This is a genomic window from Nostoc sp. EspVER01 (genome assembly GCF_034530635.1).
Lineage (GTDB): Bacteria > Cyanobacteriota > Cyanobacteriia > Cyanobacteriales > Nostocaceae > Nostoc.
The window spans coordinates 230,686-285,422 of sequence record NZ_JAVRCS010000003.1; the positions used below are offsets into that span (position 1 = coordinate 230,686).

Sequence of the window (54,737 nt, forward strand, 5' to 3'; positions counted from 1 at the left end):
TTGAAAGCATCTCGGTATTGCTGACAACCCGAACGCAGGGTTTCTTCATCTAAAATATATAAAGGTGAACCAAACTGCTCAACTAGGGTTGTGACATCACACCCACCAATTTCCAGGGAGTCATGATTATGGACTCTGGCAGTTAAGGGTAAAAGTTCCTGATTAGGCGATGGATTTGCCTTGGTGTCGTGCCTTTGAGGTAAATATTGACTTCCAGAATGTTGAACCCCAGTGGGGTGAGTCGATACCATAACTATAAAAATTTTCCTTGTTCAAATTACGGGCTTTGAGTTTGTCTCCCGATTCCCAGTTTACAAAGGGTTTGTAATCTTATTCAACAAATGTGATCTCATTAGACTTAGAAATTAAATTACTGACATTAGAAAATCTCAGTGCTATTCTGGAACTCGATCAAGCTTGTTTTGGTGGACTTTGGACTCCAGACGGCTACAAACGAGAATTGGATAGTCCCAACAGCGATTTACTCGGTTTATTTTCCCCCTCCTCCAGCACAAGTTTGCTAGGAATGGGTTGCTTTTGGTCAATTTTAGATGAAGCTCACATTACAATTTTGGCGGTTCATCCTCAATATCACCGCCAAGGAATGGGTGCGGCTTTACTATATTCACTCATTAAGACAGCTTGCGATCGCAAAATGGAACGAGCTACCCTCGAAGTCCGAGCTTCCAACTTGGCGGCAATATCTTTATATCAAAAATTTGGCTTCAAAACAGCAGGGCGGCGGCGGCGTTACTACCAAGATAACGATGAGGATGCTTTAATCCTTTGGCTTCCAGATTTACAACACCGCAAATTTAAAGCAACTTTAGACCAATGGTATTCTATTGTCAGCGATCGCTTGGACAAATCCTCTTGGCATTTGCTTTTTAAGTAGTTGGGCATTATTAATTTTGATCTATTGGGGCTTGCGATCGGCTTCAGCAAAAAAATGCAACTTTGCCGCACTATTATTTATTTAAATATTTTATCTAAAAAAATATTTAAATAAATAAAACATATATAAACTATTTTTGCTTGATATTAATAAAAATATATGTTAAGTATAAGTGTTTGGGATTGAGTCAAGAAACCCTAATTTAAACAGTCAAGTATTTATAATAAATCCCAAAAAAGCTGGTGAACTAAAGCTCCTCAGTACACTAGCAAGATAAAAGTAGTCAATAGTTAACAATTAGCCCATCAACTCAAGTCATAGGTTCAGGATGTCTATAATCTGTTATACAGGCATCCAAAAGCTTTGCCTGTGCTAAAATCAGCATACCGGCACGACCGCAGATGATGGGATAAAGCCATGTTTGAGCGCTTCACAGAAAAAGCCATTAAGGTAATCATGCTGGCCCAAGAAGAGGCCCGCCGTTTAGGTCACAACTTTGTCGGAACCGAGCAGATCCTCCTGGGTCTGATTGGCGAAGGCACTGGAGTGGCTGCTAAGGTGCTGAAATCAATGGGCGTCAATCTCAAAGATGCCCGAATTGAAGTTGAAAAAATTATAGGACGGGGATCGGGCTTTGTTGCCGTGGAAATTCCGTTTACGCCACGGGCGAAGCGAGTTTTAGAACTTTCCTTGGAAGAAGCACGCCAACTGGGGCATAACTACATTGGCACCGAGCATCTGCTGTTGGGCCTAATCCGCGAAGGGGAAGGCGTCGCAGCCAGGGTGCTAGAAAACCTCGGTGTGGATCTATCTAAGGTAAGAACCCAAGTCATTCGGATGTTGGGAGAAACTGCCGAAGTTTCACCAGGCGGTTCATCTGGGCGCACAAAAACCCCGACTCTGGATGAATTTGGTTCAAACCTGACCCAGATGGCGATTGACAATAAGCTCGATCCAGTGGTGGGACGCGCCAAGGAAATTGAGCGAGTGATTCAGATATTGGGTCGCCGAACCAAAAATAACCCAGTGCTGATTGGGGAACCAGGGGTTGGTAAAACTGCGATCGCTGAAGGTTTAGCTTCACGCATTGCCACCAAAGATGTCCCTGACATCCTCGAAGATAAACGCGTCGTCACTTTAGATATTGGTTTGCTCGTAGCAGGAACCAAGTACCGGGGTGAATTTGAAGAACGCTTGAAAAAAATCATGGATGAAATCCGCTCGGCGGGTAATGTCATTCTCGTGATTGATGAGGTACACACCTTAATTGGTGCAGGTGCAGCCGAAGGTGCTATTGACGCAGCGAATATCCTCAAGCCAGCTTTGGCCAGAGGTGAGTTGCAGTGCATCGGTGCTACAACCCTAGATGAATACCGGAAGCACATCGAGCGAGATGCAGCGCTAGAGCGACGTTTCCAGCCAGTAATGGTTGGTGAACCTACAGTTGATGAAACAATTGAAATTTTATATGGTTTGCGCGAACGCTACGAGCAACACCACAAACTGAAAATCTCCGACGAAGCATTGGTAGCGGCGGCGAAATTGTCAGATCGTTACATTAGCGATCGCTTCCTCCCAGATAAAGCCATCGACTTAGTTGATGAAGCTGGTTCTAGAGTGCGCTTGATTAATTCCCAGCTGCCACCCGCAGCCAAAGAGTTAGATAAAGAACTGCGTCAGATATTAAAAGAAAAAGATGACGCGGTGCGCTCTCAAGACTTTGACAAAGCTGGAGAATTGCGCGATCGCGAAATGGAAATCAAAGCCGAAATCCGAGCGATCGCTCAAAGCAAGACCAATGCAACTGGCACAGAAGGTGAAGAACCTGTAGTTACAGAAGAAGACATTGCTCACATTGTCGCTTCCTGGACTGGAGTACCGGTGAACAAACTCACCGAATCTGAATCTGAAAAGCTGCTGCACATGGAAGACACCTTGCATCAGCGTTTAATTGGTCAAGATGAAGCTGTGAAAGCAGTTTCACGAGCAATTCGTCGCGCTCGTGTTGGTTTGAAAAATCCCAACCGACCCATAGCTAGCTTTGTCTTCTCTGGGCCTACTGGTGTAGGTAAAACCGAGTTGGCGAAATCCTTAGCTGCTTACTTCTTCGGTTCCGAAGAAGCGATGATCCGCTTAGATATGTCCGAATACATGGAGCGTCACACCGTCAGCAAGCTGATTGGTTCCCCTCCAGGTTATGTTGGCTATAACGAAGGTGGTCAGCTAACCGAAGCCGTGCGGCGGCGTCCTTACACCGTGGTGTTATTCGACGAAATCGAAAAAGCCCACCCCGATGTCTTCAACATGCTGCTGCAAATTTTGGAAGACGGTCGGTTAACTGATGCCAAAGGTCGCACGGTAGACTTCAAAAACACCTTGCTGATTTTAACTTCCAATATTGGTTCTAAGGTAATTGAAAAAGGCGGTAGCGGTATCGGCTTTGAATTCTCCGAAGATGCCAGCGAGTCAACTTACAACCGGATTCGCTCTTTGGTCAACGAAGAACTCAAACAGTACTTCCGTCCAGAGTTCCTCAACCGACTCGATGAAATTATCGTCTTCCGTCAGTTGAACAAGCCGGAAGTGACCCAAATCGCCGAAATTATGCTCAAGGAAGTATTTGGTCGTCTGACGGAAAAGGGTATCACCTTAGAAGTCACAGACCGCTTCAAGGATCGTTTGATCCAAGAAGGTTACAGTCCCAGCTACGGCGCAAGGCCATTACGTCGGGCAATTATGCGCCTGTTAGAAGATAGCCTAGCAGAAGAAATTCTGTCTGGTCGTATCAAAGATGGCGATACAGCCCTTGTTGATGTGGATGAAAATGGCGTTGTGCAAGTTAGTTCTCAACAGCGTCGGGAATTGTTACCCCAAGGTGTTGAGTAAGATTTAGGGTTTGAGATTTAAATCTCAAATAGAAAATTAGAAAACGGTAGAGTATTAATTGCTCTACCGTTTTTTTCGGTCTGCGTTAGTATATCGTTCACTAAACGTTCAAGGCAATACTTAGCCGTTCAAATTGGGCTTCAATGGCTGCCAAAAGTTGGTGTTGCTGCCAATCTTGGCTAAGATGGGCGGCTATGCAAGCGGCTCCAGCACCCATACCTTCTTTGACAAAGCCCTGCTCATAAGCTCTCAGTTGAGGATGACGAGAATCAGCAAAGCTCAGATGAGTTGCTAATAGAGAAGGGGTTCTTCCACTCTGAGTTAAGCTGCTTTTTCCTAAGTTGAGGACTAAATCAACTGTAGCGCCAGTAGGATCTTCAGCCACCCAGCGGGTTGTGCCTACAACGACTGCTTCTGGTTGCCATGATAAGGCGTAAGCTTGAGCGATCGCACTCATCAACGCATAAACCGCCAGCATTTGCGTCCCTCCAGCCAGCATTACGCCACAACTCCGGCTAGCAGCGATCGCCATTCCAGCTACCACCACTTGCATCGGATCGCCCACGGCGGCGACGAGTTGTAAGGGATCTACAGAATTTTGGATTTTAGATACTTCTCTACGAGAGGCTGCGCCAACGACTTCGCTCAGTGCAAGTTTTGGATTTTGGATTTGAGATTGGAAGTTTATCTCCCCCTGCCTCCCCTGCACCCTGCTCTCCCTCATCTTCTCCAGTCCAGCTTGCACTAGTGCCCACTTTTGCGCGTGGTTACAAACAGGGTGGCTACTGTTAACTTTTCCGGCAGCATCTATACCTAAACCTGTTAAGATTGCCAGGGCAGTTGTAGTACCTCCGACGACGCACTCACCGAGAATCAAATACCCCTGTTGAATATTTGCGGCTAGGCGTTCTCCCCAAAGTAGCCCTTGTTCAAACAAGTGGTGTACTGTTGTAATTTCCATAGCAGACCCTTGACTTAAACACTTAGCAGGAGCGCCACCCAAATCAATTACTGGCACAGCAGGAGCTTGAGGTAAACCAGCATTAAATAAATGAATTGGTATCTTTAGTGACTCAAATACAGCGCGAGAAATCAGCACAGGTGAAGCCCCAGCGGTCAATGGTGGTAGGGGATATTGGGCTTTATGTTCTGGGCCGTAATACAAAAACTCGGCATCGGCACAAGCTGTATATTTCCGATCCTCTGGAGTGCGACCAGCTGCTGAAATACCTGGAATTAAAGCAGTTTCAGTAAATCCTAAAACACAAGCAAATACTGGTAAACAACCACGATACCTTTGCAGCCATTGTTCACCTAGTTCTTTTTGAGTATAAATACTAATTTGGGAATTGGGCATGGAACATTGGTTATTAGTTAGGACTCATCATTTAACTAATGACAAATGACAAATACTTCGACTTCGCTCAGTACAAGTGACAAATGACTATCCTTCATAATCCATGAGGACTTGTACCCAGTGTGGTGGGCGGGGGATCGGGTTGCCCAGACGGTCAAAAAGCAACCATGCTGCCAGGTGCACCACAAAAAGGTAGATAAAGTTGTTGAGTAGAATTAAAGCGATCGCTCCCACTTGAATCAAAAATACACTGGGACTCGCCAACAAACTCAAGTTAAAAAATACCCACTCAATGAACTCAGTCACCTGGGTTATCACATAAATCCATAAGTCTTCACCCGACAAAACAGACAACAACCACAGCCGAAAAAAAACTCCCAAAGTACCCAACAGCGTACCCAGAGTGATAGAAACAATCCAGGGAAGACGACGACACCACGTAGCGCCCAAAAGAACGCCCATGAACCCGTAGGGCATGACAAACAGCAAACTGCGGGCTGGCCCCATCAATACCGTCAGCAGTAACCCAGAGGTGAGTGCTGCCATCCATGCCGCACGTTTACCCCAACGCAGATAGACTAGAGCGATCGGCACTGGAAAAAATATCCGCAACACTGGGCCCAAAGGAAAGTAAAAATTAATAAACCAAATTAAGCTAGCGGCACTGGCTAAAAATGCCGTTTCCACCATCCTCAAGGGCGCATCTGCCTTGATTTGAGGAGGCATTAACTGCTGTTCTTTATCTAGCCAATGGTTCTGAGGAGTTGGAGATTCAGGGGATGGATCTTCTTCCGGTTCATCTGGGAGAGAATCTAAAATACTCATATCTGACAAGTTTTTAAACGATCATTCTTTCTAAGGCTGACAAATCGGGAATACAAATAGTGTCTTGATCCCGTTTAATCAAGCCTTTTTTTTCTAGCCTTGTCAATACTCGTGTCACCGTTTCCCGCGCCAGTCCGCTCAAGCTACTCAATTCCCGATGAGGTAAATTGGGGATTTCGGTTCCGGTTTGTCCTTTTTTTCCCTGTCCTTCTGCCAAAAATAACAACGTATCTGCTACCCTTGACTGGCTATCAGATTCCCGCAACCGCAATCGGCGATTTACTTGCCGCAAACGTCGTGCCATGAGTTGCGCCAATCGAACTCCCGCCAAGGGTTCTATCTGAAGTAACTTGACAAAATCCTGAGCAGGCATACTACCAATTACCGTTGGGGCCAAGGTAATCACATCGGTGGATCGAGGTGCTTCATCTAGCGCCGCCATTTCACCAAACAATTCACCTTTGCCAATAATATTCAGCGTTACCTCTTTTCCTTCCAGATTGTAGGTGCGAATTTTTACCCATCCGTCCATAATAAAATACACAGAACCACCCCAGTCATTTTCCAGTAAAATCACCTGATTGGCTGGGTGAGTGCGGGTAACAAGATGGGTGAGGGCTGTTTCCACAGCAGTTTCTGGCAACCCTTGAAAAAAGGGAGCGGAGGCGATCATCCAGGAATTAGCCTGTGCTTGCAAGCTATATCGATCTTCCATTACGACATCTTTAATTCAAGCTGCTATGTACACATAAAAAACAGGAGCGCCATTTGTAGCCTAAGCTATCATTGCACAGCTCCCTTTCAAAGAAAAAACTAAACTATGCTACACAAGAAAGCGACAAGAAGTTTTTCTAAATAATCTTTACCTATAAGTTTAAACGGGGTAAAAGTTTTGCAAAAAGTAGTTTATAGCCTGCGGTTGTATTGCTTAGGGGCTAGCTGTACTGCAAACTTGATTAGTTATGAATATAGGCAAACAACATTAATGATACTAAAGGGAGTAAATTATTGCTCAGGTATTTTAGCGATTTTAAAAAATAGGCGACCAATGACCTGCAAAATTAAGCTTTTCGAGCAAAGGCTGTCTGAAGAGGACAAGGAGAGGGGGAGACAAGGGGATGGGGGAGGCAAAGAGAAACTTTTTTCCTTGTTTTCTTCGATGATTGAAGATTGCCACGACTCCCAGTAATCCATAACATAATGACAGTCACAAGTCCAAGCAGCGGCTCTTGCCACTCAAAACTTCTTCTATGGTGACACTACACGTACCAAAATCCCCATAGGGTTACGGTGATTGTAAAGTAATTGTTCACATGAGTTTACATAGATTTATATATAAGGTAGAAAAGTGACTTTTAGTACAGATGAAATTCAAAAGCTGATCGCAGACATTGACAACTTACTTGCCAGCGGTGGCAAGCGCCTGTCTAGATTTCTGTCTGGTCAGGCGCAAGAGCCTAAAGAAGTTTTAGAGCGAATTCGCGACTTCTTGGTGAGGTTACAAGAAAAAGAAGCATTAGAGAGCAGCATCCCAAATCAGTCTTCTGAAGATCCGCGATCGCCTTTGTTAACAAAATTTATTGATCGTAGTAACAACCAGTATCCACTACCGCAGCCCGAACTCAGTCAGGAAGCGAGTACTGTTGGCGCAGGACAATTAAATAATGAATTTTCGAGATTGATTCAGCCGTTGCGATCGGAATTAGAATTGCTTTTGCAAGAACGAGCCAGTCTCATACAAGAAATTCGGCAACTAGAACAAAAGCGATTGCAAAACTACTCCTTAGCGCAGCAGTTGACAAACCAGGAACAAATGATTACCGAGTTTTTACAGGTACTCATGAGTCGCCTTGTGCCGACTTTAACACCACTGATTGGACAGACCAGAGAAAATTCCGCCAGTTCTTCAGGAGGAACTAATTACGCAACCTCTGCTAATCAATCTTTATTAGAATCCTCTGACGATGTGGAGCGCTTAACCCAGCTAGCTAGGGAGTTGGATCAACGCCTATTATCACTAGATGGGACGGTGAATGTAGTCTTTGAAGCACTACAGCGTAACATTAATACTTATTACGAATCTCTGTCCCAAGCACTGGCAAGAATGCATAGCAAGGGAATGCAGGGCGAACAGCTGATGGTCAGCTTTGTCAACAATTTAACCCAGCATTTGCAACAAGAATCACCTAGTTCGCAGTCATCTTTCCTGGGAGGGGAATCTGAGACACTACCATCATTGACTGAACCAGCCGAGATTGCTGCTAGAGTTGCACCCCAATCCTTGGAGCTTATCCAGCCAGAAACTTTATCTCCACTCACAATTGAGCAACAGGAAACTAACCTCACGGAGGATCTAGATGCAGTGCTGTTGCAGCTTTGTGTAGACTCATCTGAATATTCTCAAACCCCGACCGAATTACCGGAAGATATTTCTGCGGCAATTGGTGATGAAGTAGACCAACTTTACGCCAGTTTGTTTGATGCTGGTGATGTTAATAATCCCAGCCTCGATGTTCCCACAAATGAATTATCTGCTTCCACAGCCTCTCCATCTCCGTTGAATATCGCCCAGACCCCGCCTGTCTCTCCAACCGTGGATTCTGCGATTTTGACAACGGATACGGGTCTTTCAGCCCAAGAGACTTTAGGCGAAACCAAAGATTCATCAGAGCCACAGGAAGAACTATTTTTTGAAGAAGATAATGACCTAAATTCACCTCTTAGCTTCTCTACTCCACAAATAGACAGTTTGCCACAAATCGGCACTCAACCAGATAGCGTTGATACAATTAATACCCTAACTGACTTATTGCCTGATGCCGATAGTGAACTGCAATTGCTGGAAGTCTCATCTTCTGTAGATAATGCCATAACTACAGCAAATGACCTATTGCCTGATACCGATAGTGAACTGCAACTGTTGGAAGTGTCATCTTTTGTGGATGATGCCATAACCACAGCACCAGTGACTCCAGAAGTAGCAGATATTGCGTTGGCAGAGCCTAGCGAAGATATCGCCACATCGGAAGTATTAATTAACAGCGATCGCTCCGAACTGTCTTCAGATAACTACATTGCTGCTTCACCCCAAGAAAACTTACTTTCTATTGAGTTAAACCAGTCTCCAACCGTACCAGATATTTCTTTAGATGAAGAACAGTTGCAGCAATTAGATCGGGATTTGGCTAATTTCGATCGGCAGCTAAATTCTGAGTCGCAGCCAGATCGCAACTTGGATGTTTTCTCGGAACTACTTGATAGCATTCAAGACACAATCCCCACAACTCCCCTTGAAAATCCCCAAATAGCAGAGAATACATCAGCTGCTTTCTCCAGTTTGGCAGTTCCCCAGGTAGAAACTGAAAAAAAAAAGGAAGTCACAACTCCTATTCCAGAAAGTTCTCTACCTCCAATTGCCAACTCCATAAATAATCCAGAAGTTTCGCCCAATATTCTAGAATCAGTCTGGTATTTAGGAATTGATTTAGGTACAACAGGAATTTCCGCCGCATTATTAAATCGCTCGACTTTTGTTGTACATCCTATCTACTGGTCAGCAGAAAATCCGCCGGGAACAAGTTCCTTTCAGCAATCGTTTCGTTTACCAACAGAGGTTTATCTGCCTACAGCTTCTGTACCTCACGGTGAAAACGAAACTATCGAAGCACATGAGCAGACAGCACCTGCGGCTGTTGCCCAAGATAAAGCACCCGATCGCTCGGCTACCACTTCTACAACACCAAAATCGACAGCAGATCCGACGAAAAATAATCTCTACTCGGCGCAGTTGAAGCCTTACTTACAAGTAGCCATTCCCTACAAGAGCGAACGACAGAAATGGGAACCTGTTTTGCAATTAAACGAATTTTCGGCAGGGCCTTTGATTTGGGTTGTGCGATCGCTCTCTAAATTACTATTGACCCTCAAATCCGAAAAAACAAGTACCACCCCTAGTTTAATGGCTGCCGCTGTTGGGATTGGCGAACAAGATTTTCCGCAGATTATCAATAATATTGCTGGTGTAATTTGTACCTGTCCATCTAGCGGGTCGGAACAATACCGCTTTAACGTGCGGGAAGCTTTACTCACTAGCAAACTTATTCAACATCCGCAGCAAGTCTTTTTTGTCGAAGAAGCGATCGCTAGTCTACTCCCAGAACTCGATGCTGTTAATGGTGAGCAAGTAAAACTAAGCGATGCTCAAGGTTCTCATCCAGCAAAAACTAGCGAACATCCCATTGTTGGCAACACCCTTGTGATTAACATTGGGACAACTGCCACAGAAATGTTGCTGGTAAATCTACCAGAAACCTTGCAGCAATTGACATACAATGATTTCATGCTCCACAGTTTTGCTTATGCTGGCAAAGGAATTGAACAAGATATAATTTGCCAGCTGCTATTGCCACCGAAATCTCGGCAATCACGCAGAGAAACACCAAGCGATAGCAAAACTTCCACGAGTAATCCTTGGCAATGGCAACCGTCAATTCCCGGTTTAGACCAAATGCGTTGGCAGACTTTAGGGTTGGAAGAATTAGAACTACCTAGAGTTGGAGAACCAGATATCACCGCTCGCATTCGCCTCCAACAGCGTCTAGAAAGTTCTCTGCTAGGACAGGCGGTATTAGATGCGGCGTTAGCCCTAAAGCTGATTTTGCAACACCAAGACTCTTTTACCCTAGAATTAGCCGATCAGCGGTGGGTTTTGCAGCGACGAGACTTAGAAAGCCAGGTATTTATCCCCTTTGTGCGCCGCCTGAACCGAGAACTCAACAAGTTATTGGTAGCTCGTGGCATCCCTACAGAAGCCATTAATCAAGCTATACTGACTGGCGGAGTGGCTTGTGTTGGGACAGTGAACCGCTGGTTACGGCAAAAACTTCCCAGCACTAAGATTATTCAAGATTTATATCTCGGCGAAAACGGCGCTCCCAATTGCAGTCGGGTTGCTTATGGTTTGGCGATGCTGCCTCTGCATCCCAAGATTTTAGATATACCCAGGCAACAATACACTGATTATTTCTTGTTTACAGAATTGTTGCGACTGCTACCAGAGCGTCCCTTATCTTTCGGTGAAGTTATCCAGTTATTTGAGGGTCGTGGGATCAATACTCGCATTTGTCAGCAAAGGCTGCTGGCTTTTTTGGAAGGTGAACTGCCTTCTGGTTTGATACCTTCAGTCACAGAATCAACCTGGCTTACCCAGAGTTCGCAAGAAAATCCTGACTATCAGGCGATCGCCACAGCACCACTTTTTGAAAAACAAGGGAGTCTCACTTATCGTCCCAATTCTCAACAATTGTTATCTTTGCTTCGTTATCTAGATGCAATTAAGGCTAGTAATCAGCAATCACTAGAGGAACCATATACGGTGAATTTTGCCTTAGAGGTCGATCGTTGAGACTAGTACCGCAAGGCGGAATTAAAAATTAAAAATTAAAAATTAAAAATGAATCCAGCATAAGGGTTTTGTTGATTTAGAATGATTGGTTTATTTCCGCCGTGTTGTACTAGTAGATTGCGCTAGAAATAAGAATACTACTCAAAATTCCAAATGCTCATGATCATAAGCATTTGGAATTTTGCGAATTACTACTAGTACTTCAGCACAGTAATTTTTGGGATATGTACGATAGTAGTATCTTTTTATTAGTTTTTATTAAGTGGATAAAATACCGTAAATTTACAATCTATCACTTGAATTGAAAGATTCTGTAAATTTTTGGTTTTTGGTTTTTACATCGGCTAAAATTTGTGTATATTAACACTCGGTAGTAACGACAACAGTAGTAAAAATCGCCCAACAATCATGTCTACACTACTAATGTAAAAATTCCTGTTATAAAACTAAGTTAGCCCTTGTGAATAATCTTTATCTTTATTCAGTTAATTGTTTGCAACAGCCTTCACACCCGTCAACTTTAAGCGTGAGAAAACGATTAATTGACATTGTTGGAGCAATTGTGGGGCTGATTGTTACATTTATGATAGCAATTCCCGTAGCAATTGCTACTTTTATTCATGAACCAAGTCCAATATTTTATTCCCAAATTCGCTGTGGTTTAAACGGAAAAACTTTCCGCATCTGGAAATTCCGCTCCATGATAGTCGATGCTGATAAACTCAAGCATTTGGTTGAGAACCAAGCCAAAGGTCACATTTTTAAATCTGTTGACGATCCTCGCATTACTCCTGTTGGTAAATTTTTGCGGCGTACTAGCTTGGATGAATTCCCTCAATTTTGGAATGTTTTATTAGGGGACATGAGTTTAGTTGGTACTCGTCCACCTACTCCTGATGAAGTCAGTAATTACGATCCACACCACTGGGATAGATTGCGAGTCAAACCAGGCATTACCGGAGAATGGCAAGCTAATGGGCGTTCCAGTATTACAGACTTTGAAACCATTGTGAAAATGGATATGGATTATCAACGTAAGTGGTCTATAACTTATGACCTGAGTCTGATTATTAAAACTATCTGGGTGGTATTTAAAAAGACTGGTGCTTATTAGACCTCTTGCACAAATGCAAAACTAGCCCTCATCCCCCAACCCCTTCTCCCAATTTTGTGAGAAGGGGAGACAATTTCAAAATCCCTCTCCCAAGCTTGGGAGAGGGATTTTGGGTGAAAGCTCATTGATTCATGCAAGAAGTCTATTGAATTGGGCCTTAACCCTTGACGCCGCTACCTGTTTCTGTAGGTACAATGTAACGTTGTAAAAATAAAAATAGTACTAATACTGGAGCGATCGCAATTACTGAGCCAGCAGCTACCAAGCGCCAGTCAAGGGAAAATGTACCTGCTAGCTTGGCGACTCCCAAAGGAAGAGTGTATAAATTTTCGTCTTGGATGACAATTAAAGGCCACAAAAAGTCACTCCAAGCACCAATGAATACGAAAATAGCTAAAGTTACCAGTGCTGGGCGAACTGCCGGTAACATAATATGCCACCATAATCCTAACTCTGAGCTGCCATCCATCCGGGCGGCTTCTTCTATTTCTTTGGGGACACTCATGAAAGCTTGGCGCAACAAAAAAATCCCAAAGGCAGAAGCTAAACTCGGAAAAATCATCCCTAAATAAGTATTTCTCAAACCCATCTGGACTGTCAGAATATAAAGGGGAATCATCACGATTTGGAAGGGAATCATAATCGTAGAGACGATCGCTATAAAAATCCAGTCTCGCCCCACAAACGACAATCTTGCCAACGGATAGGCCGCTAAAGCGCAAAACAGCAGATTTAAGCCTACAGTCAGTATTGATACCAAGGTACTGTTATACAGGTATTGTCCAAAAGGTAGGGAGTTCCACACACTAGAGAAGTTATTTAGTGTCGGTTGACTAGGTAGCAACTGTGGCGGCGACTGAAAAATATTTTCCGTAGGTGATTTCAAGGCTGTACTAATTAGCCATAGTAAAGGAAAGAGCATCAACAGGGCGATCGCTCCCAACACTGCATACATTAGTAGAATCTGCGATCGTGATTTTTTCCAGTTCAGCATTTGATTAATAAATTTCCCAGTTCTCTAAATATTTATTACAACTTGCTTTCAATATTTTGCACTTGCTCAAATATTTGGTGGATGCTCACCCATTTCCACCCACATTTTCCGCACACGAGTTAATTGCAGACGATTCATTTTTAAAGTATAAATTGTTGCTCTACCAATGGTTGTAAGTCCTACAATTTCTGTAGCATCTTCACTCCAAGTAAAATGGTCTGCCCACAGTTGTTGTTGTGGATTAAATAATTTAACCTCATTCTGAGTATTAGGGTCAATTGCTGTTTGGCGAGTTGCTTTATAACGATTACAAGATGGACAAGCCAAGCATAGATTTTCAAATACAGTTTTCCCTCCAGCAGACAAGGGAATGATATGCTCAAATTCAAAGGTAGTGACTGTTAAAGCTTCAGCAGTGCGACAGTAAGCACAACAATCAGCAAAATAATTACGAATTTCCTTTTTTAATTCAACAGGAATGTAAACACTCACGCTAGTTGCTGTTTATTTTGAAAAATATTTAAGGTATATCTAGCTCTGGTTTTAAGAATATTTAATTGATCAACCTGTGTCAATAATCTGTCTAAGGTTTCAGTTTCGTCATCTGACAAATCATTGTCAGAATTTTTAACTAATAATTCCTGTAACTGTATCTGAGCTTTGGGAGATAAATAACTTTCTGCCAAGGCTTGCAACTCATCTAGATTTAAACCAATCAATAATTCCGAATCTACAGATAAGTTAGTTAGCTGTTGATAAGTTTCTAAATCTAACAGTACTCCAACTTTTTTTCCCTCTGCGTTAGTGACATACTGAACAGAGTCAGACATGGCTTTACTTGAGAATTTGCTTAATTTTATTCTAACCTATCATTAAAAATCTGCTTAAACAAATTCACCTAATTCTGTTAGTGAATTTATTCACATATCAATATAATTTAAGTCTCTTCACTTTCTGAGCTACCTAATTTTTCCAAAATATCAAAGAAGTCATTGATTAGTTTTTCGTCATATTCTTTTACATCACTCCATGTTTGACTATTATGAATGATGTCTTGTGCTTCATAATAAGAAATACCCAAAGCCTTCTTTAAAATTTCAATTGATTTGCTTTTTGAATAATTACTCAATCTCAATAACTTAATGACAGATTCTTGATCTGCGGATTCAGTCAACATTTTGTTCAACTTTTCAGTTAGTTCATTATCTTTATTCATAGGTTTTCCCCAATTTATAAAAGGCTATATTGCACAAATTAAATATTTATCAGATTTTTGAGCCATTAGTCTCATAAAAACCATCTACAGCAGTTATACAATTATTTATTAAACCAAGATTGCCGACTTATTTTAAAAGTCGGTAATCTTGGTATTTCAATTTTTACTAATTAGATTTAATTGGTAGAAAGTCTGATGTTGTACACACAGCTTTCAAAGGTTTATCTTGCAGTTTTTAGCCAATTCACAGTAGTTAATCTTCAACCGCTATATAAGGTTGTGGTTCCCGCGATCGTTGGGCAATTTGTTCTCTTCGATACTTTGCAAGTTCGCTGTAAAGCCTCTTGCGAGAAAGATTTACACTTCCAACAGGCTCATGGTCTAGGAGTGTATGCCAAGGGGAAAACAATATACCCTCATCTAAGCGTTTGCGTTCTTCAAAGTCAAATTTCTGACTGGGAATGCGGACAGTTGCAACTTTAATAAATGGTGAATCTGCTTCTTGCCATTCTTGAACGTGGTCTTCAATCGGCGTTTTATCATCGTCTAAATAAAACTGAATTAAAAAGTCAAAAGACGCTTCTCGACCTTCTTCAGTCAAATATTTGACCAGCGTTTCTCGAAGGTAATTTTCTGATTCTGGAAGTGTTTCTGGTGCTTGTTCCGGTTGTTGAGATTTTACAGATAATTTTACAATGCGATCGCCAAATTTAAACGGAGCCATGCTCCAATATTGAATCAAAAGTGGATTTCCTACCTTTTTGCTACCAATTTTTTGCAAGATAGCAAAGGCATAACCAAGTTCTTCCAGCCGTTCTGGGGAAAGTTGTCCACTACCTGCTTGAGAAAGATCGGCGTAATCACGAACGTCTTTAGTCAAGAAAATAGGATAATTGTTAAGTATAAAATCTTGGGTTTTTTCTTCATCATCCAGGACTTTTTGCCCGTCCACATTCATCACCTTAATGGCAATACCGCGAACATCAGGCTGGCTATCGGAGTTGAATTTACCACGCTTTTGAGGCGAACCACCGCTAGATAAACGAATCCACGCAGGATAGGTTTGGGGCGTTTTGAATAAACCTACTCTCAGGTCTTCAGGAAGATTGGCTTCAATAATAAACTCTCCCCAAAGGAGTCCATGACTTTTGCTATGAATTTGACGGAGGTCTGGGCCGTTTTTTTGTTGAGCTTGGAGGCTCGTTGCGATAATCTCGTCAATTATTGTTTCCTGCTCAGTGGTAGATGACGTTGGATTAGTCATAAAACATTTTATGAGATGTCTTCATTATCCTGAATGCTTCAACCTTTTCGAGTCAATCCGGTTTCCGTACAAATAACTTGTAGTGGTTTATCCCAAGGTTCAATAAGTATTTGGGACAAATAGGCAAAATCAAAGACAATTCCGATAGTCGGCTTTGTCTGCCATTGCGGTAAACTGAGCAAGCGATCGTAATATCCCCCACCATAGCCCAAACGGTATCCTTGATAGTCGCAAGCTACACTGGGGACAAGAATCAAATCTACTTCGCCAGCATCTAAGATGGGAGCGTCGGGATGTGGTTCAGCAATGCCATAAGCACCGTTTTGGACAGAATCATTCGGTGTCCAAATATGCCAACATAAGGATTTATCAACGCAGCGAGGAAATCCCCAACGGTATTTGGTGTTGGCAAATAAAGGACTGAGGTCAGGTTCTTGGCGAAAGCTGAAATAAGCGAGTATTGTTTTTGCTTGGGTAAACAAAGTAGAGTTTTGTAAATGAGAGCAAATGCGATCGCTTTTTTCTCTCCATTCTCCAACGGACATTGATTTACGTCTTTTAAGTAGAGTGCGGCGCAGTTCTACTTTATTTAGCTGATGATTAACTTTGTCCATATAAATAAAAATATTCAAAAAAATAAGCTGGGCATCGCCCAGCTTGTATCACTCTACATTCAGCAGTACATTGTTATGCAGCGTGTTGACGATACCACTCAATGGTATTCTTTAGCCCTTGCTCAAAGCTTACCTGAGCCGTGAAATTAAAGGCTTGCTTGGCCCGTTCAGTATCTAAACAGCGGCGGGGTTGACCATTAGGCTTATCAGTTTGCCACACAATTTCCCCCTTAAACTCCATCAATTCGCAGATTAGAGTTACTAAATCAAGAATGGAGATTTCATAACCGGTTCCCAAGTTAACTGGTTCCGATTCGTTATAGAATTGAGTCCCCATCACAATCCCCCGTGCTGCATCTTCTGAATACAGAAACTCACGGGTGGGACTGCCATCACCCCAAACTGCAAGTTGCTTTTCTGCATTAATTTGGGCTTCGTGGACTTTGCGAACTAATGCTGGAATGACGTGGGAACTTCCAGGGTCAAAGTTATCTTCTGGGCCATATAAATTTACTGGCAGTAGGTAAATCCCATTAAAACCGTACTGCTGACGGTAAGATTGCAATTGAACTAAAAGTGCTTTTTTGGCAATTCCGTAAGGGGCGTTGGTTTCCTCTGGGTAGCCATTCCAAAGATCGTCTTCTTTGAATGGCACTGGAGTAAATTTGGGATATGCACAGATTGTGCCAACACAAACAAATTTTTCTACTCCAGCTTGGTAAGCAGCATGAATTAGCTGGGTTCCCATGATCAAGTTATCGTAGAATAACTCTGCTGGTTTTTCGCGGTTCAAACCGATGCCACCGACATGAGCTGCTAGATGTATGATTATGTCTTGCTGGTCAACTGCAAGTTGGCTATTTTCCCAGATACGCAAATCCTGATCGCGCGATCGCGGTATTGTAATTTTATCGCGATCGGCTCCTGCTTTACACAGTTGATCTATCACCTGACGGCCTAGAAACCCCGACCCACCAGTGACGAGAATGCGTTTATTTTTTAGTTCTAAGGCGGTCATATTTTATCCTCTGTGATGCGAATCAGAAGTGCAAAGCGCCCAGTGTTTGACGAATAGTCGCAATATCATCTGGAAATTGCGAACCTTTTCCATTGGGTGAAGTATGACCCAATGCTTGTAAGTCTGCTTCTACCATTAGGGAAACTAGTTCTTCAAAGGTTACTGATGGTGTCCAGCCCAAGTTCTGCCGTGCTTTGGTGGAATCGCCAATCAACAACTCTACCTCAGATGGACGGAGGTAACGCTCATCAAACTCTACATAATCTTGCCAATTAAGATTCACATAACTAAATGCTAGTTCCAAAAACTCCCGTACCGAGTGGGTTTCACCAGTAGAAATTACGTAATCGTCTGGCTGGTCTTTCTGCAACATCAACCACATTGCTTTAACGTAATCTTTCGCATAGCCCCAATCTCGCTTGGCATCTAGATTACCCATGTAAATCTTTTTCTGCTTATCAGCAACAATACTAGCCACGGCTCTAGTAATTTTGCGGGTTACAAAGGTTTCACCCCGCCGTGGTGACTCGTGATTAAAAAGTATACCGTTACAAGCAAATAAATTATAAGATTCACGATAATTTACAGTTTGCCAGTGAGCGTAAACTTTCGCACAGGCATAGGGACTGCGGGGATAAAAGGGCGTTGTCTCAGTTTGAGGTATTGCTTGTACTAAACCGTACATTTCTGAAGAACCCGCTTGGTAAAATCGCACCTGAATTCCGGTACGATGCTGGTAGTCTCGAATTGCTTCCAACAGACGCAATGTCCCCATTCCTACCGCATCTACTGTGTATTCTGGTGAATCAAAGCTTACTCTGACGTGGGATTGAGCGCCGAGGTTGTAAATTTCTACTGGCTTTACTTCTTCTAAAATACGCCGTAAGGTTGTACCATCTGTCAAGTCGCCGTAGTGAAGAAACAACCGTACTCCCTCTTTGTGGGGGTCTTCGTAAATGTGGTCGATACGGTCTGTGTTGAAGGTAGAAGTCCGGCGAATGATGCCATGAACTTCATAACCTTGTTCCAACAAAAACTCACTTAGATATGAACCATCTTGTCCAGTAATACCAGTAATCAACGCTCGCTTCTGTTGCGTCATACTCCAATTATCCCTTATTGTCTTTGATTAAAAATTTACAGCCAATCTGATACAACCTAGCAACTAATTGCTGAATTGCCTAATGGGAAACCTACGAGTTCTTGTGGTTATAAGACTTTTTCCGTAAATAAATATACTTAAAAAAAAGTAATCTAGCACGTAAGTTCAACATTTAGATAGCTCAAGATTATTTTTATGAAGACTTAATAAAATAGTCATTTCAAAATAGACTTCTGGCAAAAGTGCCAAATATCGACACTTACAGAAGTCTGAATATAAGTACAAAAGCACAAATTATAGAAACAAAAATGAGCAATCCTTTAGCTTGAGGGGAAATTGTATTTAGGGGCATTAACTGCCCCACAGAATCCACCCTAAGTAGTTACTCAGTATGCGCCGTTATTTTTGGGTAAAATTACCACATCAACAGTTTTCAAGATGATCCATAAATCAAGCCAGAAATTTCTAAATTTGACATAATGCAGGTCTATTTGCACTCTCCGAGGATAGGGAATGTCATTACGCCCAGATACCTGCCACAAACCAGTAATTCCTGGACGGATTGTTAAAATCTCGTCAATGTGACAACCGTATTTTGGCAGTTCTTCTGCTACTAGGGGTCGGGGACCGACTACACTCATGTCCCCTTTTAAAACGTTCCAGAACTGGGGAAATTCGTCTAAGCTAGTAATTCGCAAAAATCGACCAATTTTGGTAATCCGGGGGTCTTGTTTCAGCTTAAAACTGCTCTCAAATTCTTGCCGCAATTCGGGTGATGTTTCCATCATTTGCATGAGGATTTCGTCCGCATTGCTTACCATTGTTCGGAATTTAATACAACTAAACGCTTTGTAATTTTTCCCTACCCGTTCCTGGACATAAAAAATTGGTCCTTCTGAGCTAAAGGCAATCAGCAAGGTCAAAATTAAGTAGACGGGGAAGAACAAAATTAATACCGACAGCGAAAACACTATATCGAACAGTCGTTTGGCTAACTCTCCGTTTAAACCCTGAAAAGATAAACCTTTGGGCTTAACTTTTGGCGTCTTTGTTTTTTGACCGCGTTTTAAGAAACGCGTAGACGCTCTAGTGTCTTGCCTTACGCCTCGCTTGCCGGAGAGGAGTGAGCTCTGGGCAGTCATCATACTCCTTAATAATCCACACCACACATAGTCCCAATATTAAAGCCAAAATGAGATGCTTCTGGTGGAAATTGCCAAAAGCCTAAAAAAATTAGACGTTAATCAAGACCATCATTGGAAAAATGGTCTTTTTTCGTTGCACTTGTTTACAAAATCTAGATAACGATCTGCAAAGATTTGCGGTGAAAACTGCGCGGCGTGCGATCGCATATACTCGGAATTGAACGAACCCTCATACATTTCAAACTTTTCTACTGCCTCCACCAAAGCCGCCTCGGTTTGCGTATTGAAAAATATACCTGTCCCTGTATCCGCATCAGAGCGGATATCTCGCACTGTTTCTAAAGCACCCCCTGCACCATAAGCAATTACTGGCGTGCCGCAAGCTTGTGCTTCTACTAGGGCAATACCAAAATCTTCACAAGCTGCATACACAAACGCCTTAGCCTTAGACATATATTTTTTTACCACATTATCGGGTTGCCAACCGAGTATTTGGATATTTGAGTTTGCCATCTCGCGAATCTTGTTCATTTCATCTCCTGTACCAATGACTACTAATGGTCGTTTTAGTTGATTAAAAGCCTTGACAATCAACGATATTTGCTTGTAACTCACTAACCGGGAAACTGTCAGATAAAAGTCCTCTTTTTCAGACAGAAACGGAAATTCTGCAATATTCACTGGTGGGTAAATGACTGTTGCTTCTCGCCGATAGCAACGCCAAATCCGCCGAGCTGTATGCTGCGAGTTGGCAATGAAGTAATCAACACGATTGGCACTCAATACATCCCACTCGCGCAAGCGATGTAATAAATATCGCGTCACCCATCCAGGTAAACCATTACCCAGTTTGCTGTGGCGCAGATAATCAAAAGTCATGTCCCAGGCATAGCGCATAGGGCTGTGACAGTAGCAAATATGCGTCTGTTCGGGAGTGGTAAGGATTCCTTTGGCAACAGCATGGGATGAAGACAGAATTACATCATAATGCCGCAAATCAAGTTGTTCAATTGCCAAGGGCCACAAGGGCAAGTATTTTTGTATACCGTTGCGGGCATAGGGAAAGTTCTGAAGAAACGTCTTGCCAATTTGACGCTTGTATAAATAACTTTCTCTATTGCTGGATTCAAAATCTATGAGGGCATACAAATCAGCATCAATGTGATTCAAAATTTCTCGTACAACGAGTTCTGAACCACCGGTGGCTTTGGGGGTTAGCCACTCATGAACCAGAGCATATTTCAAGGGCACAGCTAACTTGAATAAGTGGAAAATACAAAGGCTAACTTGATGACGTTAACTGAAAAGTTTCCCCTTGTGATTAATTAATGGGAAGCGCCCCAGATTAGCACATAAGACGGAATCTTTCCCTCAGAGGTTCCAGATGGATGCAGCAACCTGATAATCTCAGATTGGGATTAGGGATTGGGGATTGGGCATGAGGTATGTATGAGGCATTGGGTATGGGTTATTCTCCTTGTCTCCCTAGTCCCTAGTCCCCAATTCCTTGATGAAAACTGATATAGAAAGGGTGAATTTATGCGAATTCTGATTATGGGTGGTACTCGATTCATTGGTGTCTATTTGACTCAACTACTAGTGGAAAAAGGACACGAGGTAGTGCTGTTCAATCGTGGGAATCGGCCAGCACCTTCTTTAGAGGGAGTAGGACAAATTATAGGCGATCGCACAGATGCTACTCAATTAAAAGCAAAGTTATCACAAGAAAACTTTGATGTCATTTTTGACAATAACGGACGCGAACTTACTGATACTCAACCACTAGCAGAAATTTTTCAAGACCGAGTGCAACATTTTGTGTATATGAGTTCTGCGGGGGTTTATCTCAAATCTGACCAACTGCCCCACATAGAAGGTGATGCTGTAGATCCAAAAAGTCGCCATAAGGGTAAACATGAAACTGAAGCTTATTTGACTCAATTGGGATTGCCCTTTACTTCTATTCGTCCTACTTATATTTACGGGCCTCGTAATTATAATGAGTTGGAAGGCTGGTTTTTTGACAGAATTGTGCGCGATCGCCCCATTCCTATCCCTGGAAATGGCTTGCATATCACGCAGCTAGGTCATGTAAAAGACTTGGCACAAGCAATGACTAAGGTTTTGGGCAATAAACAAGCCGTAGGGCAGATTTATAATATCTCTGGCGATCGCTTTGTCACTTTTGATGGTTTAGCCCGTGCTAGTGCTGTCGCGGCTGGCAAATCACCCGATGCTGTCAAAATCGTCCACTACGACCCGAAAAAGTTTGATTTCGGCAAACGCAAAGCTTTTCCTATGCGGGTGCAGCATTTCTTTGCTTCGGTGAATAAAGCGCAGACAGAATTAAACTGGCATCCTGAATATGATTTAATTTCTGGTTTACAAGACTCTCTGGAAAATGACTATTTGGCTAATGCAAAAGACAAAGCTGATGTTGATTTTTCTGTAGATGAGGAGATTTTACAAGCGTTGTGAGTAGCCAAGGGAATAGAATTCGCGGCTACACAGGCAAAGTCCGCCTCCGCGGACTAAGGTCAAATTAAGGGTTTGAAACCCACGGAGGCGGTCACTGAGCGGCTGGTGAGCGCAGTCTAACCATGTCGTACCCCTCCGGGGAAGCAAGCTACGCGCAGCGTCTCGTAGAGAAGTGTGGGTTTTGTATTTCGACTTCGGCTCCATCGAGCGAAGTCGAGATGCTCAACACAAGTTCGTGTAGACGGGGTTTCTAACCGCTCGTTTCGCTTCAGTTGACTGATGCGATCGCATTTTCATAACTCATCAGGGTTAACACCTAACTCTCGCAGTTGTGCATGATCAGAGTTTTGTTTTGGTCGCTTGGGCATGGCGGTAAACCAAACTTTTCATTACCTCGTTTAATAATTGAATTTACCTAAGAATTCAGTCCACTTTTGACAAAGTTATTCTCTCGTTACAATACTGTTTCATATCCTATTTTAATTTGTGAAAAACCTTAAAGATAATGATAATCAAGCAGATCCTCTCGAAACTCGTTCCCAGCCTCCAGGCTGGGAACGAGGATACAATAAGTCTTTGGGCTTTTCTTAGTGCCATTCGGCTCAATCCCTTAACGATGCAAAATTTTTCAGGTTACTGGCAGTACTTGATGTTTCTATCTAGTCTACGTATTAATTGATCAGGTTAATGTCAAGCTAATACAAGCAAAGGTTTGTAAGTGCAATTACTGATGTGATATAGCATGTTAACATAATTTATGCAAGTGAAAATAGCTGCGGAAATATACTGAATTATTTAACAAAATTTCTTATTTGCCTTGTCATGTCTCAGAAAATATACGGTCACAATTATTAACTTATTATAGATATCCTTTATTAGAGCTAATTGCCTCTCAAAGTTAAGAAACTTGGTATCAGTTACTAAAACTATGACGAGTAGTGAGACTGCTAGTCACCCTTATTTTTCAGAGATGGGAACGCGTGACAATCCTAACGGCACTAACGCAGCGATCGCGGGTGGAGCGTCTCATGAGCGCAGCCTCTCGTAAAAAGCTGGCTCACCGTTTTTACCACTTTAGTCAGCAGCTACTTTTTCAACTAGGAAGGTAAAAAATGGAATGGGCTATTTACAAAAAGAATACAGGCAGTTTTGTAATAGCAGTCGCAATTATGACTAGTGTTGGTATAATCTCATATCTTAGTTTGCTTCAGTATAGAGAAAACGCTCAAAGGGTAACACATACACGCGAAGTGCTTGAAAAAACAAAAGAAGTAATGTCACAGATCAAAGATGCAGAGACTGGACAACGAGGCTATCTTCTCACGGGCAAAGAACGGTATCTGGAACCGTATCGCACTGCAACTGGACAGATTGCTCAGAAACTTCAGGCTCTGCGCCAATTGACTGCGGATAATCCGAATCAACAGCGGCAGCTCGATCGCCTTGAACCCCTGATAAGCAAAAAACTGGTTTTGATTGAACAGACGATTAACGCTAGGAGCAAAAATTTAGAGTCAGCGCTGCAAATAATTCAGACAGATCGGGGTCAGCAGATTATGGAAGACATCCGAATGCTGACCAGAGATATGGAAAATGAAGAGAAAGAGTTGTTGAAACAGCGGTCAATGGAGGCGAACGCCAGCGCTCATCAAACAACTTTGCTAACTATTTTTGGCAGCATTATCGCTTCTGCGATCATCGGTTTAGCAGCCACGATTACCAATCAGGAACTCGTCAAACGCAAACTGATGGAAAATTATTTGCAAAATGCTCGTGATGAATTAGAAATAGAGATTAGCAAACGGACTGCTGAACTAAGAAACACTAACGAAGAATTACAAACTGAAATTAATGAGCGCAAAAAGGCGGAGTCAGAGATTCTGCGTCTGAACGTCCAGCTTGAGCAGCGAGTTGCAGAACGCACAGCACAACTCGAAGCCACTAACAAAGAGATGGAAGCATTTAGTTATTCTGTGTCTCACGACCTGCGCGCCCCCTTGCGGAGCATCGACGGCTTTAGCCAAGCACTTCTAGAAGATTATGCTGACAAGCTGGACGCATTAGGTCAAAACTACCTCCAGCGAGTGCGTGCAGCCACCCAGAGAATGGCACAACTCATTGATGATTTACTAAATCTGTCACGATTGACGCGTAGTGAGATGCGTTACGAAAAGGTCGATCTCAGCGCACTGGTGGAGGCGATCGCTACAGAGTTGCACAAAACCCAACCAGAACGCCAAGTAGAGTTTGTCATTGCGCCGGGATTGGTTGCTAATGGTGATGCTCATCTGTTGCGGATCGTGCTAGAAAACCTGCTAGGTAATGCCTGGAAGTTTACAGGAAAACATCAAAAAGCACGGATAGAATTTGGGCTTTTGCTGCAAGATAACACCGATGTATATTTTGTCCGTGATGATGGCACAGGCTTCGATATGGCCTATGTCGAGAAACTCTTCGGTGCTTTTCAGCGCCTACACGCCATGACTGAGTTTGAAGGTACTGGTATCGGACTAGCTACTGTGCAGCGCATTATTCACCGTCATGGCGGCCGTGTCTGGGCTGAAAGCGCAGTGGAGCAAGGCGCAACATTTTACTTCACCCTTTAACTAGAGGAATAAAACATGATTTTACTTGTAGAAGACAATCCTGATGATGAAGCGCTAACCCTACGCGCACTTAAGAAAAACAATATTTTGAACGAGGTGGTGGTGGCACGCGATGGGGTAGAAGCCCTAGATTATCTCTTTGGTAAAGGTGTCTACGCCGATCGCGACATGAACATTATGCCAAATCTCATCCTTCTAGATTTGAAGTTGCCTAAAATGGATGGTCTGGAAGTTTTGCGACAGCTGCGGGCCGATGACAGGACAAAAATCCTTCCCGTCGTCATTCTCACCTCCTCCAAAGAGGAGCAAGACTTAATCAATGGTTACAGCTTGGGAGCCAACAGCTATGTTCGGAAACCAGTAGACTTTTCCCAATTCAGTGAAGCAGTGCGACAACTAGGATTGTACTGGTTTGTCTTAAACGAATCACCACCAAGGATATAGCTTTTACCAATCCTCCAAAATCAGGTTATAGATGCAAGGCTGACTTTCTTAATTACGAATTACGAATTACATGGGTATACCACTGCGCGTATTAATTGTTGAAGATTCAGAAGACGACGCTTTGTTGCTGCTGCGTGAACTGCAACGTGGTGGCTACGAAGTAACCTTTGAACGGATTGATACACCCACAGCCATGAAAGCTGCGATCGCAGGGCAAACATGGGATATCGTGATCTGTGATTATTCTATGCCCACCTTTAGCGCCCCAGATGCATTGAAGCAGGTTAAGGAAAGTGGACTTGACTTACCATTCATTATCGTCTCAGGAACTATTGGCGAAGATACCGCAGTCGCCGCCATGAAAGCTGGTGCCCATGACTACATTATCAAAGGCAATCTAGCACGACTTACCCCTGCTGTTGCCCGCGAGTTGCGTGAGGCACTAGTGAGGCGAGAACGTAAACAAGCAGAGGAGCAGATTAAAGCATCGCTTCAAGAAAAAGAGGTGCTATTGAAAGAAATTCATCACCGGGTAAAAAATAATTTGCAGATTATTTCTAGTCTGCTTAACCTGCAAGCAGAGTATCTCAAGGACAATCAAGCCCTTGAGGTATTCAAAGATAGCCAGAACCGGATTGAATCAATGGCTCTGATCCACGAGAAACTATATCAATCTCAAGATTTGGCAAGGATTAATTTTGCCGACTATATTCAAGATTTAGTAACTAATTTATTTTATTCATACAACGTTAATTCCAGCAATATTACCTTGAAAATGAACGTTGAGGAGGTTTTTTTAGCCATTAATGCAGCTATTCCTTGTGGTTTGATTATCAATGAACTGATTTCAAATTCCCTAAAATATGCCTTTCCCCAAAGAGAACCAGGAGAAATTGGTATTGAATTTTGCTCTACAGAAGGAAATTTATTTACACTTACTATCAGTGATAATGGTGTCGGTTTTGCCCAAGATTTTGACTTTGAAGCTACAGAATCATTAGGTTTACGATTAGTCAAAGGTCTAATACATCAGCTACAAGGCAATATCGATTTTATCAGCGACAAGGGAGTAGAGTATAAAATTATATTTCCGAATAAAATTTTCTAATTTTAGAAGTTAAATAAAATTATGAACCCAGTAAATATATTAATTGTTGAAGATGAAATTATCGTGGCAATGGATATACAAAATCGGCTCAGAAAATTTGGATACAGTGTTATGGCGCTTGCCGATTCGGGAGAAGAAGCAATTAAGAAAGCAGCAGATGATTCTCTTGATTTAGTTCTAATGGATATTCACCTTAAAGGAAACATGGACGGTGTGGAGGCTGCTCAGATAATTCATAATCTTTTTGATATTCCAGTTATATATCTGACTGCTAATGCAGATGAATCAACGTTAAATCGGGCCAAGGCGACAGAACCGTTTGGCTACATTCTCAAGCCTTTCAAAGAAAAAGAATTAAAGTTCACAATTGAAATTACCCTTTCTAAACATCAAACTGAAAAAAAAATCAAACAGAATGAACAATGGCTAACTACTGTACTTAAAAGTATTGGAGATGCTGTGATTACTAGCGACGAAGCTGGAACTGTGAATTTCATGAATCCAATTGCGGAGGTACTGACGGGTTGGAATTATGCAGATGCATTTGGTAAAAAAGCAACAGAAGTATTTAATATTACTCAGAAAGCAACTCGTATAATAATTGAAAATCCTGTAGAGCAAGTCCTTCAGTCGGGCGTTAATGTCGGTCTACCAGAACAGACGATACTTATTACTAAAAACGGTACAGAAATACCAATTGATGATAGTACTGCACCGATTAAAGATGACAACGGTAACATCACCGGTGCAGTTTTGGTCTTTCAGGATATCACCGAACGCAACCAAATTCTGGAGGCACTAGCGCGTCGCCAGCAAGAATTCAAAGCACTAGTTGAAAATGCACCTGATATTATTTCTAGATTTAACACTCAATTGCGCTATGTTTACGTTAATCCAGCTATTGAAAAAGTTACAGGAATATCAGCCGAAACATTTATCGGCAAAACAAACGCAGAATTAAATCTGCCAGAAGAATTTTGTTGTATATGCGATCGCCAGCTCCAGCAAGTTTTCCAAACAAAGGAAGAAACGGAGTTTGAATGCAATTTAGCGATCGCCCAGCAAACAAGACATTACCATACCCGCCTTGTCCCTGAATTGGCTAGCGATGGTTCAGTATATTTTGTTTTAAGTATTTTTCACGACATTACTGCTCTCAAACTTGCGGAGGCGCAATTAATTCATGATGCCTTTCACGACATACTAACCGGTCTGCCAAACCGCGCCTTATTTATGGAACGGCTAGAACGGGCGCTCATGCTGACAAAGCGACGTGCAGATTATAGATTCGCTGTTCTCTTTCTAGACCTAGATCGCTTCAAAGTTATCAACGACAGTCTCGGCCACATGATTGGCGACCAACTACTAACTGCCCTTGCTCGCAGATTGGAGAATTGCCTGCGTTCTGGAGACACAGTTGCCCGTTTAGGGGGGGATGAGTTTACAATTCTGCTTGACGATCTCCAAAATGCTAATGAAGTAACAAACATAGTGGAAGGAATTCATGCAGCTCTGACATCTGCGTTCCAACTCAGCGGGTACGAGGTATTTACCACTGTCAGCATTGGCATCGCCCTGAGTCAAAGTAGTTATAACCATCCAGAAGAACTTTTGCGCGATGCTGACATTGCAATGTATCGCGCTAAAGCATTGGGTAAGGCACGCCATGAGATATTTGACTCAACCATGTACACCCAAGTAACGCAGCTATTAGAGTTAGAGATGGATCTACGACGGGCAGTTGAACGCCAGGAGTTTCAAGTTTACTACCAGCCAATTGTTTTATTAGAAACGTACCAAATTATTGGCTTCGAGGCTCTGGTTCGCTGGCAGCACCCGCAACACGGATTAATATCTCCAGACAGCTTTATTCCCCTGGCAGAAGAAACTGGGCTGATTATCCCTATTGGTTATTGGGTACTAGGCGAGGCTTGTCGGCAAATGCGTGCTTGGCAACTACAATTTTCTACTGACCCACCCTTGACAATTAGTGTAAATCTTTCCACTAAGCAGTTTTCACAACCTGGACTGATTGAGCAAATTAACCAAATTATGCAAGAGACTGGTTTGGAAAGTGGCAGTTTAAAGCTGGAGATTACCGAAAGTGTACTTATGGAAAATATTCAATTAGCAACTTTTATGCTTTTGCAACTGCGACAGATGAATATGCAAGTACACTTAGATGATTTTGGCATCGGCTATTCATCCTTGAGTTACCTGCACCGCTTTTCCAGTAATGCCTTGAAGATCGATCGTTCCTTTATTGCTAAGATTGGTGCTAATGGAGAAAACTTAGAGATTGTTCAAGCGATCGTGGCTCTAGCACAGAGTCTAAATATAGATGTAATAGCAGAGGGCGTAGAAACACTAAAGCAACTGGCGCAACTTAGAGTTATGAAATGCAAATATGCACAGGGGTATTTTTTCTCCAAACCCCTCGATCGCAAGTCTGTAGAAACATTAATTTTATCTGGCATTGAACCTAGTTAGCTTAGTGTAACTAACCCAACAAGAGCCAGATATTACAACCAATTCAGAACCGCTATAGTTAATTTGTGTTGTTAAGCAAATTCTTGGAGGCGCAGCTAAACTTACCCTCAAAAAGTATCAAGCTTTAAGAAAGCTGCGAAAACTAATGACTGATAACTTTTTCAATAACAAAAAGCTACTTTTTGATCTATGGGCATCAAGTTACGATTGGTTCTTTCCTTCAGTGTTTTATCGAGCCGTTCACCAACGGTTGCTGGAGTACGTCGATTTACCAGAGCCAGCAAATGTACTTGATATAGGCTGTGGTACTGGACGCTTACTTGAGCGCCTTGCTACTCAGTTTCCCGATTTGCGAGCTACCGGATTGGATTTATCTGCTAATATGTTGCGGGTAGCAAGACAGAGCAACCACCACCATCCACGCTTAATTTATATTGAGGGCAAAGCTGAATCTCTTCCCTTTGCTGATGGTCAATTTGATGCCGTTTTCAGTACTATCAGCTTCTTGCACTATTTGGAACCTAAACAGGTGGTTAGTGAGATAGCACGCGTACTTTCTCCTGGTGGACGCTTTTATTTGGTTGACATTAGTTCCAAAAAAGAGACAGAACCTCAATTATTGCCTATCTCTCCCCGTGGAATTAGACTCTACAGCCCTAAACAACGTCAACTTCTTGGCTCCTCTGCTGGGCTATTGTGTTTAAATCATCATTATTTACTAGGGCCTGTCTTACTAACGATTTTTGCTAAACCTCCAAGTTGAAATAGGGAAGAGTAAAAGATTGGAAACAGTTTGTATCCAGCCCTGTTCAGCATATCTTAATTACGAATTACGTTAGCATAGCGGTAGCAAGTATTCGTACTCTTACAGAGAAGCAAGCTACGCTTTTAGCGTCTCGTAGAGAGCGTCATTACGAATTACGAACTTGTACTGAGTTTCGACTGCGCTCAACTACCGCGTAGCCGTTGGCGTGGTAACAGAGCGTAGTCGTTCGCGGAGCGTCTCGTAGAGAAGTGCAGCCTCTCGTAGAGAAGTATTACAAACTTGTACTGAGCGTAGCCGAAGTATTACGAATTATTTCGATATTCCATAAACACCACAGGAACTTTGACCAGCTTTTTAGCTAACTGCGAGAATCTAAATTTCTCCTTGAGTGTAGATAAGCCTATGGTCTTGGGAAATTGTGGCAAGTCTTCAAAAGATATTGGTACAAAGTCAAAGCGACTGTAAAACTGCACCAGTCGTTGACCTAAGCATTCCAGATAAAGTGGTTGCGTTGCTGTATTGATCAAATGTTGCGTTAGCAAACTACCCAAACCGCGACCTCTCCAAGCTGATGCAACGACCAAGCTACCAAGTTCTTGTGCCCCTGAGAAATTACGCAGCTGTCCACAAGCTATAAGATTCTCATTGTATTCAATTACCCAAAATTGCTGCCAATTTAATTGGGTTGGGTCGAGTTTCGCTGAAAATACCAGCAATCGAATCGACCACTGATCCGCAGAGGTTGCTTCGCGAAGGACACATCCAGATGGTAACGATAGATTGCTCTGGTTCATTAATTAAATTTTGATAGTTTATATCACAATCATCACACCATGCTATTCATTCAGATCCGTATAGATGATTTTGTATTTTTTGTCAACTATCAATAAAGCAATTTTAAAAGCATCTTGGATATAAAACCCATTCCAAGTTCTCTCTTAATGACAGCAAGCGTTCTAAGGTTAACAAATTCTATATTTGTGGATTTTCATCAGCATACATGAATAGTACTAAACAATACTTACGATAGAGGGACGAATCACCCATAACTATATTCTGGATAGATACACTCACACCCCTAATTTTTTTAAGATAATCCCAAGAATAAATGATTAGGAATGCAGTCATGGCTGAACAACAAAAAGAAAAATCTAATAATCAAGAAGCTACACCTAACGCTTCTGGTGGCTACCAAACCCCTATTGAAGAAGGTATCCGCAAAACTGGCGATGCCGAAAAGAGTGATGCTAAAACAACTGCTACTCCAGAAGCACCAGGAGAAGATTCTGTAGCCGGTAGCCCCAATCAAGGAACTGAGTCACGTTAATTGATTTGAACCTTCCCAAGTTTTAATCATCTTGCCAGGTCTTTTGTAATCACCCTAATAAAGTAAGTATTGAGTGGATATGTAGTGTAACAGCTACAATTATTCACTTATTTTTTTGTGTCATGAGCTACATTGTCTCTACGTGCGTGCGTTAGACAGGAATTTGTGCTAGTTGACTGTAATATAACACTGAGTCTAGCTCTAGGTAATTTACATATAGCGATCGCTCAGGATAATGGTCTCAATATCTTGAGCGAATTTTTGAGGTTTTCCGCCGTCTTCATACTCGTCGAGAATAGTATGGTGGTCGCATCTAGGCTGAGTCAGAACTGGGCCAGGCGTAGGAACAGTATTTTATTTTACTCTCAACGCAAATTAAGGTATCTTTAAATATGTATCTAATAACTGCCTAGTAACCCTCTAATAAACGCATGATTTCTATCCCTATCCAAAAATAGGAAATCAGGTGATTATCTAACAAATTGATGTAGCCCTGTACTATGGAAAAGCTCACAATTCACATTCTATTAGTAGAAGATAGTGCAAGTGATGCTCATTTGCTACACCGGATATTTAGAAATGCAGATCAAGAACAATGGCAGATGTTACATGTTGAACGGTTATCTGAGGCAATAGAGGCTAGCAGGGAAAACTCTGCGTCCACCCTTGATAATTCTCAGATAGGGAATAGAAAGCAACGGAGATTCGACCTAGTTTTGTTAGACCTCAGCCTTCCAGACTCTATTGGGCTGGACACATTAAAAGAATTTAGGGCAGCAGTACCTGATATCCCAGTTGTGGTATTAACAGGTATTGATGATGAAGATTTAGCACTGCAAGCATTAGCAGAAGGAGCGCAAGACTATTTAGTTAAAGATAAAATAAATATACAACGGTTAGTGCGTGCCATTCGCTATGCCATTGAAAGAAGCGAAATTCTCAACCAACTACGCGAGAGTGAAGAACGCACCCGTCAAGCGCTGGCAAAAGAACAGGAACTCAACGAGTTAAAGTCAAACTTTGTAGCAATGGTTTCTCACGAGTTCCGCACCCCTATGACTACGATTCGGACGGCTGTAGATATCCTTGAATACAACAGCAATAAACTAACTGATGCCCGGAGAACTAAATATTTCGATCGAATACAAAATGCTATCAACCAGATGCTTAATCTCTTAGATGAGATATTATTCTTGAGTAAAACGGAAGCAGCTAAACTCGAATACAGACCTACACTTTTAAATTTAGAAAATTTCTGTAGCGAACTCACAGATATTCTTCAACTAAACGCAGGTAGTAAGCACAAGATTATCTTTACTTGTCAAGGTGAATCGACCCAAGCCCAAATAGATGAAGACTTACTAAATTGTATCTTAACCAATTTGATTTCCAATGCCATCAAATATTCCCCTGAAAATGACACTATTTGGTTTGATTTGATTTGCAAAGATCGTCTTGCCATTTTCCAAATCAAAGATCGGGGAATGGGGATTCCTCTCAAAGATCAAACTCATCTATTTCAAACCTTCTATCGCGCTAGCAATGTGGGTGTAATTCAAGGAACAGGACTAGGACTCACTATAGTTAAAAAATGTGTGGAGTTACATGGTGGTCATATTCAATTAGAAAGTGAGCAGGGTGTTGGCACAACAGTAATTGTTACTCTGCCACTACAATAGACCTCTTACACAAATACAAAATTTGCCCTCAACCCCCAACCCCTTCTCCCAAGAATGGGAGAAGGGGAGCCAATTTAAAAGTCCCTCTCCCAAGCTTGGGAGAGAGATTTAGGGTGAGGGCTTTTGATTCATGCAAGAAGTCTAATGATTAGGCAAGTAAATTATAATAGTTAGGGATTGGGCATTGATATGGGTTATTCTCCCTTGCTTATTTTGGTGCTTGGGAATTTGGTGTTGGGCAAGTTTTATTAGCAAAATCACACTGATAAATATAGGGTTCTTGCCAACTCAGGGGGATTTCTAACAAGTCTCGCGTTCCTGTCATACCTTGTCCAATAAATAGCAACAAAGCAATGCAATTTAAAATCGTATGGACGAGACGCCAGCGATTGGACTTATCTTGATAAATATCTTGAACAATTGCTAGTGAAAAAATCATTAGCAGTGCTGCGGTAATGCCTATATAATAATGTGACCAATACCACTCATTGGTGCGGCGATAGACTCCATCTTGACAGCCTAGAATTACTAAACCTGCACCAGTTAAAGTTGCAAAAACTGCCCGCCACACCCGCTGTTTTGCCCGATAAAGAAATACTAATGAGGCGATGGTGGCAGCAAATATTAGCAGGATAAAAATAACTTGAAAAGGTGTTTGATTCCATAATTGATTTTTGATAATATTTTTGCCAATAGGGTAGCTTAATCCGATTAAAGTTAATCCCACAACTGCACTTGCGAGTATTTCACCTAACTGCTTATGTTCTGCGCCCACCACTGGAGGAATTTTACTCTTACTCCCCGCTAAACTTTGCAATCTACGTTGGCGTGTTTGCCAAGCAAAATTAACTACTGTACCGATGAGTGGAAACACGAATATAATTGCGATCGCTGGATGTAAAAGACCAAGAAAATCTGTTATTTGCATAGAACACCTTTCAATGAATCATTGAATTCATCACAAAGGATAATTTAAAGTATCGTACCATTACTTAAATTAATTTCAGATGAGAATTTGTTTAATATTTGTTTTTGTTGTTTTTAGCTAATTTTAATTAAGAAACTATTTAAATATCTTATAAAAGATGATGAATTTAGCAAATATTTCCATATATCAAAAAATATATGGAAATATTTTTTAATATAAACTTATGCAAATAATAGTTGAAAAAATTAGGTTTCTTCTCTACTTGGCGCGAATTCATTTATTATATGAATTGCCCATAACTACAGCGTCTAGTTTGGGTTAAGTCCTAATTTTTTCAAAAAATACGTCGCTACGTGGATTTTCTATTTTCCAGAGCAAGTAATTCTTGTCACCATATACAACAAACGTTTTATAATTATAATTTGTTTCTATTTGCTTACGCCAGGTATCTGAAGGATTTAGTAAAAAAATATCAGTGAGCTCATCAGGAATATTGGGAATAGAACGGTCTTTTACTAATTGGAACTGCACTTTTGGCTGTAAAAGATAGCTCAGAGAAAAGACATTACCATAATTAATACCAGAATCATTACTAATCAAAAGTGGATGATTAGCCTGATTAATAATTCTTGCAACTTGTGGATTACCAGAGCTAATAACCTTACTCCACCAAGTTTCAGCCTGAGAACTCACTCCATAAGAAACTAGTCCACAAATAATCACTAGTCCCATGATTATTTGCCAGATTTTCCGGCGTGCAAAACTCTTATTGTTTAGCTGCGTAGCTAATAAGTAAGTAACAGCTATTTGAATTCCTAAATAAGAAATCAATAAATAACGTTCGGCAAGTGAGCGTATACCCCCAAAAAGTAAGTCTGGTAGCATTAAAGGTAATGCAGGAATCATAATCAGCGTGACGATAAACAACCAGATTTTATAGTTCGTTTTTCGACAAATAAAATAAATAGAATATCCAAAAAGAACTAAAAAAAATGGTGTAATTAGATAATTCAACGGATTTTCAAAGCCTAAGTCTAAATCAAGAAAAATCCGATTTAACTGTAAAAGCCAAGATTTAATTAAAGCATCTAAGGGTACATGTCTTTTTGTCCAAGCTGTTGAACTTTTTAATTGCAACAAGTTAACTATCACAACCAGTATCCAAGGTGTAAAGGCTAACAAACCTGCTAAAGATGCTAATATATAAGCTTTTACTGTTCTCGTAAACCTAAATTTCGCAGTGGCAATTACATAAATCACATGAGCGACTACAACAAATCCACTGAACAAAAATGTATATAGACTAAGCGCCAAAGTGACTGCATACATTCCCCAATTTAATATGCGTAGTACTCGATCTTTTGATTCCAAACGTAATGCTCGTAGCAATGAAGCGCTGCATAGTAATACAGTCACTATCCAGAGAATGTATTCTCGTGCTTCTTGGGCGTATACTAAGTGAATAGGGGAGATTGCCATGAGTGCGATCGCAACCTCCGATACCCATACCGATGCTTTAAATAATTCTCGACACAGCCAATAAATACTCGGAAAAATCAACAAGCTGATAAAGGCAGATAAACTTCTAATTACTGTCACCGAATTGCCAAAGATTCCCACCCAAAACCGAGCGAGTATATAATACAGTGGTGGATGCTGTGGGTCGTCTACTTCTAAAGATATAATGGTGTCACGTAAGCCTTTCTCCATATTGGGACTTTGGAATTTGGCAAAACTTTCCTTATTAATTATGCGACCATTAAATATTTGCTGCTTGACTTCATTTGCCGTATAACCAGAAATCCGTAATGAAGTGAAAGTCTCATCGTGCCAGTAAACTTTGCGATCGAGGTTAAAAAAACGAAAAAATATACCCACCATTAACAAAACTACAATGAGAAACCGCAACCTATTTGGAGCAAGTTGGAGATGCCGCATAACTAAATTTCACAATAACTTGTACAACAATTATCTACTTTAATGAAACAACTTTATGACTCTCAAAACTAGTTATTAAAAATGTCTAACCAAACAGTGGTGGGTTGTAATTGTAGAGAGTAAATTAGTCAAGTAGCGGAGGTAATAATTAGACTCAGTAGTTTTTTGTGCAAGATAAAAATTGTATATTTAGCTACAAAATTACTTGTTTAGTGAAGTGAGAAAAGTGGATTTATGTACTTAAAGCAGACTGATCTGTGCAACCATGAACTTTTCAAGAATTGTCAGCTATTGAAGAATTATTTGCCTAGTTGATAGCTCGGCAGATAATTGATTATTAGGTGAGATATTACGTCGCCGCAAATTACGAGTTTTAGCCAATTTCCAGATTGAATAATAGTTATCACTATAAACAATATCTGTCTTGAATTTATACTTTTTTTCTATGCTTTTACCCCAAGCCTCTGAAGGATTAAGTAAAAACACATCACTAAACCCATCAGGAATTTTAGGAATTTTTTGATTGTTCACCAACAGAAATCGCACTTTTGGTTCCAAAAGATAGCTTAAAGAAAAGACATGACCATAATTATTACTCAAAGCATCACTAATCAAAAGTGGACGATTACTCTGATTAATGATTTGGGCAACTTGGGGATTGCCATAATTCATACCCTTATTCCACCAAGTTTCTGCCTGTGAACTCACCTTAGAAGAAATCAAACCACAAATAATCACTAATGCCATGATTATGTGCCAAAAGCTCCGACGCGATCCCCTCCCATTATATAATTGCGTAGTTAGTAGATAGGCAACAGCTACTTGGATTCCTAAATAAGATGGGATTAAATATGCTTCGGTAGACGATTGTATACTCCCAGCAATTAAATCTGGCAGTATTAATGGTAATGCTGGTACTACAATTAACGTGATGATAAAAGACCAAATTTTATAGTTAGTTGATTGACAAAGAAAATAAATTGAATATCCTACCAAGCTTAAAAAAGCTAGTCCAATTAAATAGCCTAGAGAATTTTCTGAGCTAAGGTCTATATCAAAAAAAATCCGGCTTAACTGCATCAATAAAAATGGGAGAATAGGTATTAAATCTGACTGTGGTGTTGTTTTATCTGCTGAAATCAAAAATTGAAAAAAATCACCAATTACAACTGTTATCCAAGGCATGAAAGCTAAAAAACCTACTAGTGATGCTAGCAGATAACTTCTCACAGTTTCAGTAAACTGAAATTTGGCAGTTATCATCACATAAATTCCGTGAGCAACTGCTACAAATGCACTCCAAAGAAATGTATAAAGACTAATGGCTAAGGTGACTGCATAAATACTCCAAATAGCGAACAAGTCGGGTTTTTGTCGTTCTTTTGCTAGCTCATCTTCTAGCCGTATGGCTCGCAGCAGAGACGCACTGGATAGTAAAATGGTGACTAACCAAAGAATATATTCTTGTGCTTCTTGGGCGTATACTAGGTGAGTTGGAGAGATAGCCATGAGTGCGATGGCTACGCCCGCCGCAGGCATCGCAACACCAGAAACCGATAATGGCACATTAAATAATTCTCGGCATAGCCAATAAACACAAGGGAAAACCAGCAAACTAATACAGGCTGATAAACTTCTAATCGCTGTCACCGAATTACCAAAGATTTCCATCCACAATCTGGCTATGATGTAATACAACGGTGGATGCTGAGAATCTTGTTTTGCCAAAGACATAATTGTGTCATTTAAGCTTTTTTCTGGATTTGCACCTTGAAACTGAGCAAAACTTTCTTTGCCAATCACACGATTATTAAAAAGTTGCTGTTTCGCTTCATTAATCGTGTAACCAGAAATTCGCAATGAGGCATAAACTTCATTTTGCCAGAAAACTTTACCATCAAGATTAGAAAAACGAAACAATATACCCATCGTCAATAAGAAGATAGTTAAAAACCGCAACCAACTCGGAGCAAATTTGAGATGGTGCATAAGTGGGTTTCCTAAAAAGTTTTCTCAAATCATCTCGTGGGCTGGATGAGGTGCCGCAGCTACGCCCGTCGTCGACATCGCCAAGACTTCAAGCGGAGCCTATTTGTTAAACATCGCCAACCGGACTTTAATTTGATTGGGAAGATTGGCAATCAACACCTCTCCTTTATTAACTACAAAAAAACATGGGCAAGGTTGTATCAAATCCCGCAAAACTGGATTTGGTTGTGAAACCGAGATATAAATGGAGTGTAAAATACACCAAGTGTAGCCGCATCTGTGGTCAGGCAACTCCATAGCTACCGTGCATTGAGCGATCGCTTTGCGGGTTATAGTTCTCAATTCTCCTAACGGCGAATAAAGGATTGTTTTTTGCCTCCAGCACAGGACAGGGTATAGAACGAGCGATGCCTACGGTGATCACTGAGCCAAGTCGCTCGCGGAGCGTCTCGTAGAGAAGTGCGGGCTACGCCTACGCCACGCCACTTGGTATTGTTAACCGATCAGAATTCGAGGTAGCAGTTTAAAGTAGCTGTAGAGCAGATTGATAATACTCCCTTGGCAAGAAGATAAACTCTTGCTTTTAAGCTCTCGGAGGCTAAGATCGCACAGATGCGACAGCAGAATTTCTTGCGTTCGATTCCCAAAGGGTTCTTGAGAGTGCCACTCCGTGTAGCTCTTGTAGTACCTTTCGTTGTGCAAATTTCTGTTGCTGTAGGCTTAACAGCATTCTTATCTTTAAAAAATGGTCAGAAAGCTGTTAATGACGTTGCTACTCAGCTGCGGAATGAGGTTACAACTCGGATTCATCAACATGTTACCAATTACATAGAGATTCCCCAACTTGTCACTCAGATTAACGCCAATGCTGTCCATATTGGTCAGTTAAGTTTAAAAGATGCAAAAAGTTTAGAACGCCATTTATGGAATCAAATGCAGTTATTCAAGCCCTTAAAGCCGATCGCTTTTGCAAGTACACAAGGAGAAATTCATTCGGTTGATCGCCTTAACGATGGTTCACTAGTCATCCGAAAAAGAGACCAATCGACTGGTTACAATTACTATACTTACACCACTGATAATCAAGGCAACATTGTCAGGTTACTTCAAGTTAACCCAACTTTTGATCCTCGCACTCGCCCCTGGTATACAAATGCTGTGAAAGCAGGTAAAACTACTTGCACAGAAATTTATTCATATTTCTCTTCATCAGGGCTAGCGTTCAGTGCAACCCAACCTCTTTATAACCAGACGGGTACTTTGCTTGGAGTGACCAATGCAACGTTATCTCTTTCACAGCTGAGTGAGTTCTTGCACAGTTTAAAGATTGGTCGCTCAGGAAAGACATTTATTGTCGAGCATTCTGGAGAGTTGGTAGCAACTTCAACCGCGGAGCAACCTTTTATCCTGAGTCATGAGGGAGGAAAAAAGAAATCCAAACGGCTCAGAGCGATCGCCAGCAGCGATCGGATCACTCATCTGACAACACAGTATTTGCATTCAAAATTTGGTAATTTTAGAAACATTTCTTCTCGCCGACAGCTAGAATTTGAAATTGATCAGAAGCGGCAATTTGTACAGTTAATGCCCCTTACAGCCGACTGTGGGCTAAATTGGCTGATTATCGTAGTGGTTCCAGAAGCCGACTTTATGGAGCATATCGAAGCTAACACCCGAACCACTATGTTGCTGTGTTTAGGAGCGTTGATATTGGCTACAGCCATAGGAGTGATTACTTCTCATTGGATTACTCAACCAATTCTCTTTTTGAGCATTGCCTCTCAGGAAATCGCTAATGGGAAGTTAGACCAAACCGTTACAGTAGAGGGCATCAATGAAATAAGAGTTCTTGCTCAAGCTCATAATCAAATGGCTGCTCAATTACAAGATTCATTTGCTGGACTCTTAGAGGCTAACAGGCAATTAGAAGCTGAAATTAACGAGCGTAAGCAGGTAGAAGAACAGTTACGACATAATGCGTTTCACGATGCACTGACAGGTTTACCAAACCGAGCTTTCTTTATGGAGAGCTTAAAACACACACTCCAGCGAGCCAAGCGACAAAAGAGTTATTTATTTGCTGTACTATTTCTCGACCTGGATCGGTTTAAGGTGATCAATGACAGTCTCGGACACTTAAAAGGAGACCAATTTCTCATTGCTATTGCAAATAGATTAGAAGTATGCATACGCTCTACGGATATAGCCGCACGACTTGGGGGAGACGAATTTACAATCCTGCTTGACGAAATCCAGAATGTGTCAGAAGCCATCAAAGTAGCTGAACGAATTCAACAAGAACTGACATTACCCCTTGAGCTTGACGGGCAAGAAGTATTTACAACGGCAAGTATTGGCATTGCCCTGAGTTCGACAGTAGACTATGACCAACCAGAAAACTTGCTAAGAGACGCTGATACAGCTATGTACCGAGCCAAGGCGCTGGGCAAAGCTCGCTATGAACTATTCAACCAAGAGATGTATACTAATGCTCTGGTCAGATTGCAGTTAGAGAACGATCTACGCCGAGCGATCGAACGCCAAGAGTTTCAACTTTATTACCAACCGATTGTTTCCCTCACTAATGGCAGACTTATAGGCTTTGAGGCTCTGATCCGCTGGCAGCATCCAGAGCGTGGTTTTGTTTCTCCAACAGATTTTATCCCCCTAGTAGAAGAAACCGGAATGATTGTCGAGCTTGGTTACTGGACACTATATGAGGCGTGCCGCCAGATGCAAAGCTGGCAGGTGAGCCATCCAACAAACTCGTTAGAGAAAATCAGCGTCAATCTCTCAGTCAAGCAATTTTCTCAACGGGATTTAATTGAACAAATTGGAGAAATTTTGCACTCGACTGGTCTTGATGCTAGCAGTTTGATGTTAGAAATTACTGAAAGTGCAATTATGGAAAATGGCGATGAGGCAAATGCCGCACTCTCAGAATTTCGGAAGATGGGCATTAAGTTATCAATTGATGATTTCGGGACAGGCTACTCTTCATTAAGCCGTCTCCATAGCTTTCCGATTAGTTTGTTGAAAATTGACCGCTCCTTTGTCAGCCCGATAGATGGTAATGGCAAGAATTTAGAAATTATTGAGATAATTATCACACTGGCACACAAATTAGGTATGGATGTTACCGCCGAAGGAGTAGAGACAAAAGAGCAGCTAGCATTTCTGAAGAAGTTGAACTGTGAATATGGACAAGGATATTTTTTCTCGCGTCCCTTAGATAAGACGGCAGCATTAGCATTAATCGTGAAAAATCTTCAGTGGTAAGGGTTTTTTGAGATGATTTGGATAACGCCATCTGGCAAAGTCTGCAATATTAGATATAGTTAAAAAATCAATAGTTTTAAACTGCCGATCAATAGCAGGAAGGCTGCATATTTTAGCTCCAATATTCAAGTATGCCTGCAAAATTTTCGGAATTTCAACATTAGATGAATCTGGACAATCTTGAGTCAGTTCTAGACAAAATTGTGAATTTGGATAAACCAAAATACTTGGATGCATCAAGTTATTCTGCCGAAAATAATCATAAGCCCAAGTAGCTTGCCTAGGACATTGTGTTAGTAATGATGCACAACCAAAGAAATATTGATTTTTACTCCAGATGAGATAATTTGCCAGCCCTTCCCAGAGTAGTAAAAGTGTCTGACTATTGCGATATTCTTTAGCTATACATGCACGCCCAACTTCCACTGATACCTGAAGCACAGAATTGGGAATTCCATTAAGATTAAATATATCGGTAGCATCAAAGCCTAGTCTTTGAGAAGCCATTATATAGGTCTGCATCCGATAAGTTCCAATCGTTTTACCCGTATGTTTGGAGATTAGGATTAAATGATGGCAAACCGCATCAAACTTATCTATATCCATCTGGGTAAAGTTAGAAGTAGAAAATCCCAAGCCTAATTCAAGATTAAAAACTTCAAAGCGCAACCGAAAAATTGATTCTAATTCTTCTTCAGTTGAAGCCAGCCGTAGGGTATATTTTTCAGTTTGAAGGACGGGAAAATCTTCAAGAAGGGGAGGAGGATTTAGTGGGTAATTGATGCGTCCAGAAACTTCCATCTATCTTCCTACTTAGATTTGCGAAAATATTCTACTAGGATTTAGGCACTATACAAATAGCTCACATTATGCATTAATGTGTCGAAGTGTAATTGAGACAGGTTTCGATCAACAATCCTTTAGAGCAATATGTTTTGGTTAAGGATTTTTGGTACTGATTTTTGACTTGTAAAGACGCGTGAGCGCAGCAGGATGTTAGCATGGCGGGGCGATCGCGTCTCTACCAAGGATTTTAGGTTGAACTGAACGGTATTGTGGTCTAGAGAGCTTTTTTACTTTCTTAGATTAGGGTTAGAGTGCTTTTATTATGGGCATTAATTCCCAAAAAATCTGGCAATAAGATACAAAATTTTCTTTTGATATACGCTATAGATGTAAGTTATAGCATTTTACACAAACCCTGATATACACCAGAATACAGAATTCAGAATACAGAATTCAGAATTCAGGAGTAAAAGACGCTTTATATTTGGGCAACAGACTTAGCTTGTGTACCTCACCAACTTGAAATCTGCTGTATATTGTGACGACGGATAACCTAAGTGAGAGAGTTATGTCAATTTATCAACCGAGATAACTTGCTATGGTATTCAAAAGTTGAAGTCTCGCAACAAGCCTGATCAAAAAGATTTTTAGAATTTCCGGCTTCAAAAGCAGTTCTGAATTTGCTAACTGCACATCAAAGGGCTATTCCCGCTTGCTAGAGTGTGAGTAGTTCACGTAAAATATAATGCCATTGTTGCAGCAGTTCTCATGACCTCATCTGCGTCGTTTGACACATTAGAGTCTTTACAGGCGGATATCGCTGAATTGATCGTTAGTTTACCGACATTAAAAAATCGGCAATTTATTCAGCAAGCACTTACTACTATTGTTCGTCTAGCTGATACCGAAATCGAGCGTCTCGATTGGAAAATATTATCCGCTGCATTAGCAGATATGGAGCGCGGTTTCCAGCTTTTTTATGATTACCGACACGTTCGCAAAGTCACCATCTTTGGTTCTGCTCGTCTAGCGCCAGATAGACCAGAATATCAAATGGCCCTTGAGTTTGCTCGCGCTGTTTCTCAATTAGGATTCATGGTGATGACTGGTGGTGGTGGTGGAATTATGCAGGCGGGTCATGAAGGTGCTGGGCGAGAAAATTCCTTTGGATTAAACATTCAGTTACCCTTTGAACAGCAAGCAAACCCTTTTATCGAGGGCGATCCCAAGCTAATTAACTTCAAATATTTCTTCACCCGCAAGCTGTTTCTCCTCAAAGAAAGTGATGCTGTAGCCTTGTTTCCGGGAGGCTTTGGTACTCAAGATGAAGCTTTTGAATGTATGACATTAAGCCAAACTGGTAAATTTGGGCCAGTACCTTTAGTTTTAATCGATCGCCCTGGTGGTGATTACTGGCGCTCTTGGAGCGAATATATTGATAAGCAATTAGTGCAAAATGGTCTTGTCAATCCTGAAGACCCCAGCCTTTATACGGTGACAGATAACCTCGATGTGGCTTGTGATGCAATCACCCGTTTTTACCAGGTTTATCATTCCAGCCGCTATGTAAGTGAGAAGTTAGTCATCCGCCTGAAGACAGATATATCAGACGCTCTGTTAGAAAAACTCAATGCTGATTTTAGCGACATTATTATTCAAGGAAGAATTGAAAAAAGTCAGGCATTACCTCAAGAAGCACAAGATGAAACTGTTGGACTACCTCGCCTCATTTTGTACTTCAATCAACGCGACTTGGGACGCTTGTATCAGATGATTGCCACAATTAACCGGATGGGTACTCCTTCACCAGAGGATGTAGCGCATCCAGAAAGAAAGTAGGTAAGCTAAAACACATCTAATTTGCATATTACAATTTCCTCAATATCTTGTGGGGTGGACATCTTGTCATTGGTGTCAACTTAACGCAAAAACTATGTCCCGCAAGGAACTTCAGTTCCAAGATCATGGCGAAAGTCATCTGAAGATGACTAGATATCCCCAAAAATATTCAGTCTACTTCAGTAGACTTTAACTATGAGCCAGAGAATTTATTCTCTGGCGGGTTATGAAGCCCGCAGCGAAGCTATTTCTAGCTTAACTTGACACCAATGACATCTTTTCCGCCCCGGACGGGTGAGACACCCATCCCACAAGAGTTTTTCTAATGCACTATTTAAGGCTGCACACGCCACTGCTGGTCTGTCAAATTCATTTTGACGGTTAGAGAGAAGCGATAAATCGCCGTCTCTACAGGGATCTATCCATCAATTATTTATTGACAGACTACTACTTACAGATGAGAAAAACACTAGTTATTATGACTCAATACTGATTATTGTAAAAAAGCTTGTATATTAGCACAGTAAACAACGCTTGAGATCCTAACAGAGGAATAAAAAATGCTGGAATTATTGGGTTCAGGTTTGGTGTCGCTTTGGCTGGAAATGGCTGGGGTACAAATCAAGCCTCTAGATGCCTTAGATGCTTTGACTTGGCAAAGTAGTCCTGGCTTAGTTCTTGCCCCCGATCCAAATCCAGCTGGGGCGACTACGGTGCAGGAATATCTGAAAAAGCTCATAACATCAAAAGTAGTGGCGCAAAATCTGGCTGAGAATCAGGGGATTTGGATGCAGTCGGGGCCAATGCTGATGGCTAATCATCAAGGTACGACACCTCTACCGGCTGCTTCTTTAACCAAAATTGCCACTTCACTAGTTGCTTTGAAAACTTGGGGACCAGATTACCAATTTGATACTTTGGTGAGTGTCACTGGCTCAGTGGTAAATGGAGTTGTTCAGGGCGATTTGGTGGTTACAGGCCGTGGTGATCCTTTGTTTGTTTGGGAAGAAGCGATCGCTCTTGGTAATACTCTCAATAAAATGGGCATCAAGCAAGTAAAGGGGAATTTGATTATTACTGGCAGTTTTGCCATGAATTTTCAACGTCAGCCAATGCTAGCCGGTCTGATGCTGAAGCAAACGCTAAATCGTGCAACTTGGGGACGCCCTGCGATTTATACACACTCAATTATGCCCAAGGGAACACCCAAGCCTCAAGTTGTCATTGCGGGTGGGGTGAAAGTTGAGGCACAACCAAACCCTCAACAAACTTTGTTAGTGCGTCATCGCTCATTGCCCTTGAAGCAACTAATCAAGGAGATGAACGTTTACAGTAACAATGATATGGCAGAGATGCTGGCAGATTCAGTAGGGGGAGCAACTGTAGTCCAATCAACTGCTGCTAACCTGGCGAGGGTGCCACAAGTAGAAATTCAGTTAATCAATGGTTCTGGACTGGGCCCTGAAAATCGCATTTCCCCTAGAGCAGCTTGTGCCATGTTGATGGCTATTCAAGCTGAGGCATCTGCCCATCAACTGAATCTAGCTGACTTGTTCCCCATGTCTGGATTCGATCACCGGGGGACACTGCACGCCAGACACATTCCCCTGGCGACTGTGATCAAAACTGGTACTCTCCGAGATGTGAGTGCTTTAGCGGGAGTGATGCCAACACGCGATCGCGGTTTGGTTTGGTTTGCTATTATCAACCGTGGGACAAATGTCTGGGGTTTGCGGACTGGACAAGACCAACTCTTGCAAAGTGTTGTTAAACAATTACAACTACCTCCAACCGTTCCTGTTAACCTCACTCCTCATTCAGCCATCAACTCTTTACCCCAGCTAGGTGCAGCTAATCGGAATGAAATTTTATACAAAAGTTAGTTCATCCATCGTTTAGAGTTAGAACAGAGAGCGGGCTTGTCTCATTCGCAATCCAAAAGTTTTATTGATGGGTAAAAACCGAACTTGTAAAGGGTAAATGTCCATAATAGCTTTTGGGTTAAATTTTCTATTAAGTTGATTATAGGTATTTCGCAAAATGCCCTAACGCCAGTACTGGAAAGAGCAGGCGAAACCTGAAGTAAAAATAACTGTAAATAGATTTGTCACGACTAAGCAACAATTAGGCTTATAAATTAGGTTGTGATTATGCGATTTCCCAAATTATCTCGGTCTTTACGGCAACTAAGTACTCATGTCTTAGCGATCGCGCTAGGAGTTGTGCTAGCGGTTAGTACATTGCAAGTGTTACCCTCCCAAGCCGAACCAGCACCCACAATAGCTGCTCTTGATACTTCAAATCTAATTGCTCAACGGCAATCACCAGCTAGTGCTGCGATCGGTAGCACCAGCTTTGTCACAGCAGCAGTTAATCGTGTTGGTTCAGCAGTTGTGCGCATTGATACTGAGCGAACAATTACTCGCCGCGTCGATCCATTTATGGAAGACCCCTTTTTCCGTCGGTTTTTTGGTGAAGGTTTCTCCCAACAGATTCCTTCTGAGCAGTTACGTGGTTTAGGCTCAGGTTTTATTATTGACAAGAGCGGCTTAGTTTTGACTAATGCTCATGTGGTCGATAAGGCTGATAAAGTAACAGTCCGACTCAAAGATGGCCGCACCTTTGAAGGGAAAGTTCAGGGTATTGATGAAGTCACAGATTTGGCAGTAGTCAAGATTAACGCTGGTAATGATTTACCAGTTGCGCCCTTGGGTTCTTCCACCAATGTCCAAGTAGGAGACTGGGCGATCGCAGTTGGTAATCCTTTGGGATTTGATAATACCGTTACCTTGGGAATTGTCAGTACCCTCAAACGTTCCAGCGCTCAAGTTGGCATTAGTGACAAACGTTTGGACTTCATTCAGACAGACGCTGCCATTAACCCTGGTAACTCTGGCGGGCCACTATTAAATGGTCAAGGTGAAGTAATTGGTATTAACACAGCCATTCGCCCTGATGCGATGGGTATTGGATTTGCCATTCCTATTGATAAAGCTAAAGCGATCGCTGCGCAACTACAACGCGATGGCAAAGTTGCTCACCCTTATCTAGGTGTGCAAATGCTAACTTTGACACCCGATCTCGCCAAGCAAAATAACACCGATCCCAACTCTCCGATTCAGATACCAGAAATCAATGGGGTTTTTGTCATGCGAGTTGTCCCCAATTCTCCAGCGGCATCTGCGGGTATCCGGCGCGGGGATGTAATTCTGCAAATTGATGGTAAAGCAATTACCAGTGCTGAACAATTGCAGAATGTTGTGGAAGATAGTCGTCTTGGTCAAGTATTACAAGTAAAAGTGCAACGAGGTAATAAGACAGAGCAGCTTTCAGTCCGCACAGCTGAGTTGCAAAATGCGTCGTAGGGGCAATATAGGCGATTTTAATTGTGTGGAATAGTAGGCGCACAGAAAAAGCTGGGTGTCAACTTAAGCCAAAACCCTTTTAAAACCTTGTTGAGAGCAAGAGACTCTGGCTGGAAATGCTTATCATTGTGGCTCTTTTTCGAGTAAGGGAGGTAGAGCCTCAATGAAGGGCATGAAGAGTCAGAGACTTTTTTTCGAGGTAATGATCTCAAAGCATTCTCGCTTAGTAACTTTCACGTGAAGTTGACACCAGTGGCGAGACGCCCATCCCACAAGAAATAGTTGGATATCGACTTGATCTAGTATTTCTTAAGAAAAGTTATTTCTTTTCACTACTCTTAACAGAATAAAATCAGGCAAAAAGATTGAAGCGATGCCTTCTCTACGAGAGGCTTCTCTTTCAGAGAGGCTAACGCGAACGCCAACAGCGAGCAACGCTTATGCCAAAGCGATGACACAGCTTAAAATACCCATCACTACAATCACTATGCAAACCAACCTTGATTCAACAACTGCTGTTTGTGTGGGGATGGGTATTGCGATCGCTTTTTGGGCAAATTGTAGTTCTGCCCAAATTACCCCTGATAGCACTCTACTTAATAATTCTCGTGTCACATTGCAGGACAACATTAGAATCATTGAAGGTGGCACCCAAGCAGGAAGTAACTTATTCCATAGTTTTGAAGAGTTTTCTGTGCCCACCAAGAGTGTGGCTTACTTCAATAACGCTTCAAATATTCAGAATATTATTAGTCGAGTAACAGGTAAATCAGTATCGAATATTGATGGATTAATCAGCGCCAATGGTACAGCCAACTTGTTTCTGATGAACCCCAATGGGATAATTTTTGGGCCAAATGCCAGCCTAAATATCGGAGGTTCATTTGTAGCAACTACTGCAAATGCTATTGGGTTTGGTAATCAAGGTTTTTTTAGCGCTTCAAATCCGAATATTCCTTCATTGTTGACGGTCAAGCCTTCAGCTTTGCTATTTAATCAAATTGTTGCTGCGCCGATTCAAAACAATTCAATCGCACCAGCAGCAAACCCATCAGTTTTTGGCCTGAGTGTTCCCAATGGTCGAAGTTTATTACTCGTCGGTGGCAACATTCAAATCAATGGTGCAGGTTTGTATGCCTTTGGTGGGCGAGTAGAGTTAGGAGGATTAGCACGAGCAGGAACAATTGGGCTTCAGGTAGATGGCAATAATCTGAGTCTAAGCTTTCCAGAGCAAGCAACACGGGCAGATGTCTCACTGACTGGTGGTGGAGTTGCTGTTCCTGCTGACAAAGAGGGCAGCATTATAGTTAATGCGCGGAATATAGAAATTTTGGAGGGAAGTGCTCTCATATCTGGAATAAACGCAGGACTGGGAGAAGTTGATAACAAAGCAGGAGATATAACCCTCAATGCTACAGGAACAGTAACTGTTGCTGGTGGCAGTCTCATTCAGAATTTAGTCCAGACTGGAGCCACTGGCAACAGTGGCAACATTCGTATTACTGCTGAGTCACTTGCGATCGCTGATGAGGCTGCCTTGATTGTTGCATTAAACAATCGTGGGCGTGGAAATCTGGGTAACGTCGTAATTAATGTGCGCGATCAAGTTTCCCTCAATGGAGGTGCTGTATTCAGTTCTGTAAGTAAAGGAGGTGTAGGTAAAGCTGGAAATATCACAGTTACTACTGGCTTGCTTTCCTTGACCAACGGCGGTGTTCTAAATGTGAGTAACTATGGACAGGGAGACGCAGGCAGTGTATCGATTCAAGCTCGCGGTTCTGTCTTTGCGGATGGAGTGGGCAGAAGCGGTTCTTTGCTTAGTGGTTCTCCCAGTGGGGTGGGCAGCTTGATAGGACCTGGAGTTATTGGACAGGCAGGAGATATTACTATTGTTGCTGAGTCACTTTCCCTTACAAATGGTGCCGAATTAGCCGCTAGCATTTCCGGTCAGGGGAGAGCAGGCAACGTTATGATTCAAACCCGTGATCCTGTGTTGATAGAGGGGGTAGGTAGCAATAACTTTTCCAGTGGTGTCTTCAGTACAGTCAATCCTGGAGGAGTAGGTCAGGGCGGAAACGTCACGGTCATCGCTGAGTCACTTTCCCTTACAAATGGTGGTGAACTGGCAACTAGTATCTTTGGACAAGGGAGAGGAGGCAACGTTACGATTCAAACCCGTGGTTCTGTGTTTATAAAGGGGGTAGGTAGTAATGAATTACCCAGTGGTGCCTTCAGCACCTTAGTACAAGGCTCAGGACAAGGAGGAAACGTCACGGTCATCGCTGAGTCACTTTTCCTTACAAATGGTGGTGGAGTCTCAGCTAACACTCAGGGGCAGGGAAATGCAGGAAACGTGACAATTCAGGTTTCGGGGCTAATCTCATTCGATAGGTTTGGTAGTGCAATAACTAATGGAGTGGGACCAAGTGCAGTCGGTGATGGAGGTAATATAAACATCAGCACAGGATTGCTTTCGCTGACTCGTGGCGCTCAAATAAACACTTCTACTTCTGGACGTGGAAATGCCGGCAACTTAACAATTCAAGCCAGTAAAGCAGTCTTCTTAGATGGAGTAGATAGTATTAATAACTCTGCCAGCTTCATTGCTAGCTCAGTAGATGCAACAGGTATAGGTAAAGGGGGTAAGCTCGACATTACTACTGCTAGACTGTCTGTAACAAATGGTGCTGTAATAACCGCGGAAACCGAAGGAAACGGAGACGCAGGTAGTCTCACGGTGACAGCAGACAAACTTGAAGTAGTAAATAGGGGTCAATTACGTACATCTACTTCCAGTGACAGCCAAGCCGGGGACATTTCTTTAAGGGTACAAGATCATCTGATTTTAATAGGAAAGGACAGTGGGTTGTTTGCTAACACTGAACCTAGCTCTACAGGTAATGGCGGAAATATTTTCATTCAACCCAGAAATATCACTGCCTCCAAAACTGTCACTATTCAAGACGATGCAAGAATCGCTGTAAATAGCCAAGGTAGCGGAAAAGGTGGCAATATTCAAATTCAAGCAGAAAGTTTGACTTTAGATAACCAAGGGCTAATATCGGCACAAACAGCTAGCAATAAAGGTGGCAATATTAACCTCAGCCTGCAAGACTTGCTTTTACTCCGCCGTAATAGTCAAATATCTAGCACTGCTGGCACTGCTCAAGCAGGAGGGGATGGTGGTAACGTAACTATCAAGACCCCCTTCATTATTGCTGTTCCAAGCGAAGATAGCAATATCAGCGCCAATGCTTTCACTGGTAAGGGTGGTAATGTTGACATTACAGTCAAAAGTCTCTTTGGCATTGAATCTCGCTCACGTCCAACTTCCCTGAGTGATATCACTGCTAGTTCTGAACGTGGGGTGGCTGGGACTGTAGAACTAAACACACCCGATGTAGACCCTAGTCGTGGCTTAATTCAACTACCCTCTAACCTTGTCGATGCATCCCAACAGATGGCTCAAGGTTGCACTCCCAGAAGAGGACAAACCGTTAGTCGCTTTATCGCCACAGGACGCGGTGGATTACCCCTTAGTCCTAACGAGCCTCTGCGGGGACGAGCAGTGATTACAAATTGGGTAGATTTGCCCCCACAAGCAACAGAGAGAGTAACGGATAAATTATCTGTGGAAATTACAGATAAAAAATCTACTACATTTGTTACCAAATCTACTAATCAGATTGTGGAAGCCCAAAGCTGGGTAGTTGATCCTAATGGAGACATCCAGCTAGTGGCTCAAGCACCTAACGTCAGCCTATATAGCCCTTGGCAAACAAATATCTCCTGCACTACATCTAAGTATTAAAAAATCACTTACCAACAGATAATACTAGACCTTCATGGGCTAGTATGGCTTGAGGAAAAGCAGATTTAATATCGACTTGCACCCGATCGAGAAAATCATCATGGTCATCTGGGTGATGATGAGAAATAGCTAGCTGTTTGACGCCAGCATTTAAAGCCGCATTCACCGCAGCTTGCCAAAGCAAATCAGCAGAATCATGGTTGTGAGATGTAGGAGGAGTGTAAGTGGCATTGGCAATCAGCAAGTCAACGCCTTGAATAAACTCTAAAATCCGCTCTCGCTCCACTTGATCGGCATTTTGGTGCAAATCTGTGATGTAGGCAACACTATACTCTTGCCAAGTAACTCGGTAGCCAACTGACCGCTGAGTTTGATTAATTAATGCAGTTGTAATGGTGACATCATCTAACTTCACATCACTTTCTGGAGTCAGATTGTAAAACTGCAATTCAGACTGCATTACCTGTAAAGGGTAAGGAAAGTGTGGCTGGAGCATCTGATCGTACAGACATTGTTTGATTGAGGCTCCATTTGAGGCAGCTGTGCCGTAAATATGGAAGCAATTTTCCCCAATAAATGCAGGAGCAAAAAAGGGAAATCCTTGAATTCGGTTTGATTGGCAGTTGGTAAAAAATAAATGGGCTTCTAGTGGCTGTTGCAGTTCTTGCCAAGTTTTACCCAATATGCGTAAGCCAGTACCACCATCAAAAATCAAGCGTTTCCCAGCTACATATAGTTCTACACAAGCGGTATTACCACCATAACGACTGGTATTGCTACTAGGAGTGGGTATCAAACCTCTGACACCCCAGAATTGCACGATAAATTCACCTGCTGGGCTACTGGGCAGGGTAGATGACTTTTCTCTTATGTAGCTCTGGGAATCCGACAACTCAAAATTTGACATTTTCCTTGAAATTAGACCTTAGTGAGCAGGTCATCGTAGCGCCGCACTTCCAACAGCCTGTTTTTTTCGTCCACAATGACTACCGTAGGAGAGTAACTTTTTAACTCTTCTGGAGTGAACTGCCCGTAAGTCATTATAATCAAGCGATCGCCAATAATGCCTAGACGTGCCGCACCTCCATTTAGCTCAATTACTCCTGAATGGGCTGGAGCGGCGATCGCATAGGTAATAAAGCGCTGACCGTTGGCACTATTAACTACTTGCACCTGCTCATAAGGTAAGATACCAGCTTTTTCCAAAAGGATTTCATCAATGCTGATACTACCTACGTAGTTGATATTCGCCCCCGTAAGGGTGCAGTTATGAATTTTTGCCAAAAGGAGAGTACGCTGCATTCTGGTTTGGGGTTGGTGGCAGATTTTAAAATCCGTAACAAGGGAAAGTTAGCAAAGTGAAGTGAGGAGTTAGGAGTGAGGAGTTAGGAATAAAAATTCATAACTCTTAACTCTTAACTCCTAACTCTTAACTCTTAACTCCTCTATTATCCTCTATAAGCTTTGACGGATTTTTCTACTAAAGCTGCAACCTTGTCCACATCTTGCCAACCGAGAATTTCAGTCACCTTTTTTTCCAAATTTTTATAACTACGGAAAAATTCGGCAATTTCATCTAAACGGTGTGGTGCTAAGTCTTTCAGAGATTTTACTTGAGTGTAGCGCGGATCTTTGTCAGGAACACAAAGGATTTTTTCATCGCGATCGCCACCGTCAATCATCTCCAAAAAGCCAATTGGTCGCGCAGCAATAATACAGCCGGGAAAGGTCGGCTCATCAATTATGACCATACCATCTAGGGGATCGCCATCATCAGCCAAAGTATTGGGTACAAAGCCGTAGTCATAAGGATATTGTACCGAGGAATAAAGTACTCGGTCTAGAGCAAAAGCTTCTAGTTCCTTGTCGTATTCGTATTTATTTTTACTTCCGCCAGTAATTTCAATGAGAACGTTGATTAGACCCGGTTTCGGTTGGGCAGGAATACGAGATAAGTCCACAAAAAACTCCTCTGATAACGGTGAATCATGGGGGCACTCAGTCAGCTTCGCTCCCCGTGTAGAATTTTAGGGCAATATGGATCTCTTCCCAAGGTATTTGTTCTATGGCATAGCGCACTGGGGAAGAAACTTTCAGATGTAACCTATTCCCTTGAATTAGCCAAAAAATAGAAAAAGCGTTACGAGCAAACTTCGCAACGCTTTTTCCAAGAGGGTATTATGGATATACTCCGCCCTTAATTGCTATTAGAGGGATTTCTGTCGTAACTTTGTTAAGACAACTCAAATCTGGAGTCACAACAATCCAGATTTAGCTTATTCTTGACGAACTACACCCACATCTACAGAGATTGTCTACAAAATCAGTGTTCTGCTTTTTGTAGGTCTCCTTATGAGGAAATGCGACTGGGAAGCTCGATCAATTTTGATTTCCTTGTATGTTTTGGATCAGAGGTTGCTGGTTATTTTGAACATTAGTTGAAGAATAGTGGGCGATGACAAATACGGGTAGGGTAAGAGTCAACAGAGCGATCGCAGTTCCCACAATGTCTGCCAAACGTTGGGAATATGTATCGGCATTGGCAGACTGGCTATTTGAATTCATACAAAATTGAAGTTCTTCGTAACACTGTGTAGGTTGACTCTCTGAGTGAGAGTATTAATGGTATTTTAGCTATTTTTAAACTGTAAAATGTGTAGCATTCTACAATTTAAACCAGTTATACAACTGTCATAGTAGCCTTTTTATACATGGACTTCTTAATACAAAGTTACAACTAAACAAATCATGTTTTATTTTGTAATTAATATTTTCAGATGTTTCCCTGTATGGTGTAACGGGTTGCATACGCAAAGCCAACTTTGACAGCATCATAAGTTACATTTTTTCGCTGATTAAAGATTAATTAGCAAAACATATTTATCCGATACTTCATGATTATAACATCCTATAAAGCCTTTGATAAGGTCATTTTACTGGAATTGCTAATTTGTGATACAGGACACAAAACCGCAATTGCACTGAATATCTCTCCGTGCTTTTGGTTGTTATGTAGTAGTTATACTCAAAAATATTTGACGCCAGAGAAGAAATAGGTAGGAATGATTTTTGTAACCAATGATAACTATCGAATAAATACAGATACATCAACTGTATGAGGCAGAATGGATTCAGTGGTATCACTAAATAAATATTTAATAATTTAAATTTTAAAATCTGTGTAATATCACAACCATTTTGTCAATCTACATAAAGGTAGAGTAAACAAGTTTGAGAAGATGGACTAGAGGTGTAGTTAAGTTATTACCAAACTTTCCCCATATCTGAACAAAATACCCAATCCCAATTTCCAGATCCTAAATCCGTATAACTTTTTGAATAAATCAAAATCTAAGACGAAAAATTGTATAACAAATTAATCAGCTAAAAAAACCGCCCCTAAATATAATAGGGCGGTATGGTTAAGCAATCGGAGGGTAATTACAGATTACTCTGCTAATAAATGAAATTGCTGTAACGACGTTTGCACTAAATTGAGGATTGGCCACAAGAGGCAGAGGGGAAAGACTTACTGCTACCTCTCCTCGGTCACTGAGCGTAGCCGAAGTGCTGCTCCCCTGCTTCTTCCTCACTCCCTTCCATAAACACTGATTGGTTCCTTGATAAATCGGGTGTAAAGATGCTTAAACGTAGACTTAATGACGCGGGGCATACCAAAATCAATGGGCATTAACTTGTCTGGTAGCCGCCAATCTTCTATTTTTAATAAGTCAGGATTTAAATGCGGAAACTCAATGGCAGCAAGTTCTGGACAAACTCCTAGCCTTTGAGAAGCTGCAACTGTGGGCACTTGTTCAGGAGAAACATTGAGGATTTCCACCATTGCCCGATCTAAGGCAAATATATCTGATGCGGCTGCTAAAATGCCCAGTTGGCGAGGTTCCCCGTTACTGGGGCCATTACCTTCATGACCTATGATGCCATCTAATATGGTTAAGTCAGGGTTAATCGCTCTGGCAGTTTCTACTAACATTTCACCAAATCTATTTGCGTCTTGGTTGAGTCGATGGGGGATATTATTCCCCGCACCTCTCAGTTAAATCTGGGCG

At 41.8% G+C, this 54,737-nt stretch carries 42 protein-coding genes (1 of these 42 running past the window's edge); 17 read left to right on the forward strand and 25 right to left on the reverse strand.

Annotation, left to right across the window (positions count from 1 at the left end; translation table 11 throughout):
• Positions 1-251, reverse strand: the 5' portion of a protein-coding gene (lysA, locus tag RMX69_RS04555; RefSeq protein ID WP_289795703.1) for a diaminopimelate decarboxylase. 1,180 nt of this gene lie to the left of the window's left edge; only the first 251 of its 1,431 coding nucleotides appear in the window; its start codon is at positions 249-251; its stop codon lies beyond the left edge, outside the window.
• Between the two features lie 92 nt (positions 252-343).
• On the opposite strand from lysA, the gene rimI reads away from it, so the two are divergent.
• Both rimI and RMX69_RS04565 read left to right on the forward strand, forming a co-directional pair.
• Positions 344-895 (forward strand): ribosomal protein S18-alanine N-acetyltransferase, encoded by a 552-nt coding sequence (gene rimI / locus RMX69_RS04560; RefSeq protein ID WP_289795704.1) that lies wholly within the window; start codon positions 344-346, stop codon positions 893-895.
• A gap of 417 nt (positions 896-1,312) precedes the next feature.
• The gene (locus RMX69_RS04565; RefSeq protein ID WP_196511734.1) at positions 1,313-3,781 is read left to right on the forward strand and encodes an ATP-dependent Clp protease ATP-binding subunit; all 2,469 of its coding nucleotides are present in this window, start codon (positions 1,313-1,315) and stop codon (positions 3,779-3,781) included.
• Positions 3,782-3,881: 100 nt separating this feature from the next.
• Here RMX69_RS04565 and RMX69_RS04570 read toward each other — a convergent pair whose 3' ends face one another.
• The 3 genes from RMX69_RS04570 to RMX69_RS04580 all read right to left on the reverse strand — a co-directional run bounded on the left by RMX69_RS04570 (position 3,882) and on the right by RMX69_RS04580 (position 6,678).
• The gene (locus tag RMX69_RS04570) at positions 3,882-5,138 is read right to left on the reverse strand and encodes a nicotinate-nucleotide--dimethylbenzimidazole phosphoribosyltransferase (RefSeq protein WP_322636648.1); all 1,257 of its coding nucleotides are present in this window, start codon (positions 5,136-5,138) and stop codon (positions 3,882-3,884) included.
• Positions 5,139-5,225: 87 nt separating this feature from the next.
• Positions 5,226-5,963 (reverse strand): DUF2232 domain-containing protein, encoded by a 738-nt coding sequence (locus tag RMX69_RS04575; protein ID WP_289795706.1) that lies wholly within the window; start codon positions 5,961-5,963, stop codon positions 5,226-5,228.
• Between the two features lie 13 nt (positions 5,964-5,976).
• Positions 5,977-6,678, reverse strand: coding sequence for a Crp/Fnr family transcriptional regulator (locus RMX69_RS04580; RefSeq protein WP_322636649.1), 702 nt, complete (start codon positions 6,676-6,678; stop codon positions 5,977-5,979).
• A 633-nt stretch (positions 6,679-7,311) separates the two neighbouring features.
• On the opposite strand from RMX69_RS04580, the gene RMX69_RS04585 reads away from it, so the two are divergent.
• Together RMX69_RS04585 and RMX69_RS04590 are read left to right on the forward strand one after the other, a co-directional pair.
• Positions 7,312-11,367: a hypothetical protein gene (locus tag RMX69_RS04585; RefSeq protein WP_322636650.1), complete on the forward strand. Its 4,056-nt coding sequence runs from the start codon at positions 7,312-7,314 to the stop codon at positions 11,365-11,367.
• Between the two features lie 460 nt (positions 11,368-11,827).
• A complete protein-coding gene (locus RMX69_RS04590) occupies positions 11,828-12,481 on the forward strand; it encodes a sugar transferase (protein WP_289795709.1) in 654 nt (217 codons plus the stop codon).
• A 157-nt stretch (positions 12,482-12,638) separates the two neighbouring features.
• On the opposite strand, the gene RMX69_RS04595 is transcribed toward RMX69_RS04590, so the two are convergent.
• The 10 genes from RMX69_RS04595 to RMX69_RS04640 all read right to left on the reverse strand — a co-directional run bounded on the left by RMX69_RS04595 (position 12,639) and on the right by RMX69_RS04640 (position 21,085).
• On the reverse strand, positions 12,639-13,475 hold the full coding sequence (locus RMX69_RS04595; protein WP_289795710.1) for a carbohydrate ABC transporter permease: 837 nt from the start codon (positions 13,473-13,475) through the stop codon (positions 12,639-12,641).
• A gap of 66 nt (positions 13,476-13,541) precedes the next feature.
• On the reverse strand, positions 13,542-13,967 hold the full coding sequence (locus RMX69_RS04600; protein WP_322636651.1) for an HNH endonuclease signature motif containing protein: 426 nt from the start codon (positions 13,965-13,967) through the stop codon (positions 13,542-13,544).
• The gene (locus RMX69_RS04605) at positions 13,964-14,305 is read right to left on the reverse strand and encodes a hypothetical protein (protein WP_289795712.1); all 342 of its coding nucleotides are present in this window, start codon (positions 14,303-14,305) and stop codon (positions 13,964-13,966) included. The genes RMX69_RS04600 and RMX69_RS04605 overlap by 4 nt, the downstream gene beginning before the upstream one ends.
• 107 nt (positions 14,306-14,412) lie before the next feature.
• Positions 14,413-14,691, reverse strand: a complete 279-nt coding sequence (locus RMX69_RS04610; protein ID WP_322636652.1) for a hypothetical protein — start codon at positions 14,689-14,691, stop codon at positions 14,413-14,415.
• Positions 14,692-14,944: 253 nt separating this feature from the next.
• Entirely contained in the window at positions 14,945-15,955 is a 1,011-nt protein-coding gene (locus RMX69_RS04615) for a catalase family protein (protein WP_322636653.1), read from the reverse strand.
• A 38-nt stretch (positions 15,956-15,993) separates the two neighbouring features.
• Positions 15,994-16,569: a 5-formyltetrahydrofolate cyclo-ligase gene (locus tag RMX69_RS04620; RefSeq protein ID WP_322636654.1), complete on the reverse strand. Its 576-nt coding sequence runs from the start codon at positions 16,567-16,569 to the stop codon at positions 15,994-15,996.
• Positions 16,570-16,642: 73 nt separating this feature from the next.
• Complete coding sequence (locus tag RMX69_RS04625) at positions 16,643-17,587, reverse strand: GDP-L-fucose synthase family protein (protein ID WP_289795715.1); 945 nt, start codon at positions 17,585-17,587, stop codon at positions 16,643-16,645.
• A 22-nt stretch (positions 17,588-17,609) separates the two neighbouring features.
• Entirely contained in the window at positions 17,610-18,689 is a 1,080-nt protein-coding gene (gene gmd, locus RMX69_RS04630; RefSeq protein WP_289795716.1) for a GDP-mannose 4,6-dehydratase, read from the reverse strand.
• A gap of 386 nt (positions 18,690-19,075) precedes the next feature.
• Complete coding sequence (locus RMX69_RS04635) at positions 19,076-19,831, reverse strand: sugar transferase (protein ID WP_289799924.1); 756 nt, start codon at positions 19,829-19,831, stop codon at positions 19,076-19,078.
• Between the two features lie 111 nt (positions 19,832-19,942).
• The gene (locus tag RMX69_RS04640; RefSeq protein ID WP_322636655.1) at positions 19,943-21,085 is read right to left on the reverse strand and encodes a glycosyltransferase; all 1,143 of its coding nucleotides are present in this window, start codon (positions 21,083-21,085) and stop codon (positions 19,943-19,945) included.
• A 288-nt stretch (positions 21,086-21,373) separates the two neighbouring features.
• Here RMX69_RS04640 and RMX69_RS04645 point away from each other — a divergent pair, with 288 nt between their 5' ends.
• From RMX69_RS04645 to RMX69_RS04670, 6 genes are all read left to right on the forward strand, one after another.
• Complete coding sequence (locus tag RMX69_RS04645) at positions 21,374-22,312, forward strand: NAD-dependent epimerase/dehydratase family protein (RefSeq protein WP_289795718.1); 939 nt, start codon at positions 21,374-21,376, stop codon at positions 22,310-22,312.
• Positions 22,313-23,481: 1,169 nt separating this feature from the next.
• Positions 23,482-24,918, forward strand: coding sequence for a sensor histidine kinase (locus tag RMX69_RS04650; protein WP_289799925.1), 1,437 nt, complete (start codon positions 23,482-23,484; stop codon positions 24,916-24,918).
• A gap of 15 nt (positions 24,919-24,933) precedes the next feature.
• A complete protein-coding gene (locus tag RMX69_RS04655) occupies positions 24,934-25,362 on the forward strand; it encodes a response regulator (protein WP_289795720.1) in 429 nt (142 codons plus the stop codon).
• Positions 25,363-25,432: 70 nt separating this feature from the next.
• Positions 25,433-26,470 (forward strand): sensor histidine kinase, encoded by a 1,038-nt coding sequence (locus tag RMX69_RS04660; RefSeq protein ID WP_289795721.1) that lies wholly within the window; start codon positions 25,433-25,435, stop codon positions 26,468-26,470.
• Between the two features lie 21 nt (positions 26,471-26,491).
• The gene (locus tag RMX69_RS04665; protein WP_322636656.1) at positions 26,492-28,960 is read left to right on the forward strand and encodes an EAL domain-containing protein; all 2,469 of its coding nucleotides are present in this window, start codon (positions 26,492-26,494) and stop codon (positions 28,958-28,960) included.
• 145 nt (positions 28,961-29,105) lie between these two features.
• Positions 29,106-29,723 carry a class I SAM-dependent methyltransferase gene (locus tag RMX69_RS04670; protein WP_322636657.1) on the forward strand — a complete coding sequence of 206 codons (618 nt, stop codon included), beginning with the start codon at positions 29,106-29,108 and terminating at the stop codon, positions 29,721-29,723.
• A gap of 305 nt (positions 29,724-30,028) precedes the next feature.
• Here RMX69_RS04670 and RMX69_RS04675 read toward each other — a convergent pair whose 3' ends face one another.
• Complete coding sequence (locus RMX69_RS04675; protein WP_289795725.1) at positions 30,029-30,520, reverse strand: GNAT family N-acetyltransferase; 492 nt, start codon at positions 30,518-30,520, stop codon at positions 30,029-30,031.
• Between the two features lie 332 nt (positions 30,521-30,852).
• Here RMX69_RS04675 and RMX69_RS04680 point away from each other — a divergent pair, with 332 nt between their 5' ends.
• Both RMX69_RS04680 and RMX69_RS04685 read left to right on the forward strand, forming a co-directional pair.
• Complete coding sequence (locus RMX69_RS04680; RefSeq protein ID WP_289795726.1) at positions 30,853-31,053, forward strand: hypothetical protein; 201 nt, start codon at positions 30,853-30,855, stop codon at positions 31,051-31,053.
• A 500-nt stretch (positions 31,054-31,553) separates the two neighbouring features.
• Complete coding sequence (locus RMX69_RS04685; protein ID WP_289795727.1) at positions 31,554-32,732, forward strand: hybrid sensor histidine kinase/response regulator; 1,179 nt, start codon at positions 31,554-31,556, stop codon at positions 32,730-32,732.
• 208 nt (positions 32,733-32,940) lie between these two features.
• Here RMX69_RS04685 and RMX69_RS04690 read toward each other — a convergent pair whose 3' ends face one another.
• The 4 genes from RMX69_RS04690 to RMX69_RS04705 form a co-directional block, all read right to left on the reverse strand.
• On the reverse strand, positions 32,941-33,660 hold the full coding sequence (locus RMX69_RS04690) for a DUF4079 domain-containing protein (RefSeq protein ID WP_322636658.1): 720 nt from the start codon (positions 33,658-33,660) through the stop codon (positions 32,941-32,943).
• Positions 33,661-33,978: 318 nt separating this feature from the next.
• Positions 33,979-35,598, reverse strand: coding sequence for a glycosyltransferase family 39 protein (locus RMX69_RS04695; protein WP_322636659.1), 1,620 nt, complete (start codon positions 35,596-35,598; stop codon positions 33,979-33,981).
• Positions 35,599-35,886: 288 nt separating this feature from the next.
• Positions 35,887-37,587, reverse strand: coding sequence for a glycosyltransferase family 39 protein (locus RMX69_RS04700; protein WP_322636660.1), 1,701 nt, complete (start codon positions 37,585-37,587; stop codon positions 35,887-35,889).
• A 99-nt stretch (positions 37,588-37,686) separates the two neighbouring features.
• Positions 37,687-37,929, reverse strand: coding sequence for a hypothetical protein (locus RMX69_RS04705; protein ID WP_289795731.1), 243 nt, complete (start codon positions 37,927-37,929; stop codon positions 37,687-37,689).
• Between the two features lie 270 nt (positions 37,930-38,199).
• Between RMX69_RS04705 and RMX69_RS04710 the strand changes: the two genes are divergently transcribed.
• Positions 38,200-40,866, forward strand: coding sequence for an EAL domain-containing protein (locus RMX69_RS04710; RefSeq protein WP_289795732.1), 2,667 nt, complete (start codon positions 38,200-38,202; stop codon positions 40,864-40,866).
• Here the strand turns inward: RMX69_RS04710 and RMX69_RS04715 are convergent.
• On the reverse strand, positions 40,840-41,667 hold the full coding sequence (locus RMX69_RS04715) for a GNAT family N-acetyltransferase (RefSeq protein ID WP_322636661.1): 828 nt from the start codon (positions 41,665-41,667) through the stop codon (positions 40,840-40,842). The genes RMX69_RS04710 and RMX69_RS04715 overlap by 27 nt on opposite strands.
• A 753-nt stretch (positions 41,668-42,420) precedes the next feature.
• Here RMX69_RS04715 and RMX69_RS04720 point away from each other — a divergent pair.
• The 4 genes from RMX69_RS04720 to RMX69_RS04735 all read left to right on the forward strand — a co-directional run bounded on the left by RMX69_RS04720 (position 42,421) and on the right by RMX69_RS04735 (position 50,667).
• The gene (locus RMX69_RS04720) at positions 42,421-43,491 is read left to right on the forward strand and encodes an LOG family protein (RefSeq protein ID WP_289795734.1); all 1,071 of its coding nucleotides are present in this window, start codon (positions 42,421-42,423) and stop codon (positions 43,489-43,491) included.
• A 560-nt stretch (positions 43,492-44,051) separates the two neighbouring features.
• The gene (locus RMX69_RS04725; protein ID WP_322636662.1) at positions 44,052-45,374 is read left to right on the forward strand and encodes a D-alanyl-D-alanine carboxypeptidase; all 1,323 of its coding nucleotides are present in this window, start codon (positions 44,052-44,054) and stop codon (positions 45,372-45,374) included.
• Positions 45,375-45,641: 267 nt separating this feature from the next.
• Complete coding sequence (locus RMX69_RS04730; protein WP_289795736.1) at positions 45,642-46,856, forward strand: HhoA/HhoB/HtrA family serine endopeptidase; 1,215 nt, start codon at positions 45,642-45,644, stop codon at positions 46,854-46,856.
• Between the two features lie 373 nt (positions 46,857-47,229).
• Complete coding sequence (locus RMX69_RS04735; RefSeq protein WP_322636663.1) at positions 47,230-50,667, forward strand: filamentous hemagglutinin N-terminal domain-containing protein; 3,438 nt, start codon at positions 47,230-47,232, stop codon at positions 50,665-50,667.
• Between the two features lie 4 nt (positions 50,668-50,671).
• Here the strand turns inward: RMX69_RS04735 and RMX69_RS04740 are convergent, their stop codons facing one another.
• The 5 genes from RMX69_RS04740 to RMX69_RS04760 all read right to left on the reverse strand — a co-directional run bounded on the left by RMX69_RS04740 (position 50,672) and on the right by RMX69_RS04760 (position 54,724).
• The gene (locus tag RMX69_RS04740; protein WP_322636664.1) at positions 50,672-51,574 is read right to left on the reverse strand and encodes an MBL fold metallo-hydrolase; all 903 of its coding nucleotides are present in this window, start codon (positions 51,572-51,574) and stop codon (positions 50,672-50,674) included.
• An 11-nt stretch (positions 51,575-51,585) separates the two neighbouring features.
• The gene (gene panD, locus RMX69_RS04745) at positions 51,586-51,969 is read right to left on the reverse strand and encodes an aspartate 1-decarboxylase (protein ID WP_289795739.1); all 384 of its coding nucleotides are present in this window, start codon (positions 51,967-51,969) and stop codon (positions 51,586-51,588) included.
• Positions 51,970-52,115: 146 nt separating this feature from the next.
• On the reverse strand, positions 52,116-52,628 hold the full coding sequence (locus RMX69_RS04750) for an inorganic diphosphatase (protein ID WP_229464783.1): 513 nt from the start codon (positions 52,626-52,628) through the stop codon (positions 52,116-52,118).
• A 418-nt stretch (positions 52,629-53,046) separates the two neighbouring features.
• Positions 53,047-53,232 (reverse strand): hypothetical protein, encoded by a 186-nt coding sequence (locus RMX69_RS04755; protein WP_289795740.1) that lies wholly within the window; start codon positions 53,230-53,232, stop codon positions 53,047-53,049.
• A 1,024-nt stretch (positions 53,233-54,256) separates the two neighbouring features.
• Positions 54,257-54,724, reverse strand: coding sequence for a DUF362 domain-containing protein (locus RMX69_RS04760; protein ID WP_289799926.1), 468 nt, complete (start codon positions 54,722-54,724; stop codon positions 54,257-54,259).
• Between the last annotated feature and the right edge of the window lie 13 nt (positions 54,725-54,737).

Excerpts from the sequence above, each read along its gene's own strand:
- RMX69_RS04715 (WP_322636661.1), bottom strand. The coding sequence starts at position 41,667 with ATGGAAGTTTCTGGACGCATCAATTACCCACTAAATCCTCCTCCCCTT.
- RMX69_RS04615 (WP_322636653.1), bottom strand. The coding sequence starts at position 15,955 with ATGACTAATCCAACGTCATCTACCACTGAGCAGGAAACAATAATTGAC.
- RMX69_RS04595 (WP_289795710.1), bottom strand. The coding sequence starts at position 13,475 with ATGCTGAACTGGAAAAAATCACGATCGCAGATTCTACTAATGTATGCA.
- RMX69_RS04680 (WP_289795726.1), top strand. The coding sequence starts at position 30,853 with ATGGCTGAACAACAAAAAGAAAAATCTAATAATCAAGAAGCTACACCT.
- RMX69_RS04720 (WP_289795734.1), top strand. The coding sequence starts at position 42,421 with ATGACCTCATCTGCGTCGTTTGACACATTAGAGTCTTTACAGGCGGAT.
- RMX69_RS04580 (WP_322636649.1), bottom strand. The coding sequence starts at position 6,678 with ATGGAAGATCGATATAGCTTGCAAGCACAGGCTAATTCCTGGATGATC.
- RMX69_RS04695 (WP_322636659.1), bottom strand. The coding sequence starts at position 35,598 with ATGCGGCATCTCCAACTTGCTCCAAATAGGTTGCGGTTTCTCATTGTA.
- RMX69_RS04660 (WP_289795721.1), top strand. The coding sequence starts at position 25,433 with ATGGGTATACCACTGCGCGTATTAATTGTTGAAGATTCAGAAGACGAC.
- RMX69_RS04665 (WP_322636656.1), top strand. The coding sequence starts at position 26,492 with ATGAACCCAGTAAATATATTAATTGTTGAAGATGAAATTATCGTGGCA.
- RMX69_RS04575 (WP_289795706.1), bottom strand. The coding sequence starts at position 5,963 with ATGAGTATTTTAGATTCTCTCCCAGATGAACCGGAAGAAGATCCATCC.
- panD (WP_289795739.1), bottom strand. The coding sequence starts at position 51,969 with ATGCAGCGTACTCTCCTTTTGGCAAAAATTCATAACTGCACCCTTACG.
- RMX69_RS04755 (WP_289795740.1), bottom strand. The coding sequence starts at position 53,232 with ATGAATTCAAATAGCCAGTCTGCCAATGCCGATACATATTCCCAACGT.
- RMX69_RS04725 (WP_322636662.1), top strand. The coding sequence starts at position 44,052 with ATGCTGGAATTATTGGGTTCAGGTTTGGTGTCGCTTTGGCTGGAAATG.
- RMX69_RS04565 (WP_196511734.1), top strand. The coding sequence starts at position 1,313 with ATGTTTGAGCGCTTCACAGAAAAAGCCATTAAGGTAATCATGCTGGCC.
- RMX69_RS04675 (WP_289795725.1), bottom strand. The coding sequence starts at position 30,520 with ATGAACCAGAGCAATCTATCGTTACCATCTGGATGTGTCCTTCGCGAA.
- RMX69_RS04710 (WP_289795732.1), top strand. The coding sequence starts at position 38,200 with ATGCGACAGCAGAATTTCTTGCGTTCGATTCCCAAAGGGTTCTTGAGA.
- RMX69_RS04620 (WP_322636654.1), bottom strand. The coding sequence starts at position 16,569 with ATGGACAAAGTTAATCATCAGCTAAATAAAGTAGAACTGCGCCGCACT.
- RMX69_RS04625 (WP_289795715.1), bottom strand. The coding sequence starts at position 17,587 with ATGACCGCCTTAGAACTAAAAAATAAACGCATTCTCGTCACTGGTGGG.
- RMX69_RS04685 (WP_289795727.1), top strand. The coding sequence starts at position 31,554 with ATGGAAAAGCTCACAATTCACATTCTATTAGTAGAAGATAGTGCAAGT.
- RMX69_RS04670 (WP_322636657.1), top strand. The coding sequence starts at position 29,106 with ATGACTGATAACTTTTTCAATAACAAAAAGCTACTTTTTGATCTATGG.
- RMX69_RS04690 (WP_322636658.1), bottom strand. The coding sequence starts at position 33,660 with ATGCAAATAACAGATTTTCTTGGTCTTTTACATCCAGCGATCGCAATT.
- RMX69_RS04570 (WP_322636648.1), bottom strand. The coding sequence starts at position 5,138 with ATGCCCAATTCCCAAATTAGTATTTATACTCAAAAAGAACTAGGTGAA.
- RMX69_RS04655 (WP_289795720.1), top strand. The coding sequence starts at position 24,934 with ATGATTTTACTTGTAGAAGACAATCCTGATGATGAAGCGCTAACCCTA.
- gmd (WP_289795716.1), bottom strand. The coding sequence starts at position 18,689 with ATGACGCAACAGAAGCGAGCGTTGATTACTGGTATTACTGGACAAGAT.
- RMX69_RS04645 (WP_289795718.1), top strand. The coding sequence starts at position 21,374 with ATGCGAATTCTGATTATGGGTGGTACTCGATTCATTGGTGTCTATTTG.
- RMX69_RS04740 (WP_322636664.1), bottom strand. The coding sequence starts at position 51,574 with ATGTCAAATTTTGAGTTGTCGGATTCCCAGAGCTACATAAGAGAAAAG.
- RMX69_RS04610 (WP_322636652.1), bottom strand. The coding sequence starts at position 14,691 with ATGAATAAAGATAATGAACTAACTGAAAAGTTGAACAAAATGTTGACT.
- RMX69_RS04735 (WP_322636663.1), top strand. The coding sequence starts at position 47,230 with ATGCCTTCTCTACGAGAGGCTTCTCTTTCAGAGAGGCTAACGCGAACG.
- RMX69_RS04650 (WP_289799925.1), top strand. The coding sequence starts at position 23,482 with ATGACTAGTGTTGGTATAATCTCATATCTTAGTTTGCTTCAGTATAGA.
- RMX69_RS04635 (WP_289799924.1), bottom strand. The coding sequence starts at position 19,831 with ATGACTGCCCAGAGCTCACTCCTCTCCGGCAAGCGAGGCGTAAGGCAA.
- RMX69_RS04605 (WP_289795712.1), bottom strand. The coding sequence starts at position 14,305 with ATGTCTGACTCTGTTCAGTATGTCACTAACGCAGAGGGAAAAAAAGTT.
- RMX69_RS04730 (WP_289795736.1), top strand. The coding sequence starts at position 45,642 with ATGCGATTTCCCAAATTATCTCGGTCTTTACGGCAACTAAGTACTCAT.
- RMX69_RS04700 (WP_322636660.1), bottom strand. The coding sequence starts at position 37,587 with ATGCACCATCTCAAATTTGCTCCGAGTTGGTTGCGGTTTTTAACTATC.